The sequence below is a fragment of the Celeribacter sp. genome (assembly GCF_048270365.1).
Classification (GTDB): Bacteria; Pseudomonadota; Alphaproteobacteria; order Rhodobacterales; family Rhodobacteraceae; genus Celeribacter.
In genome coordinates this window covers 1-44,860 of the sequence record NZ_JBLWTA010000021.1, presented here as the reverse complement: position 1 = coordinate 44,860, position 44,860 = coordinate 1, and the positions used below count along the sequence as shown (strand labels likewise).

The window sequence follows — 44,860 nt, the reverse complement described above, 5'->3', positions numbered from 1 at the left end:
ATTGCCCGTAATCGCGTTCGCGTGCGGCGGAGCATTCAGCTTTGCGGGAAACGCCCATGACAGACCCCTCGGACAAATTGTGCAAACATTGGCCATATCCTGCCAACGTCCTTCTCTTATATTTCCTTCATATATCAATAATACATATTGCGCAATTTATCTTTATGTTTTGCTGGCATTTTGATGCACCCTACGCCGCCTGCCAAAAGCCGCACCAAGCATCAGACCTATTCTGGCTGACTCTATTGGCTGCTCGCACAAAGCGAGCGCGGGCCTTCACCTACAAAACATCACTCATGGATTTGCGCCCCCAAGGCGCATCAAGTGATCAACATGAAAACACCAAGAAAGCTGACGCCCGACCGCGTCGGTGTCAGCTTCTTCAATTGCCTGTCAGGGCCTCCAACAGGAGGTCCCTTACCCCTGCGGATCACTCAATCCGCAGGGGTATCTGGCTCAATGAGCCAGATCCTGAGTGCGCAGATCGGCGCAGCGATCTTGTGCAATCAGAGCCTCGGTTGCGAGGCTGTCGATGACTTCGGGATGGTCACCCTCTTCAAAGGCTGAGAGGTAGGTTTCAAAGGCCATGTCGGCTTGCAGTTCTGCGAGGTCGAGGGATTGTTCGTAAGTCATGTTGTGATCCTTTCCATTGATCGTCGTTGGACGGATCGTGGAAAAGACCGGAGGCATCAGAGCGGGCTGCACCCAACTTGGGGCGCAATGAAATGGAGCACGTGAAGGGCGATGTTTGTTGTGGGCGATGCAAAGCAGCGCGCAAGGCGTCAGCCGTCCAGAAACCTTGCCCAAGCGTTGCAGGCCACTCGCCTCCGGGCTAGCGATCTGATGGGCCAACAGGTCAATGGGAAGGGGCACAACGGGGTGATAAATCGAACTGTCGTCCACCAGTTTTCCTGCAGGCGAAAGAGGGCTGTATCACACGCTCAAATGCGAAGTTGCTGCAAACCACACGTCAACCAAGCCGCCTCGAAAACCCCAACGGCGACTTCAAGTTCACAAGGTTAAGGTCGGTTCAATTGTGCTTCAAGCGCCCCAATCGATGCCAGAATTGCCTCAAAGGATGGAGCCTCACCGAAGATCATAGCCTCGGTATTTTTGTAGTCACCAACCAACCGTGCGGCCATGTCCTCAGGTGGTACGAGCGAAAACGTTCCGGGTTCTGCGGTGGCGAGATTGAAGTCAGGACGGTTAAAAAATGTCTTTGCGTGGGCCACACAATCCCGACCAAGCTCAAGGTCTGCCACAGCGCCTTTGCCTGTTTCAGTATCCAACATGCAATGCAAATCGTAGTAGTGGCGCGAGATGCGCTGCCCGTCCTGCTTTAACTCGCCGCGCGTATCAAACCAGTTTCGAAGTCCATGCAAGATGACAACCTTGTCCCAAAACGTGCGCTCTGCATCAATCGTTCGCACGTCCGGGACATCTAAATCGATGCCCTCGAGATCATCCGATATGTACGGCCGGATCAACTGCGGACTATTGGGGTCGAGGGCTGATTTCGCGCCGGATTCAATTTTGACAGCCGCCTGAACATATCCTGTGTCGGAACCGTCGACCCGTGGATACCAGACAAGGAGCGTCTGTCCCGTGCCGTCATCAGGATCGATCTCGATCCGACCTTCGCCGCCTGTGTCCTCGGCAATAAGCAGGGATAACGCCTCAAGAAGCGGTCCCGTAATATAAGCTTGGCAATCGTTCTGAATCGCCTCGATCGCAGCTTTGCGCTTCTTCCCAGAGAGTGCCGCCAATGCCTCTGGCGCTTCGCCGTGGCCAAGATCATCGCGGAACACTGTCACATCAATGTCTTCGGAAAATCGATTGATCAGACCGTAAGCCTTTGAGAGGGATGTCCCTCCTTTGAACAAAAGCCGGGGACCACCTGCGGGGAGACGATGATAGAGCGCATTGAGCGTCCAGCAGACCCAGAAGTCTTTCTCGATATTGATCAGCGGCGCGCTAAGCCTATTGGCAGTAGTGAGAAACAGATCAGCACGATCTGCAACACTGGCAGCGATGATCTTCTGGAAACCTGCGGTGCTCATCCTTGATCTCCCTCTGCAGCATCAAACAGAAGCGCACGCAAAATATCCTGCATCCAGATCGGCATGGCGGAAAGGCCGCCCTTCAGATCGTCCGAAAGAGCCGAACCCGATTTCTTATCGGCGAGCAGACGCCGGACAGTTTTGCGAACAGCCTCCCCTTCTACATCATTCGACATGACGTCATGAAGCCAATGCAGGGCCTGCACTAGGTACATGCCAGGCCGCCCAGCCCAGTATAGCCGACTTGGGGCCGCATGTTTGAAGACGATCTTTTGCTTGCCCAATGTGACCGGCTTGAGCCGTGCATCAACAAGCACCTCGATTTTGGCTGGCACCGCGTTGGTGAGACCAAGCGTGTTTGCAGCCGTCATCCCATCGATCAACCACCGGACTTGGTCACGGCGCGCGATTGCATCGATGACAGCGCGGTAGTCTGGTACAGTTGATTTTCCTGTCAGTGCATTCTGGGCTGGCTTGTCGTAGAGTCCGCGCTCAATGCGACGCAGCTGACCGGACGTGACCATGCGTTGCAGAGCTTTGTCGACGGCAGCGCGAGCGCCAATGTCAGCAAAATCAGCCGGCGTCCATACTTGGCGCGGTGCGCCATCTATGCGCGCACGCAAGCGATTTGGCAGCGTTTTTGATTGTACGTCATCTATCATGTCCGAAATATACCACAAATTTCGGACGAATGCGAGTCCGAAGATTACTACATATTTCGGACATCAAATTTTGCAGGACAATCCAAAAGAACTTGCCTGAGCATTGTAGACTGTTCAGATTATTATAGCAGCGGGTCAAATTACCTAAGTGCTTCAGCTTGACTCAAGTTTACATGCAGCATCAAGATCCAAAGGCTACTTGTTCCTATCAATAACCGAGCTTCAGCTCGAGGTGTGCAAACTCACGTAATGCTTACAAAGGGTGGGTGCGCTGCGTTTGCGCAGGAAGCTACTTTCATGCACTTTGCGGACGTGGGCTTTGAAAAGTAACCTTCTACCCTTTTCGCGTTCAATCGATGGGGCGGCATTACATATGCCTAGCCACCTTCCCCTTTCGGAGCGCCAAACTGCCATTTGCCAGCAATATAGCTGCCATGGGTCAAAGCAAGCAGACCCGTAAACACAGGCCCAGGGTCAGGAAAGATTGATAAAATCGCGTTAGCGCCCGGGAAAGCATTAAGCACCTGAGAAACCCCGATTGCGCTGAGCGAGGTCATCAACCAGGCCGTATACAACACCAAAAGCAAAAGCGTGATGATCAGCATCTGCGCGCGGCTCAGATCGACGTTATCCGTGCGCCAAATGGTCTCGCCCACGAACAGATCGGAGAACTTTGCGTCCTTTGGCGAAGCGCGCTGTTCCAACGGTGCCAAGCGGACGCCTTGGCCGTCCTGGTTCTGCATCATGGTCCGGAACTCGGTATCTGAGGGGGTGAAGGCCTTGACCAAAGCTGAAGCGGATGGCGTTGCAATAACTATCCCCAACACTGCCCAGGCCCAGAGCTGGAACTGAGGCAACAAGGAAGCCGTGCCAGTGGCATTCCAGATCGCGGCGACTGTTCCGATATTGAAGGCCGAGTAGATCGCAAATCCGGAGAGAAGCAAAACAGACCAACAGATCACCTGAAACCGAGCTAGCGACATACGATGCTGCGGGGAAATCAAGGCACCTGCCAACCGTCCTGTCTGACTGAGGCCGAAACCGAAGAACACAATAACCAGTGCCGCAACGCTGAGGACATAGTACTTGAGCAGCGAGAAGGTCGGCCCCTCGTCCAAGAACGCCTTGGACAGGCCGATGTCCCATCCGCGTACGGCAGGCAAACCAAGCGCTGTCTGCCAGACAGCCTGACAGGCAGCGTCATTGTCGCGAGGGCGGCCCACATCATCAAAGAGAGCTGCACTTCGGGCTATTTGCGGCAGGCAGTTGGCAAAGCGGGTTGCCTGTGCGTCACCTGTCTCAATCATGGCTGGTTTACCGTTGCTGCAAAGGCCGCCACGCGGGTCGGTAATATCCGTCGCGCATACGTCGCGCACGGTAGCGATCAGGACACCGTCATCGCCGGCGGACAGGGCCCGATGGGCCTCGCTTTGGGCACGAGCAATAATCTTGCCTGACGAGATAGTATCGGCAACCGAATAACAAAACAGCAGCAACCCGAAAATCAGGGCGACTAAGCCTGAAACAGCGACCCGCTTCGGCACAAGATACGACGCTTCCGAGTGCACCTGCTGCGTCAAATACGTGGCGACGCGCGGACCATCCGAGGCCATACCGGGAGGCGCTTCGAACAAGCCAAGCCGGTTCTCGTCGGTTCGGCTCTTGAAGACATAATCCGCTTGTCTTCCTTGCGTCCAAAAGGCGCGCGCGCCGTCGGGAAGGTCCTCGGGCGTGCCATCCGATTTGAGTTTCAGGAAGGCTATACGCTCGGGCAGAGGGGCATCCGGGCGCTCCGCTCCACTAAGAATGGGGGACATGTGCGTGACCAACTGTGCGTGCCTGTCTCGATCTTCGGCATTGGCCGCCTTGGTCAGACGCAACCCCTGAAAGCTAAAGCCCGGTGGCAAGGCGTCGTCCGGATAGCGCACCATCATGTAGGCCAAGACAGCAGTCAGTCGGTCCGTACGCTCCGATTCCTCACCTGCAAAAACGGCTTCACGGTGCGCCCAAAGCGCGGCGATCTGGTCTGCATGTGTTATGTCGCTCATATCCTGCTATCACTCTCCATCCAAAGGTTTGCCCGCTCGAAGCTTGGCCCAATCCTTGCTTACGTCTGGCGGCAGCCAAGTGCTGCCTTGCCCATCTATCTTTTGCACCGCCCAGCGGACGTCGGTGTGCGAAGCAGCAGATCCCGATGCCAAAAACGCGCGCCAACGGAACCGGTTACGGAAGATCGCGGTGCCCTGCAGCAAACGGGTGCTATCCACCAGCTCTCTGTCGGTTGGGTCCGCGCTTTCCTGATGCAATAAACAGCGGCAGCGCGCAGCAAACCCTGTCTCTGCCAGTTCGGCCTGCAAGACAGCGTATGAGGCTGGGTTCGAGCTGGGCGGCGCGGTCGCAACGACCTGGATATACAGCAGGAAGCTGAACGGATCGCCCTTTTCATCCAGCGTCCACTCGATTTGCACCGTATCGCCCGGCTTCAGCACCCCAGGCACGACGAAGTCAGTCGTAAGGTCAAATTCTATCGCTTCTCCAAGCACGACCTGTCCGATATTTGGCGCGGTATCGCGCAACAATAGCGACAAATCTTCCGGCGATGGCGGCTCTGTCTGGCCCGGGATGGGGCGGATCCGCTTCATGCTCCAAGAGGAAGGATCGTCCAGAGAGGTAAGCACTTCGAGATTGGTTGCGGGATCTATCGCCCCAAAGATCAGCGTGAAACTGTCTGTTGGCGTGATTTTCTGGGTCTCGGTCGCGATGCGCAGGCTCAGCGCCGGTTGGCCCGTGATCACCTCGCCCGGCTCGGTGCTGCGGGCCGCGAAATGCGACACACCCCGCGTCAGCTCGTCCAGAGCCGGATCCTCGAAGAGGAAATATAGCGGGCGCTCCGCCAGATGCGGCAGGCCATCGCCGACAGCCCATAGATCAACTGACAACCGCCGGACAAAATCGCCAACGGTCGCGGTCAGCACCACTCTGGCCGTCTCCACCTCTTCAAGCGTCGAGAGGGCGACGGTCACCTCTTCTTTGGCTGCAAAATACTTGGTCTTGCTGGGCTGGTCTTCAGCGTCCTGTGCCAGGACATAGACTGCGCCGCCAAGCACAAGAACCGCCGATACATCCATCTTGCTAAACGGAACGTCCGAGGCGGCGTCCGACAAGGGCTCGAACGACACGGCGATCCTGCGCGCCCATTCCGGCGTCAACACGCCATGCATCGGCTCTTCCAACCGCACCCGAAAGGCCATGTCCGCGTCTGGCACCGGCAAGTCCGGACCAATAGGCTGCGCGATCCCGCGCCCATAAAGCGTGTTGACCGGCTGCGATGAGAGCAGCACATGCCCAGCCTCGAACTGGCTTGGCCGCACTTGATCCTTGCGCCCCAATTGGCCTGGGCGTGGCACCCGCTGAAATACGGGCGCGTTGCTGGCGCGGCCGCGCAACGCTACGTTTGCCAGGGAGCCAGTTTCGAAAACGGCGGCGCCAAGGCGGTCAGCATAGGTTATACCAGAGCCTTGTGACATGCGGCTGACAGTGACCCCTGCAGGCAGGTACATGCCAGGATGCGCCACGGCTTCATCCTGCGTATCAGCGAGCTCAGGCGACGCGATAAGCGGAGGCAGGATGTCTCCCCCCACCGGATCATAAGCCACAGGCAGCGGAGAACCTTGGGGAGCGTTGAACAGGATCGACGCAGGCCCATCCTCAGACGGGTCAGCCGCCGCACGAAACAAGGGGCGCGACATCTCTGACACCCAGGCGGCCTCATCCTGGCCCGACAGGAACGTCGTTGTATCGGCCAATGACGCGCGCAAGCTACGCCGGGTGGCACGCATCAAAGTCTCAGGCATGGCAGCCTCATCGTCTTCACGGGCTTCGGGCCCCGGATAGGCCAAAATCTCTGGTGTTGCGCTTTGCATCGACAGACCAAGCGTTACCCGCCTTGCGATCTCTGGGGCCTCTTTTGCAAGACCGGGCTTGAAGGCGACGGCAAGGAGCTGCCGCTCTGACGTCGCAAGGGCGCCGCCCTGTCCACCAGGAACCTTTACCGGCCGCGCAGCACTGGGCACGCTCTGGTTGCTGGCAAGTCGCGGCGCATCTGCATCATTGGGCGGCAACATCACACCAATGGACGCGGACGGGTCAGCAACTTGCAGCAAGTATCTGCGATAGTCCGCCTCCTCCAAAAGGTCTTTCTGCTCGGCATAGGGGCGCGGTTTGATCAACTTACCTGTCGCGCCGCTTACCGCGCGGACGCGTCCCGTGCGCTCGGGCACAGGGTCTGGTGCGGTTGATACGCCATCGAAGGCCACCGCGAATGTATCAATCCGCTGCTCGGCCAGCGCGGCGAAGAATGCGGCGGCGTCTTGGACGTCCTGCAAGTCAGTTAAGTCTTCGGCGCGCATGGGCATTAGACTAAGCGCGGTGCCGCCCACTGTGTCCGCTGCAAGAAGACCCGAAAGTCCTACGCCCGCGGCAAGATAAGGCTGCGTTTCCCTCAGCTGCCAGGCGGACCATTGAGGCATCTTCACGACCGAAAGCTGCTGTTTTATAAACTGCGCGTGCCCCTGCGCAAGCGGGTGCGAGTACTGAGCAGAGGCGCCCGCTAGCAGTCCCGCACGCCGAGCAAGCTGCACCTGCGCCGGCCCCTCAAACCGGATCGCGCAATCGACCAAGGGCACGCTTAGGACAACGGCGCTAGGGGGCAGAGCACGGTTCAAGACCTGCGCAAGATCCTCGCTGATATCAAGCGCAGTTCCCAACACCCCAAAGGCCGGCAGTTGTGCAAGCGTGAAGCCGTCTCCGGGCACTCCGAAGCAGGGCAGCGCCCCAAAATCGAACGCGATCCCAGGGCCCTCCTCACCCACAGCCGCCAGCAGCTTTGGTGCATGGTCTTTGGAAAACAGGCCAGAGAACTCGTGGTTATACCAGCCAACCAGGTCGTTATTTTGCGTCTCGATCAACTTTAGGCGCTCGCGCAAGGTTTCCATATCGTAGATATCGACGGTCTGGTATTGCGCCCATGTAATCGGATCTTGGCCAGTTTGACCCAGTTGGTGGGCAACCAACATCCCAAGCTGCAATGCGCTTTCACCAGCTTCCGCATTGCGCCCGGCGAGCCGGTCTAATGCGTCTGGCGAAAGAGAATGCTCGACCAGATACAGCGTAGCGCTATGCAGGACAGGCGCGGCGAAGCCTTGCTCAAATCGCGCTTCGGTCCAATCCGATTCCTCATCCGCTGGGGCAGAGGAGATGGGCGAAGGGTCAGGCAGCGGGAAGTGAATCTCGTTTTGCACGTGCCACACGCCGCTGAGGCGCCAATCGGTCTCGGGTTCTGACAGGGAGGCTACAAGCCGAAGCTCTGTTTGAATATCGGCAGCGGAAGTATCCCAATGGCGCAGGTCCATTTGCCAGTCCTGCAAGGCGATTTTGGTCTTCGTCGTCGCGTCGACTGACGGTGCCTGAAAGGCCCCCAGCGCCCAACCACGCGACGCTCGCACGGCCAGCCCAGGAAGCACGGGAATAGCCTCCGTGCCGTCCGGGATGTCATATCGCCAGCTTACAGCGGCACCTGAAGCCGTAAGCTCAGCCTCGCCAGTGACCTTTTTTCCCGGAGGCAAACCCGGCACCGAAAGCGCGACCGTTTGGTAGCCGTTGCGAGTGCTAACTTGCTGCATGAGGTCATGGTTGAGGCGTTCTGCCACAAGGCGCGGGCCATTCGCGCCCCCGAAGCCTAGCGCGAATGCAGCTGTCGCCTCCACAACACCCGATGCAGGCTCACTGCCCAAAACAACTCTCGCGGCTGAAGGCGCAAGACCGCTCAGTTTATCGCCTTGCGGATAGTCCCCGATAAGCGTCATTGGATGCTGCACAGCGCCGTCCCGCAACAACTTGAGCTCGAACAAATGCCCGAGCATCGGCACGTGCAGGCTTGCGCCCGCAAAGCTCATTCCCGCTTCTTCAAAGCTCACTGTATCAAGCTCAAGCTGCGAGATCGGCGCGCTGCTGCCTTGCCTATCCAGCACTGGGATGGACAGCTGATCTGCGTTTAACGTGACCGTCGGCGGCCCCGCTGCAGAACGCGTCAATTTTAGCGTCGCCGCGCCAACGGCGGTGGGCACGGTCTGAGACTCCTCCCCTTCTGAATGGCCCGAACGCACATGCATGACAATCTGGCCAGCGATCTCAAACTCGGTGGCCCCGGTGCTGGTATTGAGCTGCGCGCTCGACAAGGCGATTGGCCGGAACAGGACGCCGCGCAGCGCAATGCCAAGGTCAGACGGTTGATCTTCGTCGGCCGCGCTGAGCGCCCAGCGGTGCCCGATCCGCACGTTGTGTTCGGGGTGATGCGCGTTGGGCATCCGCCTTGCACCGGACGGCGTATCGGTGTCTGGCTTGGTCCCAAAGACCGGCCCCAGAATTGGATCGCGCGCCCATATGCCGTTTTCATCCACAGCCAGATCGCTGAGCCACAAAGAAAGTTCTCCGAAATCAAGCGGTTCAAGTGTGGAGACGAGCCGAAGCGGCGCATCTAGTGCGGCCCCGGCGACGGCACGTTCGACCAAATGCGCGCGCCCTGCTTGCACGACACGGGCCGGGGATTGCTGCCCGCCCTGCTGATCCTCCAGCACATCGTCTTGGGGTTCAAGCAGGGCTGAACCACCCACAAAGGTCTTGCCCTGCAACTGAAGGCTAAAGCCAGAGACGTCGCTTTGTTCGTCTGGTGTGCTCGATGTGCCAGACCAAGGCACTCCATAGAACGTAATTTCCTTTTCATCATCAAGTGTAAGGCTATAGCTTCCCAGCGCCTGGTCCTTAGGCGAAAGATTTGGGGCTAGCGTCACATCCGGCTTGAGATCAAAGGAGCCGCGACCAAGCCCCGTCAATCGAAGATCCGTCTGACTTTCCCCACGCTGTGCCAAGACCTCGCGCCATGCCACCGCCGACAAAACATCAGACGAGAACTGGGACTGCCAGTGACTGAGCGCACGCGCGGCAGAGCTTTTGGAAACCGAAGTCTCAAACTCAGCCGCGGCAGCCGGGTTGCTGTTCTCCGGCTCGGTGTTGGGCAGCTCGGTACTCGCGCGCGGCCCATCAAGCAGCGCAACATCGTAGCGCAGGCGCAACTCAGCTGAAACGCCACCGTCCCAGCCGTTCGGGTCGGTCTTCCACGCATCCAGCTTACGTCGCTGAGATCGGCGCGCTTTCAGAGCCAGCGGCATCAGCGTCACGCTGGGCAGGGTCGTGACCGCCATACCAAGCTGTTCGTTCCATGTCATTTGCGTTTGCGTGCCAGGCAATGCCCCGTCCAGAACCGAGCTTAACTGTCGCGCGGCGCAACGTAACGCGTCTGCGGGCTGGCCCTCGAATGGGATCGGCTGCTCTCCGATTACAAGCGGCGCTAACTCACGCGTTCCGGACGGCGTTCGACGGTCACCCCCCGCCTGTGTCAGGTTCTGTGTCTGAACCGTCGGCAACGCGCCATGACGTGCCCAGAAGATGGCAGGTTCAGACTGGTCAGCCAGCGGAAGCGATACAACGTAGTCAAAATCCGTCTGGTCCAGCATCAACTCTTCGATGCCATCAGCGTCGCGGCGCAAAGCCATGTCCAAGTTGACGTTATCAAGCCGAACCGACACTTCTCCAATCACCTGGCGCTCAAGCAGTGGCAGGTCGGTTTGGTCCACCGCCTCAATCGGTCGCGCACGCAGCGCGCGCTCGGGATGATCAGGCAACAGGCGCGTCGCAGAGGGCTCCATGGCCACAATGCGAAGCAGACCATCGCTGGCAACACGCGGCCCGTGCAGGTCAACCTTTATTTCATCCCGCAAGAGCACGCCGTCGCCGTCCAGCCTGAAGTCGAGTTTGACAACGACCTGATCTGCACCGCGGACCGTGACATTCCAGACGTTTTCGAACCGAGAAGCCGCGTTTTCGGCGTTCCCAATCCCCATAGCGCCAACGGTTTGCGCGGCTGGATCCTCTTTGTCGGGATCTGTCGGATCAAGCTCTGCGAGTTCTGTGACCGAGAGCGTTGGAAAGTCGTTTTCGACCCAGCCCTGCTGGACCGGCAAAAAGACCCGCCTTGTGTTGTCTTTGCGGCCATCTTCGGCACCAAACAGCGCCTGCCGCGTGGCCCGCAGCGGAACATGCAAGCGCAAGGCATCAAATTTCACACGCTCGCGGGGGTTGGCCTCGGTCGCCACCTCGCGCTGATAGGAATATGCTATGTTCCCCCGATCAGAGGACTGCGATGCGCCGCCCGTGCTGCCGGACAGCGTGACGGTTTGCGTTGCGCGGTCGCGCAGCAACGTGACATGGTCCGGCAAGATCAGCAGCGATGACTTGGGCGGCTCCACCCCGGATACGGAGCGCTCGCTGAGCCGAAGGCTGAGGGCGTCACCGCGGGTCTCAATCACCGCGTCATCATGCTCGGAACTTTTGACCACTGTCTTTCGCCCGCCGTCGCGGCGTTCAAGTGCAAGCGGCCATTGAAAGTCCGCCAGAGACAGCGGTCGCCGCAGTCGCAAGTCGAACAACTTGGGGTCGTCAGGCGCTAAGCCTCCAGGGGCGAAAAAGGGGCCCATAGCGTCCACAAACCTGGCAGCCGCCTCAGACTTTCCGGTCTCGTCGCCCAGCGGCCCCTCATCCGGCCAGACATCTGGCGGCGCGGAAAGCCAAGGGCGCAGGACAGGCCTCGCTTCGGCCTCTTGCAACGCCCCACCCTCGTCCTGTGTCACCAAAAGCCACAGAAACAGCGGCTGTTCATCGCCCAAGGTTGGAAGAATAACACTGGCTGGAAAGGCAATACCGTCAGGGGTCAGATAGATCCGGCGGGTCGCCTGCGCTAGGTTGCCACGGGACGCGCCCAGAAGGGACTGCAAAATGCCAAGCGCCCTGTCTGTGACGTCGACCGGTATAGCGCCCTCAACAAGCTTGAAGGCGGGAAGGCGCAGGGATGGGTCACCATCGGGCCAGTCTGTGACTGGCGTCAAGATCATCTGCTGCTCGGCGTCGAAAGGCTGACGCCTTGCAACAACTTCATCGTCATCATCTTGGATTGGCTGCAGGTTGCGCAGCCAGCTGTCGCCGATCCCTTTTACAAAAACTGTGGTTTCGGATTGCAGACCAAAGCCGTCATGCCGAATTGCATAGGCGGACACCGCAGCAAGTTGAGGGTTTTCGTGCTGTGTCCCAAGGCTGGTGAGGCTAAACCTCGTTGTGTTGCCGTCCTTAGACTTGGTGGCTTGAAGCAGCGCGGTCCAGAACGGGCCAAATGCGCGGACATTGCGCAATTTCTCATAGCCGGACGGCGTGCCAGAGTTGATATACTGATCCACGAACTTATTCGTCATCAAATGTCCCCCAAAGGTTGCGAGGCAGCGCGCCGCGCAAAACAAACCAGCTGACCTTTGGCGCGTTATTGTCCAGCGGCTTCGGCGCAAAGGCGCGCACCGCTTCGGCGCGCAGGATCTGTCCGACCAGCTGCGCGGCGGCGGCCGAAGTGGCCGCCCAAGCAGCGCGTGCGGCATTTAGCTTGGCGGCGCTAAACGGCCCGCCAAGCGCGGACAGGTCAGGCGTTGACGCCAATACGATCACCGGTGTACCCGCAGCGATCGTCCCAGCTTGAGGCTTCCAATCACCCGCTGTTTCAACAAAAAACTCAAAGCCCGGAACTCCATAGGACGGGATGTCTTGTTCTGTCTGCTGTTCAAAGGCGATCAGTGCCTGCATCGCCTTTGGCACACGAGGAATAGTTTCAACATGCTTATCATTGAGGGCGATGGCCAAGAGCCGGCGCATGTCACCGGGCTTCTCGGGCATGCCGATGAATTCAAAGATGTCCTCTACATCGCGATCTGCCTTGACCGAGAGCCGCATCTGCAGCAGCAATTTGACTAAGGGCAACGCATCCGTCACGCCTCGCAAGCTGGACGTCGCCGCAGACCGCAGCTTTTTAAGCCGCTGGCGGTCTTTGACATGCGCGCTCAACGGCGTGATCGGCAGAATGCCGACATCGGCCCATGTTCCCAAGGCCCAATCGGATGTGGCAAAATCTGGCTGTTTAATAGCCTTTACCGCAGCGGAAATACTGGGCTGCAAGATACCAAGCTCGAACAATGTACCGTCAGCAGCCGACGCTTTACCAAAGAGGCCTTTGAGCGTCGCAAACACGGCCTCGCCAGCATTTTGCGTAATCACGAGGTCCAGCCGCGCTTCGGGATCGGGAACAAAACCGGCGGTGTATTTGGTCGCGCCGTCCGTTTGCGGCACAGGTTGCGTTTCTGGGTAAAGCCAACCACCGGCCTGACGCTGATCCAGCGGGAGGCTTTCAAAAAGGCGCGGGATGCGCACGGATTGCACGCTGACTGGAGGTGCGTAGCTGTTCAACTCGTCGAAATGCTGCGCCCAATCTGCGCGTAGAACCTCCATCGACTGCATGTCTTCGAAGTCAATCCACGGCCAGGCGCCACTTTCGCGCTTAACTGTCTTATCGTCGTCGGGCGCGGCCTGAGGGGCGGTTAGGGCCGGTATATTGGGAAGCACAACAGTGATGGCATCTGAGGTTATGCCGTCGGCAGAGGCAAAAAGCGCCGCCGAGCTAGAATAATAAAACGCGGGGGCGTAGCTTGCGATCTCTGTCGCACCATGGCGCGCCAGCGGAACAGTCTCTAGCGCGTTGCGCAGCGGGTCCGGGGTCAGCAGATCGCCAAGCGCCGCTGGCTCGGACGGGTCTTGTCCGCCAAGTGGGTCGGGCATTGCCAAAGCGTCCTGTATACCAAGTGCGCCTTGCGCCTTTTGGAAGCGGTATTTCGGCAAAAATCCGATCCAGCTTGCACCATTTTGAACCGCATAGGTCTGGCGTTGCCCCGCGTCGGACAGGGCCTCGTTTTGGTGCTCTTTTCGCACCACGTGATAGGTAGGGCGCAGTCCCGCACTAATCTGGCGACGCACGGCCAGGACCTGCACGGGCGCCACGGGCACACGGCGCGGCAGGGGAATCGTGTCGGTCTTGACCCGCGGCCGATAAATGGTTGTGTCTCGCATCAGCGCCATGCGCAGCGCGTCATAGCGGCCCTGCATCGTCACACGGTATTGCAGCTGTGTTGCCCACTGATCGGGGACCTCTTCGGTAAAGCTCACAGTATTGGAGCTGTCAGGGACCAGTGCGCTGGACATGGGCGAGCTCAGATAGGATGGCACAACCTCAACGCCACCATCCTGCGCAGCCATATGCTGGAAGAAGCGCCGCGACCAAAGCCCGTAGTCATAGACGTCCAGCGTCTCCAGATCCTCCTTCACCTCTTCTTTGGAGGTATCAAAGCGGCGTTTCAGATGCGGCTTAAAGCGCTTCTTGAAATGGGTTTTGAAGGCATCCGCTTTCCCAGTATCTTCAGGCTGGCTGAATGGGCGCAAAGAAACTTGCAGCATGTAAAGCCCCAAGTCATCCAGATCGAGCGGACCGTCCGTTGCCTTAAGAGCGCGCGCGCGCAGCAATGGCTGTTCGACGACAGGCGAGATGTTCAATTCAGCAAGGTTTTCCGGATCAGGCAGTTCGTAGGCGTCAGCAAGAGGTTCTACGCTCGCGAGATGCCGCACGTCTGCGAGCGCAAGCTTGATTGCTTCGTTGACCGCGGTCACAGTCTGTTGCGGTTCGAGCAATGTTTGAGACCAGCGTTTTCGCAGCCGCAACGTCATCCCAAGCCCCAGGTGCGCCAGAACGGCCCAGCCATAGGGATCCGCGCCTACTGCCGTGGCACGCATCCAGGCCGACGGCAACGTGTTCTTGTCGCTGGCGGGCGGCTGGGTTTGTACTTGGACTTGGTCTTGACCCTCAGCCACAGGCGCGCGCAAGGCACCAGCGATCAGCGCCAGGAACGGGTGCGCCTGTGCATCCAGCAAAGAAGCCCCATATCCCAGCCGCGCCAGCGCCATAAGCGTGCGATTTGCGTCTTTTGCAAATTTGTTGGGAGCCAGTTCTTTGGCTTGCGCCACTTGGGCCTCGGACGCGCCTTCGCGCAGTACCTCTGACGCGGACAAATCCACGGCGTCGAGCTCTTGGGCTAACTCTGCAAATTTCTCCATCGCATCCGGCCATTGCAGCATCAACTCGTTGGTCGGATTCCCCTCCTCGTCGCGGTCGGCATAGTAGGCTTGGCGCGTTTTGGTCGTGTTATCTTCTTGGACGCTGACGGGCTTCTCAATTAGCGGTTCATCACTGGTGTGATAATGCGCGGACCAGTCCATCGTCTTTGCCATCGTGTCTGGCAGCAGCCGCGCCTCATGTGAGGATCGCAGCGGTAACAGCGGATTGGCCCGGAACTCAGGTCGAGCGGCGCCCTCTTCGTTGACCTCGGCAAAGAACTTGCGCTTGTCGATATAGACCCCTTCGAAGGTGGCAGGTGCCTGTGGCAGCGTAAAGCGCAGAGTTGTATAGAGAGCGTCGCCCGTGGTTGACTCGAACCGGACTTTCCCGTTCGAGATCTTCTCAGGCCGGTAAAGTGGCCCCTGCCCCGCTGAGATACTCTTGATTTCGAAGGCCTTGTTCGCCGCTTCGTCTGGTATTGAAAGCTCAGGCCATTCAAAGGCAGGCACAACGCGCCGGGTCAATGGCCGGAACTCGGCTTGTTCTGTGACCTCGTCCGACCCGCCACCAATATCAACAGCGACCGGGTCTTTGGGTGCATCGCTGCGCGTCTCAAGGTAGACGGGGCAGTTGATCGCTGTGCCCGGTGTGCCATGACCGTCAACGGGGCACAGGCGGAACAACCATTTGCGGCCATGCTCTGAAAGCACACCCTTGCTTGCGAGAAATCTTTGCAAGACAAGTCCGTCCAGGCTATTCGGCTCAACTGTATTTCGCTCGTGATCCTTGACATGATTTTCAAAGAAATCTGCCAGACTGTCAGACCCTTGCAGGTCTTGAAGCTCTACAAAACGAATCCGTTTGTCGGTGTCGGTTGAGTCCTCAAGCTTTTGCACCCGCTCGCTTAGCGTGATGATCAAATCGCCGGGCAAAATGTCGAATTGTGCTTTGGTCGCCAGCCCGTTGGTCTGGGCATCTTCGTCCGAGACCGGGAAACGCGCAGGCCCGAAGGCGCGCAAGGGCCGCATGATCAACTCCCAATCGGTTGTGCGGGTCGCTTGACCGCTTTCTGGTAGCAGCGGAACTTCCCACACAAGCTTGGCGATCGGCTTCAGTGTCATGTTTTCCAGAACTACCGATTGCTCCACGCGCGGATCTTGTGCCGGCAGAGGCTTGTAGACCGCCTTGAAATTCATCTCGATCGTGATGGGCAGGCCGCGCTCGCCAGTGGCCGCGACTGGCGTAACATTCAGATAGAAGCGCGGCGGCACCGCGCCATCTGCCACGCGCATCAAACGCCGGACATCAGCGGTGGGCATGCAGAATTGTACCTTGCTCAGCAGCAGCCGGGCTGAGTCACCCTTGCCGCTGACAGTGGCGGTCGGTTTGGCTTTGATCGTGTCAACAACCGTCTCACCGTCGTCGCGCACGACCTCGACCTGGTAGTGGCGCAGCATCGCCTCGACCTGGGGCATGCTCAGCTTGGGCATGCTCGGGTGCGCAAGATTCCATCGCACGGCGACTTGCTCTTCATCGTAGTAGGTAGAGATATCGCGGAAGATCGGCGGAGTTTTTTCAAAACCCCAAGCGCCAAAATCCAATTCGGCCTGGATCTTCTCGAACGCGTTAGCGTCGGTGCTTGTGGCGGGCGAGATGCGCAACGGGTCCGCAGCGTTCCGGTTTTTCACCCAGGCTGGCAATTCCTTGCCTTTGATCGCCAAGACCAAACCCGTCGCAAAGAGCAGCGGCGTTGGCTCATCTTTTCGCCAGGCGGGCTTGTTGTTCTCCACGTCGGCGGGCGTGGCCCATTCGGCCCAGGCCTCATGCGCTCCAGCAAACTCCTGCATCAGAAGGTTGCGCGTGGTGATCGCCTGCTCGCTGTAGATCTCATCCCAATCGCCAGCGTCCGAGAATACCTCAGGCTCGCTCACACTTTCCTGAAGCGCTTTGTCATAGGTGTCCTCTAGGTCCAGAGTGGCGTTGGGATTGAGCGGATCCCCGGCAATGCGGCGAGAGTCCTGTTCGACGTCTGCGGTTTGAAGGGTCTCGTCCAATTCGGCGTCAAAATCGATAAGGCCCTCGATCTGAGCCTTTGAGGACGTGTCGGCTAGATTGTATGGGAAGACCACACCGTCCGCGCCCACTGGGGCATTGGGCTTGGGCACATAGGCGCCCGCAAGCATCTGGAACAACTTGAGGGTTTGGGACTCCGCCGCTGTCTCGCTAGACTCGGCCTTGCGCTCGGCCTGTGGATTGACATGAGGGGTGACTTCGTCTCCTCCTTCCACCTTCGTCCAAACCGGTTTATCGCCGCCGTTTTTCAGGGCAAAGACTGCGGCGTCTGTTTGGGACCTTGGCGGAATTTTCAGCTTAAAATGCGTCTGCCCGCTGCGCGGGTCCAAGATCGGCAGGAAGGCCTCCTCCCCCGGCATGATCCAAACAAGCCAGATCCTGTCTTCAGTCCGGCCCTGATTGGCATCTGCACCCGTGTAGACATGGCTCAGCGCGCCCCAATCGGCGGACGGCACAGGCGCGGGGGGAGGCGCTGCGAAGGTTGTGACGCCGCCTGAGGTTGTCTCTGAGATCAACACAGCATCCATGACACCTACGGTGTTGGAGCCATCGCCAAGCGTGCGGGCCGAGGCAAAATCGACCGTGCCTCTGGCGACGTTGCTGGTATCCGCGACCCGCTCAGGTTCAAGGCCTGGAATGGTCGGGATCGGCTTGTCCGGCTCCAGGATGGAATTCATGTACGGCAACACGGATTGCCGGGCTCGGTCCACAGCGCCGTCGCGCACGCCCAGGCTGATCCGCACCCCAAGACGTCGACCGAAGACCCCGACCGAGACATAAGCCCGCGCACGGATGCCCAAATCCATTTGCCCGGCGGCACCGAACTCGACACCTGCTGTGATCTGAATGTCGAACGAGAACGAAATCCGCCACGTTATGCGTACAAAGCCAGCCTTAAAGCGCAAATAGGCCGACGCGCGGAATGTGACGCGGATGTCGATGCCAACTGCGGCATAGACCTTTGAATCCAGCGGCTTGCGCGTATCCACGAGCGCCATCAGCTGTTGTCCATACCCCACCGAAGCCGTGGCTTCGATCCGGATTCCGATGAAGCCAAGCGAGAAACCACCGGACAGCGACAGCCGACCTTGAGCGATGAAATTGCTGCCATAAAGGACTAGACCGTCCTCGACCCGCAACAAAACCCCACCTCTTATACTCACCGAAAGCGGGCCAAGCGATTGGCCCCAAATCAACCGGTCCGGCCAACCAAGCTCGGCATGCAGCACACGCGGCGTGGCCAGAATGGTCGCGTCGAACTGAACCGCCCGCAGCGCGTCCTTGACCATCTCTGGGACTGGCAAGTTCTTGGGGCCCATATAGGCGTTCTCGAGAGAGCGGGCATGGAAGAGGAACATCTCTTTTTGCGAGGAGATCAGCGCAAAGCCAGCCAAGGACGGGCGGCTGGCCTCGCCATTTTTGTCTTCAAGAATGAAGTCATAGGGCGCAAAAATCCAGCCTTTAAAGGTCGCAATGAAAGTGCCATCGTCGCGGAATATGAACTGGGCGCGCACGGTGACGTTGCCCAGTTTGCGTTCTGCCTTGGCGTTGTATTCCAGAGGCGTCGAATTCGCGGTGGCCAAGGTCAGATCGGCCTCGATCACGATCATATTGCGGCCGCGGTTGCGCTTGGCAAAGTCCGGTACCCAGGCGTCCAGCCGGTCGATTGCCGGGCCTTTGGCGATCGCGTCGGTCAGCAGATTGATCAACGTTTTGGGGTCATCTGTCTGATCGACCGCATCAAGCAATTTGAGCTGGAAGCGGTGTCCAAACCCTGCCCGAATGGCGCGTAAATACAGCGGGATAGGCTGCACGCCAAAGCTGACTTTGTTCAGCCCGATCGCGATGAACCAGGCGTGTTTCCACTCGTCCCCCACCTTGATCCGGGCAAAGGTAAACGCCGCCGAGATGGCTGGAAAGGACGGCATCTCAAGCAGCCCTTCGCCGCCAAACCCCTTGACGGTGTCGTTGTCCAACGTGTCGACACGCCCTGCGATGCGGAAGCCTTCGGCGGTGGCGATTTCAACCCGCAGCCCTTTGAAATCAACTTGCGGTAAAAATTCACCAGGTTTTGGCGGGCCCAGATAGAGCGTGTGGAATTTGATGTCGGCGTCGACCAGATCTTCGCCCAGCGAGAACTCGACTTTGCCCCCGATCATCAGGGCTGGGGCGTTGAAAGGCTCGAATTTAGGCGCAATACCAAACGAGCGTATCTCCATCTCAAAAAGGCCAAAGACGCCAAATTTGATTGGCTTTTTCAACTCCGCCCGCAGCTCTAGCCCACCGATGAAGTCATCCGTTAGGCGCATCTCATCGAAGTTGATGGTAATGTTCTCGAAATAGCCCAACAGGCCGTTCGAGAACTCACCCGGATTGGGCTTGAACGTCGCAGAACCCGTGATCTCGAAATAGAATTGCGGGCGGTCCAATTGCGGGTTTTTCTGATAGAAGAGGCCGACTTCCGTGAGTTCAAAGTTGAAACGGACGGACTCGCTTTCGATCTTCAGCAGATCGCCTTTCAGTGACGCGCCGGCACTAGCGATCTCGAATTTGCCTTTAGCGTTTTGCGTTCCCACAACAGTCACGCCCACTTCGCCGCCGCCCAGGATATCTTTGGGCAGGGTTGTGCTGCCATCAAGGTTGAAGCTGACCAGCTTGTTGTTTGCAACTTCAAGCGATGCTGTCTCAAAGATGAAGGGCGCATTCAGCCCCTCGAATTTTACCTCTTTGGTGATCAGATCGGTAGCAAAGCTGAACCCTTCGGTGCCAATCGACACATCGCGCATGCGGAACACAATGGGCGCTTCGGCGAAATCATTGACGGCGATGAACGCCTCGACGCCGGGCAGCATCTCTAGCTGGAACTGGCCATTAGCGATCACCAGTTGTAGGAATTGCGCCTCTGTGCCGGTTTCGTCATCTGCCTTGGGTTTGCGAAAGACGATGTTCTGACCGAAAAGAGGGCGATCTTCGGAATATACAAACTGCTTATTGCTGATCTTGCCCCTGTCTTGAAGCCATCCAGGGGCCGTGGTTTGCCCCTTCTCGACCAGCGCGAGCGCGTCGTCGAAATCGACCTTGACCGCTCCGGTACCAAGGTCAAAGGTCAGGCCCCCCTCGCCCTCCAGCTCGAAATCAAGCAATTTGACGCCGAGGCTTGCCCCCAGCGTGAATACGCTTGTGTCCTCGGTGTTGATACATATCTCTGTCAGCTTGAATGTGACAGGCGCCTCCGAACTCTTGGAGCCAAAAAGGCCGAAGGCTTCGCTAAGCGCAGGCACGTCCAGCCGCGCGGCCCAGCCCCCGCCGCCCATTTGCAGGCCAGAGAATTGCCGCGGCACGATTGCCCGTGCCTCTGGCGGAGTAGCGGGCGGGCCGGGACATTGCGGCTGATCTTCTATGAGAGGCTGCGGGATCGCATTCAGCAGCACCGGCATTGCATCCAGATCGGTACGGCGCCCACGCATCAACTGCAAACCATCCCCTCGGGAGTAGCCTGCGACTTGCAGGCTGACACGACCTATACCGAGATGGCCCAAAGCAAGCTCTACAAAGGGCTTAGACGGCTGCGAGCTACCGCTTTGCGTCCCGCCCAACGTCTGCCGCGAAGAGCCCGACCCCGTACTAAAACCTAGTTGTGCCGAGATCAGTGGCGAGATTGGCGTGCCCACCTGTGGGGTAGGCATGTCGAAGGTCACAATATAGGCGACGCCAATGTCGTCCCCGTCTGCTTGCGACAGGATCAGCGAATGGAAAGCTGGCGGCTGCACAGACAGCGCAAAACCCGGCAAATCCAGCATCCTTTCAAGGCCAGGATCCGATAGTCGCAATTCATGCTGGGTCTGCGATTTGTTGTCCGGGGTGTTTGAAACTTTCACCGGATATTGCAGAGGATCGCCAGGCTTAAAGCACACTTCATCATTGACTGTTCCAAGGGCCGGCAGGCCCACCGCTGGACTGGGTTGAACAAGCTCGTCCGCCCAGTCAAAGCGGGCTTGAAACACCTTTTCGTTTGTCTCGGGGTCTTCCACCTTGAAAAGGTCCAGCGCGCAATAGCGTGGCTGATCATTATCCGAAACCGGACCGGGCGGCGTGGACCCAAAGATGTCAGCGCCCAAAGCGCTTAGCCAGCGCCAGGGCGAGGCCTCTTTCCAGACCAGCCGGACGCGCCCCTCTTCGGTCACATCGCCATCAAGCACCTCGATGCCATAGTCGGTGCCCTCTTCGGTCTTGGCCGTGCTCGCAAAATAGGTGTGCTTTTTCTGCGCATGCGCCTGACCGGCCGCGGTGCCAAGCCGCCATTGCGGGATGCGGCTTTCGTGGCTGACCACACTGCCATCCAGCACCACAACGCGCAGATGCCCTTCAAGCAGCGGATCTTTCATGAAGGTGGACTCCAGAACCAGACTGTCGATCTCCAGATGCGCTCCAAAGCAAGCCCCACCAGCGCCATTGTCTTGGTACAGCAGCCAAAATCCAACCTTTTTCCAACCGATCGAAAGCAGATCAAGCGGCAGGGTGTAGGAGTCCTCGTCCAGGGTGAACCCGCTTCTTACGCTGACCGAATAGGTCACGTCCGAGCCGTTGAGCCGGGCGGAAATCTCAACCAGTAGACTGTTGTCGGGCAAAACAGTCTTGAAATCTCCAAGCTGAAGCTCGAACGCGGTGACCTTGAGCTTAAGCACCGTTACACCGGATTCTTGGCGCTTCAACGTCAGCTTGTTCTTTGTCGGCTTTAAGGACACCGCAGGAAGATCGACATCCATGTCGAACCACGCAAGGTCGGCGGAAAAGTCCCATTCCGGCAAAGCTAACCAGTCCGGAATCGAAACGTTGCACAGACCGGCCAGCCAACCCAGCGGGATCGACCAGCCCAAATCGAAGGATGGCAGGTCAACGCCAGGCAGGTCGGGGAGGTTGAAGTCCGGCAAGGTGAGTACTTGCGGGAAAAGTTCAAGGAATGTCCGCCATCCCGTGCTGAGGGCCGCCAGCGGGAAATCGAAGCGTACAAAGACATTACCAAGCGCGCCCAAAAGGGCCGATGGCGGCAGTGGAATGGCCAACCGCGTACAAAACGCGACCTCTGTTTGTAGTGTTAGATCGCTGGTACCGCCGCCCGGTAAATTGTCGGAGTGATCAAACTGACCGGCAAGATCAAAGCATGTCGATAGCGTGACAAAGGGCCGCTCTGTGCTGTGGTATTCGCCAGGCCCTGGCACAAAGATCTGCACTTCAACCTGCTTGATATCCACGCCAAGGCGCAGCCCCGCAAAGCCAGCTTGTTGAAGATCCTGAGCAAATCCCGGCTCGCGTGCGAGATCGACGCTCAAGATCAAGGTCTGACCCTTGGCCTTAAAAAACAGCTCGTCGATATTTCCCGGAAGTGCGCCAGGGGTGTCCAAAACTTGAGGGGCGACCAACGCAACCTTACGCGCCGTCGCGCCAAACAGGAATTCAAGATGGGTAATCTCGAATTGACCGGCTGTGACAGTGCCCTCACAGGACATCGCCCCAAGGGCTGTATCATTGCTAGAGTGCGCCTTCAGTTCGAAGATTTTGAGCTTTGCCATCGTCTACCGTCCCTGCGCAAGCACGTAATTTGCAGGGCGAAACGGATTTACGAGATCCTTGAAATCTTTGTCTTGCTTTTCGAAGAACGCCGCGTTGCCTCGGGCTTGCTGCTCTAAGAAAGTGCGTATCCCAATTTCCCCGCCCGGATAATCGTCGAGCGCCGCGCTCAACGCGGTAACGGTCTGTATTAACGCCTTCAACCGCTCATCAAACGCGTCCGCGTTCTTCTCGCGTTCATGATGGGCAGAGTACATCGCCCAGATATCTGCGACCCCACCAAGCACACCCAGCATGCGTTTAAGAACGATCTTGCCGCCATCTTCCGCCACCTGCTCGACAATAGCGCGGGAAAAGACCGCCGGCATACCCGAGCCACCTCCCGCTAAGGCTTCGCCCACGTTGGTCGGCGTTCCAAGGATCGCGTAGACTGGGTCTGGGTCGAACCCTTGACGCTTTTCATAAGTGACTTGCAGCGCGTTCACCATGACGTCGCCAGTCACAGTATAAATCAACCCACCAAGCCCGAGCAGTGTTGTAGCGGTCGCGCCAAGTGTTGCCGCAGGCACAATGAGCGCGACCATTGCCCCACCCACTAGAAGGCTTTTGATTAAACTGTTTGCGTGAAAGAGCGTGTCGTAAAAAACTTTGTCATCTTTGTCAGCCAGAAGGCGCTCAAGTTTTTCATTCAAAGTTCTTGAGCGACTTTGGGCATCCGCAACCCAAGCTTCGACAATCTTGAAGTCATTGTCATTTAGAACCGCCTCGGCGACGTCTTTATAGTACTGTGCTTGCTGATTGAACCGGATCGGGATTTGCACCTCTGGAAGCCCCGTCTCGTCCGGTGCTTTGAGACGTTCTGCCGTCTTCAGCGGAGAAGACGTGATCCAGGAAATCTTTGCCTCGATGATCTTGCGATCAACTGGCTCGGTGGTCATCTCATCAAGCTTCCATCCAAAAGCCTTCGCGGGGTCAACTCTGCTTTTTTTCTTCTCTGGGAAAGAAGACAATTTTTGTTGCAAGACCACGTGTATGTGGCTGGCCGAGATGCCGTTTTTGTTAGCCGCACCGCTTGCATTGCCCGACACGCCCACATACCCGATCACGTGCCCAGCCTTCGCCTGCTCTGGTTTGATCTCGCGTTCTTTGCCTTCGAACCCTGAGAGATGGCCAATAAGCAAGAGCCAGGTTTTGCCCTCGGCAGAGAACTCGATCTCGGCATAGCGGCCAAGACCGGTCATCTTTTTCGGCTGTTTCTTCTCCGGATCTTGTTTCGCAAATTGCGTCTTGTGCCTCAGTTTCCCCGTAACGGGCGCAAAAATTGGGGTGCCGACGGGCGCATAAATGTCGATCCCAGAATGAAGTTTTGCAGTCCCGTCAAGGTTTTTCCGCGTCAGCCCAAACATGCTGGAGGTTGGTCTCCAGACCCCTCCGTCTGAACCCGGGTAAAAGCCACGATATTGGCCATCGAAAGCTTCAACAATGGAGTCGCCCTGCAGAGGGTAACTGCGCGACGACTTAAATATCTTCTTTTGCAGGACCTTACCGGACAAATCTGGTGGCTCTTGCGAATTACCCATCAAAGAATCGCTTTCAATAATCAATCCAAAAACGCTAGCCGCATTAATTTGATATGGCCACAACTTTAGAGAGAGAGCTTTATCCCATTGTTTGTAAAACCTTTTACACATACCGCCCTAAGTACTCGTGCAATTCCAGAGCACTCTGTCAAATTTAAAATACTGAAAAAATTAGTTCCATCCATCACAGGATTGACAAATTAACCGTCCTTGAACGACGAGCGTTAAACAAGTGTATTCAGGTTTTGACGCATATTGCAGAGTCCAAAATTTGGGCTCTTTCGTTGAATTCGCAGCCTGTCATACGAACGGCTTTTATCGGAGCTACTTCCAATTTAGCTCGACGTGATATTGTAAATCCACCGTTTCCCAACAAGGACGGGCCCAGACCGCCGAGACGGCCTGGGTTGAATATTAGGCGGCGTCTTTCGGACCCCAAGGGATGATGGCCTGCAAAGACATGTCGTCCTGGCTTGCAGCCTTGCCAAGGTTGGCGTTGAAGGCGTGATCCCGCACTGTCAGGGTGAAATAGTCAGAACCTGTGTCCTTGTTCTGCTTCTTCCAGATGCCACCGCACTCGACCAGTTTGCCGCGCGGGGAGCGCCCAAGGACGCGGTGGGTTGGTGCCATGGGGTTGCTGCTGGCAACGGGTTCAACCGTGATGTCGAGGTCGAAGGTCAGGGTTGAAATTGAGCCGATACCTTTTGCGGTTTCGATGTCGTCGCTGGTGAATTTGATGCAGTTCGTGGTCATTGCTTTTCTCCTTGTTTGCGTTGCAATGATGGTCACTTTGCAGCTGGCTTAGGCCCGGGCACACCGAAGGCGAAGCGTCAGCGGAGAGGGGCAGGCGCGGATCTTTTTGATGCGCGAGGAATGACCCACCTTTGGTCTTTGGTGGGTCAGGGGAAAAAGATCGGCGACAACCTTTGTGGACGGGACGACAGCTGCGACCAGCATGTCATGCAACTCAGACACCCGGAGAAGTACGGTGGCCGCGAAGGAAGGTGGGTGAACAGCCGAGCGAGATGCCAGGGGCGGCGTCATTTCTGCGCTCTCGCCCCGAGCCGTACCCGGACGAGTTAGAGCTTTGCCGAGCCCTGCCCAACGTGTCGCGACGGCTAGCATCCGTGGCAACGCGATGTGTGTCATCTGACAGGCCATCCCCAAGAAGACCGTCGAGGCATCTGCATTTGGCGCGGTTCATCCGGGCGTCGAACGGAACAGACAAGCGGTTGCGATAGCTAGCTGTTTCCTGCATCGCGCTGACTCCCGGCCCTCTGCCAGCTACGACCAATGCAATCCGGTGGTCGTCGAACATCGTTTGCAGCCGGTAATGACGGCGCAGAATAGCGTATCGGGCAAAGCGAGGACTATCACGGGCTGGGACGCGCGGGACGAGGCCATTTAAGACCCCCCCCGCCCCAGCGACCGTTACCGGAACGGCCGCGATGAAGCGTTGCCACGACCATGCGACGGCTGGTCGGGCTGGCTCCGGAGGAGAGTGCCCGGCCAGCAGCACGTCGCAGGGAGAGGCGACGTTTCAGCTCGGGGAGGGCGGCTGCGTGCAGCCGACCGAGTAGGGCGCGGTCCTGACCAAAAGGCAGGAGGGGCCAAGATCTTACCTTGATATTGACTGCGCCTAGAACAGATCTCAGAAAGGTGCATTGCGTAAGCCTCTTTTTGTGTCGCCCTTCCTCGTGAAGTTGGCGCTGGCTAAATCCGCCACACTTTCCAGTAGCCGCATGTTCTGTTATTGTTCTCATTCTAAACCGTATTCCGATTCCCGAGTGTACCTCAGATGTGCAACCTCTACTCCCAGACAAAGAGCCAGGACGCGGTGCGTCACCTGTTCGACAACATGCTTGAGCAGGACGAGGATCTGGTTGACGCTACTGGGAATCTGCCTCCTTTGACCGACATCTGGCCTGACTATCCAGCACCGATCATCCGGCATGGTGAGGGCGCTGCCTGGGCGCTGACAATGGCCCGTTGGGGCATGCCGACCCCTGCGAAGTTCCTCGAAGGCAAACGTACCGACAAGGGTGTCACCAATATCCGCAACGTCGGCGCGCCCCACTGGCGGCGCTGGCTCGGTGTCGAACATCGCTGCCTCGTGCCCTTCACGAGCTTTTCGGAGATTGACGGGCGCCGGGGTGCGCCGCGCAATTCGTCGGTCTGGTTCGCTTTGGACGAGGATCGGCCGCTCGCCTTCTTCGCCGCGCTGCGAACGACGTGGACCTCGGTGCGCAAGCTGAAGGAAGGCGAGGTGACAGCGGAGATCTTCGGTTTCCTGACCTGCCCGCCCAACGCCGAAGTTGCGCCGATCCACCCCAAAGCCATGCCCGTCATCCTCACGCAGCCCGAGGAATGGCGACGTTGGTTGACCGCACCGGCCGAGGACGCCCTGAAGCTGCAGCGGCCCCTGCCGGACGGGATGCTGAAGATCGTTGCCGAGGGGGTGCGCGAGGATGCGGTTTGATTCCGCTCCGAGCGAGCTCTTTGCCCTGGTCCGGCACCGGGTCCATGAGGCGGAAGGTCCGGGACGGCGCAGCTTCGCTTTGTTGCAAGCCGCCCGACACACCGAGGCCCTGATCTGGATCATTCCCGGTCATGCCCCGCACCAGCCAATGCTCCGGGGTCTGCCCGAAGGCGTCGGGGAGCGGCTGCATCTCATCCGTCCCGTGAACGAGACCGATCTGCTCTGGTCCGCGGAGGAAGCGCTACGATCCGAAGGGGTCGGACTGGTAATCGCGGAGCCGGAAAAGCCCCTCTCCCTAATCGCCGGGCGACGCCTGCAACTGGCCGCGGAAGCTGGGCGAACCACCGGGCTCATGCTGATCCGTGAAGGCCAGGGCAGCAATGCTGCCGAGACGCGGTGGCATTGTACCCCGATTTCGGCGGAACGGCGGGACTCGACTCTGCATCAATGGGCTCTTATTAAGAACAAAAGGGAAACATTAAGAGCTTGGACTGTGCACTGGAATGGTAAGACGGCTGCTGTCGATCCGGTTTCCGCGGCTTGCAAGCGACACGAGCCAGCGGAGACGTCCCGTTGAGGGACCGTTCGCCCTGATCCATAGGTCAGGGAATGCCGATCATGTGCATTGTCTGAACCAAGCCGCCGAGACGCGGGGATTGCGCCTCGGCATGGCGGCGGCCGATGCGCGCGCCATCTGTCCCGAGCTGATAACGCGGCCCGCCGATCTGGCGCGAGAGGCGGCCGCACTGGCAGGCCTCAGACGCTGGGCGGGGCGTTATTCGCCGATGGTGGCGCGCGACGGCCCGGACGGGCTTATCGCCGATATCTCCGGTGTGCCGCATCTCTTCGGCGGCGAGGCTGAAATGCGGGCCGACCTTCATGCGCGGCTGGAACGGGTCGGCCTGACCCTCTCGAGCGCCATCGCCGAAACCCGTGGCGCAGCCCAGGCGCTGGCCCGTCATGGCGGCGGCATCCTGCCCGAGGGCGGGGCGAAGGAGGGTATCGCGAGCCTACCCGTCTCAGCGCTGAGGATCGGGAGCGATGTGGCGGAAGGTCTCGCCCGGATGGGGCTGAACAGGATCGGCGATCTCACCGATCTGCCGCGTGCGCCCCTCGCGCGACGGTTCGGTCCGGCTCTGGTGCTGCGTCTCGACCAGGCGCTCGGCCTTCAACCGGAGCCGGTCTCTCCCGAGGCGGACGCGCCGTATTTCGGGGTGCGGCTGACCATGCCGGAACCTATCGGCCTCGAGGCCGATGTCATGTCGGGCCTCGCGCGCTTGCTAGACCGACTCTGCAGCACACTTGCCCAACACCATCGCGGCGCACGGCGGCTGCGGCTTGAACTGCACCGGGTCGACCGGGAAACCGCGCAAGTCGAGATCGGGCTGGCCCGGCCGATGCGTGATCCCGAGCGGATTGCGGCGCTCTTTGCAAAAGGCGTGTCGCAGGTCGAAGCTGGGTTCGGGATCGAAGCGCTGCGCCTCGTTGCCCATGTGACCGAAGACCTGCCACCTGAGCAGATCGGCGGGCCCCGAACGATAGACCGCGAGGACGCGCTGGCCGATCTCTTCTCGCGGCTCGGCAACCGGCTGGGCTTCGACAGGGTCCTGCGGCTCCTGCCTGCCGCCAGCAAAATCCCCGAGCGGAGCTTTTTAGTAGCACCGGCCGCCTATAGCGCCGCTGAATCTCCGCCGCCACATCGTGGACCAGATCGACCGATCATCATCTTTCCGCCTGAGCTGGTCACGACGAAAGGGCTTGGACAGCCCGGCCATCCCCCCGCCCGGTTCGCCTGGCGGCGCATGTCTTTCACCACGCTCCGTGCGGACGGACCGGAACGGATCGCGCCGGAATGGTGGTTCGACGATCCGGCCTGGCGCTCGGGCCTGCGCGACTACTGGCGGGTAGAGACCCAGGAGGGCCCACGGCTTTGGCTCTACCACACGCCACAGGTCCCGACCTGGCCCGCGCAGAGCTGGTTCGCGCAGGGAGAGTTCGCATGAGCGGCTATGCGGAGCTCTGCGTGACGAGCAATTTCACCTTTCTGACCGGGGCCTCGCACCCCGAGGAACTGGTTACGCGTGCCGCCGAGTTGGGCCTGAGGGCCATCGCCATCACCGACCGCAACTCGGTCGCGGGCGTGGTGCGGGCCTTCTCGGCACTGAAGGAACTGGCCCGCCTGCGCGAAGAGGCCCGCGCCGCGAGCGAGGGGGCCGAGGCTGGTCCGGTGATCCGATCCCGGCAGGTGACCGATCATTCCAGCCGCCAGACGATGCAGCACATGCCGGCAGGCGATGCCCCCCGAATTCCGCCGGACATGGTGTTGCCAAAGCTGATCCCGGGCGCCCGGATCGTGCTGAGCGACAGCGAGGTCGACTGGCTCGCCCTGCCCACGGACATTGCGGCCTGGTCGCGGCTGACCCGACTTCTATCCCTCGGCAAGCGGCGGGCCGCGAAAGGCGAATGTCATCTGACGCGCAAGGATTTGCTGGATTGGGGTCAAGGCATGGTGCTGATCGCGCTGCCGCCCGACCCGATAGAGCATCCGGCCCGAGCATCTGTCAGCGACCTGCGGCACATGCTGCGTACCTTCCCCGGCCAGTGCTTTCTGGGCGCGGCCCCGCGCTATGACGGCCGCGACCCAATCCGCCTCGACCAGCTGGCGCGGATCGCTCAGGACACCGGCCTGCCGCTGGTGGCCCTTGGCGAGGTGATGATGCATCGCTCGTCCCGGCGTCCGCTAGCCGATGTCCTGACCTGCCTACGGATCGGCTGCACCGTCGACACGATCGGGGAGCGGCGGCTGACCAATGGCGAACACCGGCTCAAATCCCCGGACGAGATGGCGCGGATGTTCCATCGCTATCCGGCAGCGACCCGGCGCACGCTGGAGATCGCCGACCGCTGCGCCTTCCGGCTGGACGATCTGCGGTATCAATATCCCGACGAGGCGCGGGACGGCGAGTCCGCGCAGGCGCGGCTCGAACGGCTGTCGCGCGAGGGGCTGCATTGGCGCTATCCAGAGGGGCCGCCCGCCCGCATTGTGACGCGGGTCGACAAGGAACTGAAGCTCATCGGCGAGATGGCGTATGCGCCGTATTTTCTGACGGTCCATGACATTGTGGTGTTCGCGCGCTCGCAGGGCATTCTGTGCCAAGGCCGCGGGTCGGCCGCCAATTCGGTCGTCTGCTACCTGCTCGGCGTGACCGAAGTGCCCCCCGAGAGCATCACCCTGATCTTTGAACGCTTCATCTCAAAAGAGCGCGGCGAGCCGCCGGATATCGACGTGGATTTCGAGCACGAGCGGCGCGAAGAAGTGATCCAATGGATCTACGAGCAATACGGACGCCATCGCGCCGGGCTAACCGCGACCGTGATCCATTTCCGCTCACGTGCCGCGATTCGCGAGGTCGGCAAGGTCATGGGGCTGAGCCAAGACATAATCGCGCGGCTCTCGGGCCAGATCTGGGGCTGGCCGTCCAGCGCCCCGGGCGACGATCGGATGCGCGACGCCGGGATCGATCCGGCCGACGGGCGCGTGGCGCTGGCAGCAAAGCTGATCGGCGAGATCATTGGATTTCCCCGGCATCTGAGCCAGCATGTCGGCGGCTTCGTGATCACCCATGGCCGGCTCGACGAGCTCTGCCCAATCGAGAATGCCGCGATGGCGGATCGCACCATTATCGAGTGGGACAAGGACGATATCGACGCGCTCGGGCTCATGAAGGTCGATGTGTTGGCGCTCGGCATGCTGACCTGCATCCGCAAGGCCTTCGGGCTGCTGGAGGATCACCGTCACCTGAAGCTGAACCTCGCCAATGTGCCATCCGAGGATCCTGTGGTTTACGATATGCTCTGCAAAGCCGATGCGGTCGGGGTCTTTCAGGTCGAAAGTCGGGCGCAGCTCAACTTCCTGCCGCGCATGCAGCCGCGAAAATTCTACGATCTGGTCTGCGAGGTCGCCATCATCCGCCCCGGCCCGATCCAGGGAGGCATGGTTCATCCCTTCATCAACCGCCGTCAGGGCAAGGAAAAGGTCGAAGACCTCGGCCCCGCCATGATGGAGGTGCTGGGGCGCACCTATGGCGTCCCCCTCTTCCAAGAACAGGCCATGCAGATCGCGGTGGTCGCGGCCGGCTTCTCGGCGGGCGAGGCGGACCGGCTGCGCCGCTCACTCGCAACCTTCAAGCGGATGGGCACCATCGGCGCGTTCCGCGAGCGGTTCATCTCGGGCATGTTGGCCCGCGGCTACGAGGCGGGGTTTGCGCAGCGATGTTTCGCCCAGATCGAAGGCTTCGGCAGTTATGGCTTCCCGGAAAGCCATGCGGCGAGCTTTGCGCGGCTGGTCTATATCTCGGCTTGGCTGAAGCGCCACCATCCGCCGGTTTTCACCTGTGCCCTGCTGAACAGCCAGCCGATGGGCTTCTACGCCCCCGCGCAACTCGTCCGCGACGCGCGTGAGCATGGCGTCGAGATCCGGGCCGTCTCGGTCAATCATTCGGCCTGGGACTGCACCCTCGAGCCGCGCGGCGACGGAACGCTGGCGTTGCGGCTGGGGTTTCGGCAGATCAAAGGCATGCGGGAGGAAGACGCGATCTGGATCGAGGCCGCCCGCGGCAATGGATATCCCGATGTCGAGAACCTCTCGCGTCGGGCCGGAGTGAGGCCCGATGCCTTGGAACGGTTGGCCGAAGGCGACGCCTTCGCCTCGCTCGGTCTCAATCGGCGCGATGCGCTCTGGGCCGCGCGGGCGTTGCGAGGGCCAAAGCCCCTGCCCCTCTTTGGAGCCGACGGTGAGGGCGGAGTGGAACCGCAGGTTACGCTGCCGGCGATGACGCTCGGGCAGGAGGTGATAGAGGACTATCTGGCACTACGACTTTCTCTGCGCGCCCATCCGATGGAGTTGCTGCGGCCGCGCTTGCCGGACAGTCTGCCGCATGAACGTCTGGACCGGGCCACCGGGCGCATCACGGTGACGGGTCTCGTGATCACGCGGCAACGGCCCGGCACGGCCTCGGGCGTGATTTTCCTGACGCTGGAGGACGAAACTGGCGTGTCCAACGTTGTGGTCTGGAGCCGGGTCTACGAGACCTTTCGCAAGGCGGTGATCGCCGGGCGGCTTCTGCGCGTCACTGGCCGGATCGAACGCGAGGGACAGGTCGTTCATGTGATCGCCGAGCGGATCGAGGACATCTCGCCGATGCTTTCGAGCCTTGGGCGGCCGGCCACCGACGCAGGAGGTCGCCAGACCGGTGCAGCAGGCCACGCCACGTTCGGCGGCCGCGGTTCAACGGCCCGGCATCCGCGTGACCAGGGAAAGAAGTTGTTTCCAAGCCGGGATTTTCACTAAGGCGTGGCCTCATATCGGTCGCAATAAACGGGGCCAATATCGTGACCACTGGAAATGCAGACTCAATTGGCAGGACGGGTGTCGCAGCAGATGACCTCAAGGCAACGGCAATCAAGTTTCCCCTTGAATGCTTCAGTCCAAAAAATCAAAGGTTGCTTCAACGACAAGGCCATCAAAACAGGCGGAACACATTTTGATTGAACTGAAAATCGAACTTATTGGCATCAAACCACCCATCTGGCGCCGGATCTTCGTGCCGAATGATATCAGCTTGGACATCCTGCATTCCGTTCTTCAGGGCGCTATGCCGTGGCAAGACTATCATTTGCATGAGTTCGAGATTGGCGAGGACAGGTTCGAGGCCCGCGACGAAAGTGACGACAGCTGGGATCCTGACGATGGCCGGAAGGACGAGAAGAGGTTTACTCTTGGAGAGCTGGTCAGGAATGGCAGTCAGTTCACATATACTTATGACTTCGGCGATGGTTGGCGACACCTCGTCACTGTCGAGAAAGTTGGCAAAACAACCGGAAGACCAGATCAGGACTTTCCCGCCTGTGTTGCCGGAGAGCGCGCGTGTCCGCCAGAGGACAGTGGAGGGCCCTACTCTTACGAAGAATTTCTCGACGCGCTGACCGACAAACACCACCCGGAACATCGTGATACAAAGCAATGGGCGGGCGCGTTCGAACCGGAAGTGTTCAGCGTGCAGCAAGCCAATGCAGCCGTCGGTGCGATGTTTGTTTGGGCAAAAGAGCGCCGCGATCGAAAGTGAAACCTGGCTCTGGTTTGGCGCAGCTGCTTCGACATGGGCACAAAGCTTCAACTTTTCGATCCGAATGACAGAGTGTCTTCTCAGCCCTTCGAGGGCATCCCCGCCCTGCTTCGCTGGTGAGCTTCAGAGCCGACAACCACCAATCTCTTTGAGAATGTAAAAATTTGTCCATCCTTGACGGACTATCTCACAGGTCTCCACAGAAACAAGTGGCGGTCTCTTTAAAAATATATCATTGTGTCGCTTATGAGCGGACAAGAACACGAAAAACTAAAGAACCTTCTTGAGGCTGTCCCCACGGGGTTCCTCGTGGACTCCGTCTGGCTTGAGCACCACGGGATAGGCCGGCGTTCGTCCTACGCTTATGTCCAACGCGGCTGGCTAGAACGCCTTGGCCGCGGCGTCTTCCGCCGCCCGGCACCAGGCAGCGCCACCACGAACACGCTCGACTGGAAGACCTGCCTGCTCTCGCTCCAGCACATCATGCACTACCCTGTCCATATCGGGGGGGCAACGGCATTAGGCCTGCAAGGCTATGCGCACTATCTCTCCCTCGGAGACAAGAGCACGGTCTGGCTCTACGGCTCAAAAATCCCCAACTGGCTCGAAAAACTGCCGCTCAACGCCGAACTCCGCCCACGCAGCGTATCGCTGTTCTCCGATCCGGAGTTGGGTGTCGCTGACACACTAAATAATCTCAACGAGACAGCATCGTCCCTGCCATGGGACTGGAAACTGGTGATGTCCTCGCCGGAACGCGCGATCTTTGAGGCGCTGGACGAGTTGCCGGATCAAGAGAGCTTTCACAACCTCGACATGGCGTTCGAAAGCCTGACGACGTTGCGCCCGAGAACCCTCGCGGCGCTGCTCAGCAGTTGCAAGAAGATCAAGGTCAAACGCCTGTTCTTCGTGTTCGCCGACCGCCACGACCATGCCTGGCGCAAGCGACTCGATCCGGAAGAGTTCGACCTCGGCAGCGGCGACCGCGCATTGGTTAAAGGCGGCAAGATACATCCGCGCTACAGGATCATGGTGCCCGAAGAGTTTGTAAGAAAGGAACGTGGTCATGGCGCGTGAAGACTATGCCGCCCAAGTGGCCCTGCTCGTGCGCATACTGCCGTATGTCGCAAAGGAAGAGATATTTGCGCTGAAGGGCGGGACGGCCATCAACCTCTTCTATCGCGACCTTCCGCGCCTCTCGGTCGATATCGATCTGACCTATCTGCCTGTCAAAGACCGCGCCGAAAGCCTCGCCGAAATCAACGACGCGATGGACCGGATTGCCGCCGCCATCGAAGACGGCATCACCGGTGCCAACGCGCAGCGTATTGCGGGCGGTGGCGGCGGCGCCACACGCGCGCTCGCACGCCTCGGTGCAGCCGAAATCAAGATCGAAACCTCCCCTGTCACCCGCGGCGTCGTGCATGATCCGGAACAACGCGAAGTCTCGGAAGCCGTCGAGGAAGAGTTCGGATACGCGATGATGAACATCGTCTCCTTCGAGGATTTGTTCGGCGGTAAGCTACATGCGGCCGTCGATCGCCAGCACCCGCGGGATCTCTATGACGTCAAGCTCCTCTACGAGAACGAAGGGTTTACCGACGAGTTGTTCCGCACCTTCCTGATCTATGTGGCGAGTTCACCACGCCCGCCGCACGAACTGCTGAACCCAAACCTGATCAATCTGGATCAGCCCTACGCGCGAGAATTCGAGGGCATGACGAAGAAAGCGGTCAACCTTACGGAATTGATCGCAACGCGCGACCGCCTGATCGGGGACATCCAATCCCGAATGGATGAAGACGCGAAGAGGTTTCTGAGAACCCTGCATGAAGGCGATCCCGACTTCGACGCGATCGATCGCCCTCAAGCGGCCAGGTTACCAGCCGTCAGATGGAAGCTGATCAACGTGAACAAGCTGAAAGCAGAAAACCCCAAGAAGCATGCCGCCCAAGGCAAAGAGTTAGAGAAGCTCCTCGGCTGAAGATGGATCAGAGATGACTGATTTTGAGAACGATCCCGATCATGAAGAATGCTTGGTCACGGTTGTTGATGTGCTCGGCTTTCCAAGAGGTCTGCGGGCCGCCCCAGCTTCGAGACAGCCACTTCCAGCGCGTCAATCTTGTCTTCGCGCGACAGGGAAAAGTAAGTTTGGCTTTCTGTCATTGCGATGACGCGAGCGCGCTAAGTTCCTTGGCCAACTAGGTTGGCGCACAGGCGCGAAGGCTCAGAAGCTCGCGCTGCTCCTCTTCGTTCAGCGTCGCCTTGATACGCCTCAATGCCTGAGCAGCTTCGGATTTGCCGAAATAGGCGAGCGCCCGAAAGGCGTACCCGGCACGACTGATGGGTGCTCGAAGCTGCCAGCTCGGCACATGTTTAAGCTCGACGCTTTGCACTCCGAGTTTCAAATGACGGCTCGGCCCGGAGGTCCAATACACTTGACGGGAAGGATTCTGCGCCGAAATGCCGAGCAGGTTCGCTGCCGACGCTCCGCTTTGCGACACGCGCTCACCGGTTGATTTCGCAATGTGCTCAACCACGGCCTGAACCGAGGGCGCCCGGTTCCCGAAGCGGGTCTTCACAGGCGACGCGAACAATCCTCGCCTCACACGCATAAGCTCCCCTCGCCGCACCAGCCGCGACAGCGCCTGATCGACCGCCGCACGCTCTCCGAGGTGCAACAACTCCCGCGCCGACAGGGTCGCACCCTCCGGCAATGCTTCAGCATAGGCCTTGATCGCTTGGGATGTGGTTTGCATGATCGCCTCCAAGTGTCAGATATGTAGCTTAGTTTCTGACCGCTTCAAGCAAAAGCTTCCGCGGCTCACGCTGGGCCTGGAACAGATCGCACAATGAAGCCGCCGTCCCAAAAGTGTTCAGGCAAAGGAAGGATTCGTGACGATAGAAAATCATGACCAATTGGGTTCACGCGGTCAGGCTCACAAGAGCCAAGCAACGTAAACGGCCCAAACCAGCCTTTCAGAAGAAGGCGGGACGCTGCGGTGCAGATTTCCCAAAGCTGACCTTGAATCACACTCGCAGAATTTGGTTTCCCATTTTGGAAAATCCGCATTGTCTTGTTTGCCTATGTAATGCAACCTCTACGCAATTGTGGGTTGAGTCTTTCCCGCTAGATGATTGTTTGCTGTGAACTCACAGCCAGTGTTGGGAATAATTTAGTATGGTGCGACCCACCAAGCGGCAAAGAAGCAATTTCTTAAGTCAATTTGAACTGGATGAACGGCTTCTCAGGCGTGAAGATAAGAAATCTGGAAGGCCGAGCTTGGTCGAGGGTTACTCAAACACAGACGCCCAAGTTCTTGTTAAATCATGGTCTGCAAGCAAGAATGATAATCCCTTGCTCAAGGATATTTGGCATCACGAGCTTCGACAACTCCATCGAATATGCGGGTATCCCGGCGCGAACGACATAATCGCTCCGATATATGCGACAGGCGACGATGATGAGGGATTTCATTTAGCTCTAGATGTTGGGCAGCGTCGCCCCTTGGCGACAATTCTTGATTTTGGAAATAGAAATCAATGGCTTAAGCAAACCAACCGCGTCACGAACAGAATTCGTTTGTGGCGAAACATGCAGAGGGTTTGTTGTGGAATAGAGATCATTCATCAACAAGGCCTAATTCATAGAAACATAGATGGATGGTCAGTATTGACGTCAGGTGGCGAGCAACTTGATTTCCAACTTACTGGCTTTGAGTGGTCAATCCGACTTACAGGAGTCAGCGCGCAAATTAGTAGGTCCAGTACTGCAAAGGAAAGTATCGCAACTGCCTCTTTCTATTCTGACTGGCGTGACTTCGCACTTCTGATCAGTGAGTTGCTGCGCCTCGACAAGAAGAAGATTGCCGATCCAAGTATTCCACCTTCTTCAGTGTCTGAGAGCGTCTTGACCGAAGAAATCAAGCTATTAAGAAAGCTCGTTGTCGCGGAAAAATTCGAACGATTAGACGGCGATACAATCAATAGCGAAATCGATGAAATCGTTGCATGCCTTGAGCGGTTTGAGGCCAGAATAGAGCAAAACCTACGCCTCGCAGTTCGCCTCGGCCCACAGTCAAGCCTTTCTGACGCGATTAGAATCGCTACGGATGGCGAGATCGAATCCAATAACACCCAAGCTCAACTAAGTTTCATCGAGGCCGACATCTACGAACGACCGAGGCTGCTTTTGATTAAAGCTGACGGAATCGCAGATAGCCGACTTGTAGTTTGCGGGCACCAACTGACTTACTCTTTGGCTCAGTTTACCCACAAAGCCTCTCAGGGCGATGGTTCTTGGGATCTCGCTTATTGCGAACGGACCGAAAAAAAGAATCCCGCGCCCATAAATATTATCTCTGAGGGCACTGTTCCGAGCGGAGAAATCAGTATTTTTTCCTTAAGGGACGCCAACAGAGATTTCCCAAGACTTCGTGGGAAGCTTCGTAGTTGGCAATCTCTTTTGGACAGTCTCTCGAATAGCAACAGCACTGTCTTGGGCGGCAGTAGCGCTATTGAGGCTCTATCCCTCACGTCGTTTGTTGATGCAATTTATGCGGCAGCGGACTCCTTCCCTGTTGAGGTTCAGAAAGATGATAATGAGCAATCGGAAGATCTCTTTTCCGTGCGCGTTATGGTCCGTCAAGACACCGAGCGCGAAGCGCTCTCTGAAGCATTGGGCCTCAAACCTCTCGCCGATCGCCTTGATGATCTAGTTCAGAAAGATAGCCGCGCTGAAGAGTGGGTCATATCGGACGGGCAGCTTGTAGGTGTAAAGGAAATTGCTAACACCACTTGGCGCCTAACCGATCGGATCGAAAACGAAGGGGGGGTATCATACAAACTGTCAGGTAGTGATCCACTGCCTCTGCTGACCCAACCGCTTCTCCTACTATCGGACTTTGTAGGTAGAGACACACAATTCCGAAGACGAGTTAAAGCAATAAGTGCGCTAAAAGAGCACTCTGAACTAAGCGCGATGCTAGAGGACCCGCGCTCAAAAATTCTTGAAACTCACGAAGTAGCGGATAGGAACGATGCTTGGAAAGAGCTTGATCCATCAAAACAAGAAGCTTTGGACCGGATCATATCCACTCTTCCAATTTCTCTTGTCCAGGGTCCGCCCGGCGTAGGAAAAACCCGATTAGTTAGGGACCTGACCGATCATATTTTCAGGGCAGACCCTACGAGTCGGGTGCTCTTAACAGCTCAAGCAAACTCAGCCATTGACCACTTAATGGATGAAATCCTCTCAGAGGTTTCGTTGCCTGACGATTGCTTGATCGTGCGACCTAGAGCAAAGGACTACGAAGGGACGCACGATGACAGAAGCCCGCGAAATGTAACAAGAGGAGTGATTTCGGATTTCTGCAAAAGCGAGATAGCGGAAAACGCACCGAAATATTTAAGATCGCAAATTGATGATCTGCGAAGCATTTCGACGAATGTTGGAAATGCGCGGCCAAAGAAGTCTTCGGGCGTGTCGGGTAAGGATGTTCAGGCCATAGAGCATTTAGTGCTTCGATCGGCAAATGTAGTCTTTTCGACGGTGAACTCCTCCAGCATTGAACGGCTAGTTGAAGAGAAAAACCAATTTGACTGGAGTGTTATCGAAGAAGCAGGCAAAGCAAACGGACTAGAGCTGCTTGCCCCCCTTCTATTGTCACATAGACGCCTCATGATCGGAGATCACAAGCAACTAGCGCCTTTCGACTCCAATCGTCTAGAACGCTTGCTTCAAGATCCTGAAAATGTTCGCAAAACAATATCCGCAGGCGCTCAGTTCGTCGGACGCAGTCTAAGAGACCAAACTATAGATGAAGTCATCGAGCTAGCCGTTGAAGTTGAGTTTGACTTCGCGCCACTTTGTGCGAAAGCGATTGAGCTTCTATCCCTGTTCGAAACGCTTATTGAGAATCAGTTAGCGTGGCAAAAAAACCGACCAAAGGCTCGGAAATTAGCATCGGTACTGAACCAGCAGCACAGAATGCATCCTACGATTGCTCGCATAGTTTCAAAAACATTTTACGATGGAGAACTTGAAACCTATCACTCAGCTTCCCGCCGATTTGAGCAAGAAGAACCACCATTCCGTTCCTTGGACGCCGCTCGGCTTCCTGACTCTCCGCTTGTGATGGTCAATATGCCTTATGTCCAATCCGAGCTCGGCAAGAAATTTGGCGACCAGAGTCCGACTTGGCACAATCCGGATGAAGTCTCGGCTGTCGTTGAAGCTTTGAAGCTACTCAAAGTACCACAAAGCATCCAGAAGAAGCCGACTATTGCGGTCTTATCACCATACAGTGAGCAAGTTAGACGACTAAGGAAACGAGTAGATGATGATTTGGCAGCGTTCCCAAATCTTCAGGAGTTCGAAGGCGCTGTTGATCAATCAATTTGCGGTACCGTCGACTCGTTTCAAGGGAACCAAGCGGATGTTGTAGTTGTTTCGCTTGTCAGGAATAACCATCGATCCTCTTTGAACGGCGCTCTCGGTTTTCTGTGTGACGCACGGCGAATGAACGTGCTCTTTAGTCGTGCGCGTTGGAAACTCATTGTGGTGGGTTCGTTCGATTTTCTAAACACCGTACTGACAGCCAACAAGGCTAGAGATAATGCGGATGATTTTTTCTTGAAGCACCTAATGAGAAATCTAATTGTCGAAACAGATGCCAAAAATGCTGTTCTGATAGACTTTAAAACATTGAATAAGGGGACTGAACAATGACTACAGTTCGTGTTGCAGTCCCAGTTCTTCAGGGCACTAAGAAATTTGTGTTTGATAAAGGTCGTCCCTGGACGGTTATAGAACATTCACTGTTGGCCTCAATTGCGCAGGGCGCTCAGAGTTTTTTGAATCTGCAGCAAGGATCCAATCTACCCCGTCGCGTCCTTGTCGAAGCAATTGTTAGACTCATGAGAGTTGGGTGGGTGGAACTGCTTGACGTCGGCAGCAATATGAATTTCCAAACTACGCCTTCCGGAACTGCCGCTGCGACATTACGGGAACTACCGAGTCCGCTAACGCGACACAAGCAACGCCGCAGCTTCGTGATCGACCAGATTTCTGGAACGGTATTCCGTAGACGACAACTGCCATTCCATCATGAATATCATATCCAAGACCTAGAGAAGCGAGATGCAAACATCATACGCATTTCAAGGCCAGAGAAAGAAAACGCGGGGGACGCAACATCGCTTCTGCATGTATTGTTCGAAGAAGATGAGCAATTTGTCGCGTTTGACGGCGGGGGTGAGCGCCTCATGGAAAGGTGGGCGCTCGTCGTCGTTCGAGACGGAATAGTCGACGGTCTACCATCTCACGCATCTGAAGAGCTCACAACGACCATATTAGAAGCTGCGCGTTCGTATAAACCGAAGTCACATGGCCAAGTACCGCAAACCGTTACAGCGAGGTTTCAAGTTAAGCCACCGCGCTTGGATGAGGTCCCATGTAGATTTATGAACTCCGAACTTGTCATCGGCGGTACAGAGCATAAGAGCGTCTTGATTGACGCAATCAAGAAGGCACGTCACAGGATCATCATTCATTCGACATTCATTTCCGAAGAGCGATTCAAAGATGTTCTTTCTAACCTCCGGATCGCTCTAGATCGCGGTGCGATGATTGACATTCTGTGGGGGCAAGAAACGGATAGCAGTGGAAAAAATCCTTCCCGTCAAGCAGCGCTCAATATTCGGAAACAAATGACCGGAAGTAATATCGACCGGCTCAGAATACATACATCCTCAACACACTCTCATTCAAAAATCCTGATTTCAGATCAAGGTCGAGCAAATGAGTTTGTTTGCTACATCGGCTCGTGCAATTGGCTATCAAGCGATTTTCAAAGTTTCGAAGTTTCGGCAACAATCAAGAACAGCAACTTAGTTGCTGACGTATTTTCGAAACTTGCTGAGATGTGCCGTTCGCCGAACGGTCATTTCTCTCGCCTTTCAGAAGAGTATATGAAACTGGCAGCGACCGTTGCAAAAAATCGTTTTGAACAGTCAGGGAGCTCACGAATAGCTCTAGTCTACGGGCCGATGCACAAAGATTTGATACTCCGTGCGAGAGATGAAGTTCAGACAGAAGCATTTATATGCAGTCACCGAATGAGCCCTGCATCTGGCCCTTTAGTCTTATCTGCGATGGTAGCGGCAGCTTCCAAGCAAGATCGCCTTGTGAAAATATTCTACGGTAGAACTTCGGGAGGCTTATCGTCGGAAGACGCGGCTGCGCTCGTAAGAGATGATATGGGAACGGGTGTCAATGTACAGCCAATCTTTGACCCTCGCCTCCATGCTAAAGTCTTAGCTTGGGACAATGATAACTTAGTTATTTCCAGTCAAAACTGGCTCTCTGCTGACCCACCAACGGACAAGCCACTATCTGAGATAGGGCTATTCATAAATAGCAAAAACATTGCAAGCCACTTCAAGGAACGATTTCAGATGTCATTGCGCAGTTAAAGATAGTTAACTCCAAAGGCTTTGAATAGCAGCTTTGCTAATCACAAATTGAAGCCTTTGAACCTGCAGCGAAAGTCTGCAATCCGCCCTTTTTGTCGATCAACGTGAACAACCCGTAGGCGCCACTCGAGTACCCCGGATGCTACATTGCCGAATTCCCCAAAGCCGCCTTTCGATGAGTGGCGCAGTTACAGTACGGAGGAATGAACACCGCGCTAAAGCATCCATTCGAATCCTGCCTGCTCAAAGCAGGTGATCCAATCCGTTCTTCACGAGGAACCGCTGCATCTCGTCAGATATCGGGCGCTCAACATCAAACTCACCAAATCGGCCGACAAATCGCTGCCAGTTCTTGGTCAGCCAGCCTTTTCTGCGCTCGTCTGGAGCGATCCAGATCCAGTCCAACTTCATCTGACCCCCGGCCTCTGCATCCGTTGGTCTGAAACAGCAGGTACCAACGATACGATGGTCGTCGTCGACAAAAAGAAACCCGATCGCTTCCTCATCAGAGGTCGGGTCCCATTGTGTGAAATCGAAGCCCATCTCGCGCTTGAAGGCTTTGGCCCTCCGGTGAACGGCGATCCGTAGCCAGCTAGGTGACCGCTCGTTAACCCAGACTGCTTCTGGATCCACTTTCAGGGCTGTCTTAATCGCCCTGGACGGCACGGGGCGCAGCGTTGTGACCGTCTTTCGATGGAAAATCCGGTGTTCATGCTCATCGGGCTTGTAGCCGCTCAAATAAAGCATGCCGCAGACAGGGCAGGTGACAGCTTCACGAGCGGGGCCTTCGACGCAGTGAGGCGCGGTGACACTCATAATGGCGGGGGCGCCGTCGGCTCCGTTGGTGACCTCGACCCTGTAACCGGAAGAGGTCTTGAAAGTGTCGACCTCACCAATGGGTATCACGCAAGGTTCTGTACCTACAGTAACCGGCCCCATCGTATGCCGCTGGTCAATGTACCAGAGCGCGGTCACCTCTTCATCGGACACGCAGCTATGCTCTTCGGTTTGCCGGGCCACCTCGGCGCACACAGCAGTCGCGTTCACCTGGAACCCCAAACGTTCCAGCCATATCAGGAGACAGGCCGCCCCCGCCGTGCTGAGCCCCACCCCCCCACTAAAGTCGTGGTCCTTCGTTTGCGGCTTGAAACCCACGAATGGCAGGTTGATATTCAGCTGCCTCGCGATTCCCTCAACGTCCCTTAAAGCCGTCCAGTCGACCCGGCTATCCTGCATTGAGATCAGATCTTCAAGCTGATGCAGTTTAGCCCACCCCTGTTGGGAAATAGCCTCAATTAGAGCTCGCCCTCTCGAAGAGGGATTACCAGACCCTGGCCGCTTCAAAGCGTTCACCAGAATAGCAAGCTCTCGAGCAGGGAGAGAAATGTAGTTCACAAATGTCATTTTAGTGTCCGACGTTTGCGTCACTCTACAAACGGCTATCCGGACAGGCATGCTTGCAAAGCTAATATCGGGACCGTCAGGTATTGTAACAGAGTTTTTCTAGATGGAAGCTTCCCACATATTTTAGTCGATCTCACTCACCGACGCCAGAGATTGGACACCTGAAATACTAAAGCCGACATCGAAAAGCGGCACGGAAAAGAAATAGCCGTTGCAGAGGGGAAGAGGAAAATTCTAAGGAGTGCGGCGGACTCAGTTGAGACGATCAGCTTTGCATATCACAATAGACTGCTTTCCGCTCGTTTATGAGTAGCAAGCGCCCACGTCGCCACGCGTTACCTAAGTGACTGCTTTCGTGGTGTCGCTGCGGACGCCGCGCCGCACTGCCATAAGACCGCTTTCCGCTCACAACGACGAGGAGGGAATGCCTTGTCGCGAGAATTGCACGAGGCTTCGTTCAGAAATAATGAAACGATTTTCACATTGCAATCATGCGGCTTTTTGGAGAACGCAGAAGAATCGTTGCACGGCAAATGAAACGATAAGCAGAGCGGCGGACTTCACTATCAGCATCGGCAATGCGTCACCCGAAATCGACCTCTGGTGCTTGGTCGACAACTCCCGCATCCTCCAACTGTTCCCGATCGGGAAGATCGCGAAGGCTCTCCAACCCGAAGGCGACAAGGAACTGCTCGGTTGTCACAAAGGTATAGGGCGCACCGCGGCGCGGCGATCGTGGCCCGGTCCCGATCAGGTCGCGCGCATGCAGCCGGCCGATCAGGTCGCGGCTGATTTCCTTGCCGAAGATGTCCTTGAGCCCGTCCCGGGTGATCGGCTGGTGGTAGGCGATAGCGGCCAGCACCGCGACATCGAATTCACTCAAGTCCAGTAATTGGTTGCCGACATCCGCCGCTGCGCGGATCACGGGGGCATAGACGGATCGGGTCCGGAACATCCAGCCGCCGGCGACCTGGGCGATCTCGAAGGCCCGCCCCTCCAGATCGGCGGCGAGGTCCTCGACGAGCAGGTCAACCGAGGCCCCCTGCCCCACGACCCGCGTCAGGTCTTCGCGCGGCACCGGCGATGCAGAGGCAAAGAGGACTCCTTCGATCCGGCGCATCCATTCCTGCCAGCGCAACTCTGGCGGCAGGTCGGGCAGCTCGCGATCCAGTTCAGGGTCAGAGCGATCCTTCGTCGACTTTGGTGGTCGCATGTCCGAACCGCGAAACCGGTTCCCACTTTCGCTGTCCATGCTCACACCTACACCCCGTAGAGCCGGAAAGTGTCGCGCCCGGTCAGCTCGCGCACTGCGCCGAGGTCGACCAGCCGGTCGCAGAGCCGCCGCGCGGCGCGATCCGGCAAAGGCAGCGCCGAGGGAGCAACAGCATCGCGGGTCAAAAACATCTCGACTGCCTCGCCTGCGCCCTTGGCCCGCAGCTTCGTTGCGACGGCTTTCAGATGCGCAGCCCGCCGCGCGAGATCTGCGGCGAGGCGCACGGCTTCGCCCACTGACAAGACCAGTGCGCGATGACAGACGAACCGCAAGTCGTCACCGCGCTTGCGCAGATCGGCGCGTTTCAGGCCTGCGGCCAGAAGCGGTACGAGATGCGTCCAACCGAGCGCTTGGGCGAGCGCCGCATCCGCCAGGATCAGCGCCGCAGCCTCTGCGCGACGTTCGTCCGCCAGCACCGCTTCCAGCACCATCGCGGCACGGGTCACCGGAGCCCGCCATCCGCCTCGGGGCCCCGCATCCAACCACGCCGCAAGCCGCCCCGGCGCGACACTGGGTAAGGCGCGACCCAAAGCCTTGACCGACACCGGCCGTTCCACCGCGTGCCGCCAGGCGAGCAGAACCTCGCCCGCCGGACCCGGCAAATCGCCCGGGCGCATCAGGTGCACCGCATCTCGCAACTCCCCTGTCCACTCCGAACGCCCGGAAAACGCAACACAAGCCTCCGCCGTACGCAGCGCGAGGCGATCCCGCAACAAGGCGTGGGGCACTTCCTCGTGCCCCAATACAACATGCAGGTGGTTCAGCACCGCACCCGACAAAAACGCAACATCTTCAGTGGTTTCAGCACGCCTGGAGGTGACCCAGGCAGGCATCCGGGGTAACGTGTCAAGGTCGCTGATGTTATCCGGTCGGGCAAAAGTCATGCCTGAAGCCTACACCAGCACGGCGCTTTCTACCACAAAATAGCAAACAAACCGCCCTACCCTGCTGCTCGCTTTTATGTCCAATAAGTTTGCATTATCGGACATGCGAGTATATGCTCAGCGGCATGTCAGAAAACCACGAGAAATCGATGTCGGATGACCGAAGTTGATGAGATTCAAGCACTT

20 protein-coding genes are annotated in these 44,860 nt (G+C 57.8%); 8 read left to right on the top strand and 12 right to left on the bottom strand.

What is annotated here, in order from left to right; translation table 11 throughout:
• Positions 1 to 456: 456 nt before the first annotated feature.
• The 8 genes from ACN0X0_RS19210 to ACN0X0_RS19175 all read right to left on the bottom strand — a co-directional run bounded on the left by ACN0X0_RS19210 (position 457) and on the right by ACN0X0_RS19175 (position 24,787).
• Positions 457 to 633, bottom strand: coding sequence for a hypothetical protein (locus ACN0X0_RS19210; protein ID WP_170124821.1), 177 nt, complete (start codon positions 631 to 633; stop codon positions 457 to 459).
• 386 nt (positions 634 to 1,019) lie between these two features.
• Positions 1,020 to 2,060, bottom strand: a complete 1,041-nt coding sequence (locus tag ACN0X0_RS19205; protein WP_417280497.1) for a nucleotidyl transferase AbiEii/AbiGii toxin family protein — start codon at positions 2,058 to 2,060, stop codon at positions 1,020 to 1,022.
• Entirely contained in the window at positions 2,057 to 2,722 is a 666-nt protein-coding gene (locus tag ACN0X0_RS19200) for a DUF6088 family protein (protein WP_417280496.1), read from the bottom strand. The genes ACN0X0_RS19205 and ACN0X0_RS19200 overlap by 4 nt, the downstream gene beginning before the upstream one ends.
• A 377-nt stretch (positions 2,723 to 3,099) precedes the next feature.
• Positions 3,100 to 4,770 carry a hypothetical protein gene (locus ACN0X0_RS19195; RefSeq protein WP_417280495.1) on the bottom strand — a complete coding sequence of 557 codons (1,671 nt, stop codon included), beginning with the start codon at positions 4,768 to 4,770 and terminating at the stop codon, positions 3,100 to 3,102.
• A 9-nt stretch (positions 4,771 to 4,779) separates the two neighbouring features.
• On the bottom strand, positions 4,780 to 12,081 hold the full coding sequence (locus ACN0X0_RS19190) for a hypothetical protein (protein ID WP_417280494.1): 7,302 nt from the start codon (positions 12,079 to 12,081) through the stop codon (positions 4,780 to 4,782).
• On the bottom strand, positions 12,071 to 22,456 hold the full coding sequence (locus ACN0X0_RS19185; RefSeq protein WP_417280493.1) for a hypothetical protein: 10,386 nt from the start codon (positions 22,454 to 22,456) through the stop codon (positions 12,071 to 12,073). The genes ACN0X0_RS19190 and ACN0X0_RS19185 overlap by 11 nt, the downstream gene beginning before the upstream one ends.
• A 3-nt stretch (positions 22,457 to 22,459) precedes the next feature.
• Entirely contained in the window at positions 22,460 to 24,034 is a 1,575-nt protein-coding gene (locus ACN0X0_RS19180; RefSeq protein WP_417280492.1) for a M23 family metallopeptidase, read from the bottom strand.
• 414 nt (positions 24,035 to 24,448) lie between these two features.
• Positions 24,449 to 24,787, bottom strand: coding sequence for a DUF736 family protein (locus ACN0X0_RS19175; RefSeq protein ID WP_067294723.1), 339 nt, complete (start codon positions 24,785 to 24,787; stop codon positions 24,449 to 24,451).
• 1,045 nt (positions 24,788 to 25,832) lie between these two features.
• Between ACN0X0_RS19175 and ACN0X0_RS19170 the strand changes: the two genes are divergently transcribed.
• The 6 genes from ACN0X0_RS19170 to ACN0X0_RS19145 all read left to right on the top strand — a co-directional run bounded on the left by ACN0X0_RS19170 (position 25,833) and on the right by ACN0X0_RS19145 (position 34,622).
• Positions 25,833 to 26,513 carry an SOS response-associated peptidase gene (locus tag ACN0X0_RS19170; RefSeq protein WP_417280491.1) on the top strand — a complete coding sequence of 227 codons (681 nt, stop codon included), beginning with the start codon at positions 25,833 to 25,835 and terminating at the stop codon, positions 26,511 to 26,513.
• 503 nt (positions 26,514 to 27,016) lie between these two features.
• Positions 27,017 to 28,516 (top strand): Y-family DNA polymerase, encoded by a 1,500-nt coding sequence (locus ACN0X0_RS19165; protein WP_417280490.1) that lies wholly within the window; start codon positions 27,017 to 27,019, stop codon positions 28,514 to 28,516.
• Positions 28,513 to 31,863, top strand: coding sequence for an error-prone DNA polymerase (locus ACN0X0_RS19160; protein WP_417280489.1), 3,351 nt, complete (start codon positions 28,513 to 28,515; stop codon positions 31,861 to 31,863). The genes ACN0X0_RS19165 and ACN0X0_RS19160 overlap by 4 nt, the downstream gene beginning before the upstream one ends.
• 127 nt (positions 31,864 to 31,990) lie before the next feature.
• Positions 31,991 to 32,638, top strand: a complete 648-nt coding sequence (locus ACN0X0_RS19155) for a plasmid pRiA4b ORF-3 family protein (protein ID WP_417280488.1) — start codon at positions 31,991 to 31,993, stop codon at positions 32,636 to 32,638.
• Positions 32,639 to 32,884: 246 nt separating this feature from the next.
• Entirely contained in the window at positions 32,885 to 33,715 is an 831-nt protein-coding gene (locus tag ACN0X0_RS19150; RefSeq protein WP_417280487.1) for a type IV toxin-antitoxin system AbiEi family antitoxin domain-containing protein, read from the top strand.
• Positions 33,705 to 34,622, top strand: coding sequence for a nucleotidyl transferase AbiEii/AbiGii toxin family protein (locus ACN0X0_RS19145; protein ID WP_417280486.1), 918 nt, complete (start codon positions 33,705 to 33,707; stop codon positions 34,620 to 34,622). Before ACN0X0_RS19150 ends, ACN0X0_RS19145 begins: the two co-directional genes overlap by 11 nt.
• A gap of 217 nt (positions 34,623 to 34,839) precedes the next feature.
• On the opposite strand, the gene ACN0X0_RS19140 is transcribed toward ACN0X0_RS19145, so the two are convergent.
• The gene (locus ACN0X0_RS19140; protein WP_417280485.1) at positions 34,840 to 35,397 is read right to left on the bottom strand and encodes a DUF6088 family protein; all 558 of its coding nucleotides are present in this window, start codon (positions 35,395 to 35,397) and stop codon (positions 34,840 to 34,842) included.
• Positions 35,398 to 35,819: 422 nt separating this feature from the next.
• On the opposite strand from ACN0X0_RS19140, the gene ACN0X0_RS19135 reads away from it, so the two are divergent.
• Both ACN0X0_RS19135 and ACN0X0_RS19130 read left to right on the top strand, forming a co-directional pair.
• Positions 35,820 to 39,368 (top strand): AAA domain-containing protein, encoded by a 3,549-nt coding sequence (locus ACN0X0_RS19135; RefSeq protein ID WP_417280484.1) that lies wholly within the window; start codon positions 35,820 to 35,822, stop codon positions 39,366 to 39,368.
• Complete coding sequence (locus tag ACN0X0_RS19130; protein WP_417280483.1) at positions 39,365 to 41,113, top strand: phospholipase D-like domain-containing protein; 1,749 nt, start codon at positions 39,365 to 39,367, stop codon at positions 41,111 to 41,113. Before ACN0X0_RS19135 ends, ACN0X0_RS19130 begins: the two co-directional genes overlap by 4 nt.
• A gap of 243 nt (positions 41,114 to 41,356) precedes the next feature.
• On the opposite strand, the gene ACN0X0_RS19125 is transcribed toward ACN0X0_RS19130, so the two are convergent.
• The 3 genes from ACN0X0_RS19125 to ACN0X0_RS19115 form a co-directional block, all read right to left on the bottom strand.
• Complete coding sequence (locus ACN0X0_RS19125; protein ID WP_417280482.1) at positions 41,357 to 42,517, bottom strand: GNAT family N-acetyltransferase; 1,161 nt, start codon at positions 42,515 to 42,517, stop codon at positions 41,357 to 41,359.
• Positions 42,518 to 43,100: 583 nt separating this feature from the next.
• Positions 43,101 to 43,730 carry an SMC-Scp complex subunit ScpB gene (gene scpB / locus ACN0X0_RS19120; RefSeq protein ID WP_417280498.1) on the bottom strand — a complete coding sequence of 210 codons (630 nt, stop codon included), beginning with the start codon at positions 43,728 to 43,730 and terminating at the stop codon, positions 43,101 to 43,103.
• Between the two features lie 47 nt (positions 43,731 to 43,777).
• Entirely contained in the window at positions 43,778 to 44,674 is an 897-nt protein-coding gene (locus tag ACN0X0_RS19115) for a DUF1403 family protein (protein WP_417280481.1), read from the bottom strand.
• Between the last annotated feature and the right edge of the window lie 186 nt (positions 44,675 to 44,860).

What these genes read in the sequence shown, in the direction of transcription:
- ACN0X0_RS19210 (WP_170124821.1), bottom strand. Translation starts at nt 633, where the DNA reads ATGACTTACGAACAATCCCTCGACCTCGCAGAACTGCAAGCCGACATG.
- ACN0X0_RS19205 (WP_417280497.1), bottom strand. Translation starts at nt 2,060, where the DNA reads ATGAGCACCGCAGGTTTCCAGAAGATCATCGCTGCCAGTGTTGCAGAT.
- ACN0X0_RS19200 (WP_417280496.1), bottom strand. Translation starts at nt 2,722, where the DNA reads ATGATAGATGACGTACAATCAAAAACGCTGCCAAATCGCTTGCGTGCG.
- ACN0X0_RS19195 (WP_417280495.1), bottom strand. Translation starts at nt 4,770, where the DNA reads ATGAGCGACATAACACATGCAGACCAGATCGCCGCGCTTTGGGCGCAC.
- ACN0X0_RS19190 (WP_417280494.1), bottom strand. Translation starts at nt 12,081, where the DNA reads ATGACGAATAAGTTCGTGGATCAGTATATCAACTCTGGCACGCCGTCC.
- ACN0X0_RS19185 (WP_417280493.1), bottom strand. Translation starts at nt 22,456, where the DNA reads ATGGCAAAGCTCAAAATCTTCGAACTGAAGGCGCACTCTAGCAATGAT.
- ACN0X0_RS19180 (WP_417280492.1), bottom strand. Translation starts at nt 24,034, where the DNA reads ATGGGTAATTCGCAAGAGCCACCAGATTTGTCCGGTAAGGTCCTGCAA.
- ACN0X0_RS19175 (WP_067294723.1), bottom strand. Translation starts at nt 24,787, where the DNA reads ATGACCACGAACTGCATCAAATTCACCAGCGACGACATCGAAACCGCA.
- ACN0X0_RS19170 (WP_417280491.1), top strand. Translation starts at nt 25,833, where the DNA reads ATGTGCAACCTCTACTCCCAGACAAAGAGCCAGGACGCGGTGCGTCAC.
- ACN0X0_RS19165 (WP_417280490.1), top strand. Translation starts at nt 27,017, where the DNA reads ATGGTAAGACGGCTGCTGTCGATCCGGTTTCCGCGGCTTGCAAGCGAC.
- ACN0X0_RS19160 (WP_417280489.1), top strand. Translation starts at nt 28,513, where the DNA reads ATGAGCGGCTATGCGGAGCTCTGCGTGACGAGCAATTTCACCTTTCTG.
- ACN0X0_RS19155 (WP_417280488.1), top strand. Translation starts at nt 31,991, where the DNA reads ATGCTTCAGTCCAAAAAATCAAAGGTTGCTTCAACGACAAGGCCATCA.
- ACN0X0_RS19150 (WP_417280487.1), top strand. Translation starts at nt 32,885, where the DNA reads ATGAGCGGACAAGAACACGAAAAACTAAAGAACCTTCTTGAGGCTGTC.
- ACN0X0_RS19145 (WP_417280486.1), top strand. Translation starts at nt 33,705, where the DNA reads ATGGCGCGTGAAGACTATGCCGCCCAAGTGGCCCTGCTCGTGCGCATA.
- ACN0X0_RS19140 (WP_417280485.1), bottom strand. Translation starts at nt 35,397, where the DNA reads ATGCAAACCACATCCCAAGCGATCAAGGCCTATGCTGAAGCATTGCCG.
- ACN0X0_RS19135 (WP_417280484.1), top strand. Translation starts at nt 35,820, where the DNA reads ATGGTGCGACCCACCAAGCGGCAAAGAAGCAATTTCTTAAGTCAATTT.
- ACN0X0_RS19130 (WP_417280483.1), top strand. Translation starts at nt 39,365, where the DNA reads ATGACTACAGTTCGTGTTGCAGTCCCAGTTCTTCAGGGCACTAAGAAA.
- ACN0X0_RS19125 (WP_417280482.1), bottom strand. Translation starts at nt 42,517, where the DNA reads ATGACATTTGTGAACTACATTTCTCTCCCTGCTCGAGAGCTTGCTATT.
- scpB (WP_417280498.1), bottom strand. Translation starts at nt 43,730, where the DNA reads ATGCGACCACCAAAGTCGACGAAGGATCGCTCTGACCCTGAACTGGAT.
- ACN0X0_RS19115 (WP_417280481.1), bottom strand. Translation starts at nt 44,674, where the DNA reads ATGACTTTTGCCCGACCGGATAACATCAGCGACCTTGACACGTTACCC.